The 54,667-nt window shown below is 64.5% G+C and carries 60 protein-coding genes, 1 tRNA gene and 3 pseudogenes (2 of these 64 only partly in view); 26 read left to right on the plus strand and 38 right to left on the minus strand.

What is annotated here, in order from left to right:
• Positions 1-587, minus strand: partial view of an NAD(P)/FAD-dependent oxidoreductase gene (locus ABGN05_RS26985; RefSeq protein WP_367957128.1) — the start only. The gene continues 721 nt to the left of window position 1, outside the view; the window shows 587 of its 1,308 coding nt (coding positions 1-587); its start codon is at positions 585-587; its stop codon lies off the left edge, out of view.
• Between the two features lie 202 nt (positions 588-789).
• On the opposite strand from ABGN05_RS26985, the gene ABGN05_RS26990 reads away from it, so the two are divergent.
• Positions 790-1,419 carry a MarC family protein gene (locus tag ABGN05_RS26990; protein ID WP_367957129.1) on the plus strand — a complete coding sequence of 210 codons (630 nt, stop codon included), beginning with the start codon at positions 790-792 and terminating at the stop codon, positions 1,417-1,419.
• Positions 1,416-2,639, plus strand: coding sequence for an MFS transporter (locus tag ABGN05_RS26995; RefSeq protein ID WP_367957130.1), 1,224 nt, complete (start codon positions 1,416-1,418; stop codon positions 2,637-2,639). Before ABGN05_RS26990 ends, ABGN05_RS26995 begins: the two co-directional genes overlap by 4 nt.
• Before the next feature lie 92 nt (positions 2,640-2,731).
• Here ABGN05_RS26995 and ABGN05_RS27000 read toward each other — a convergent pair whose 3' ends face one another.
• Positions 2,732-3,232, minus strand: coding sequence for a GyrI-like domain-containing protein (locus tag ABGN05_RS27000; protein WP_367957131.1), 501 nt, complete (start codon positions 3,230-3,232; stop codon positions 2,732-2,734).
• A 208-nt stretch (positions 3,233-3,440) separates the two neighbouring features.
• On the opposite strand from ABGN05_RS27000, the gene ABGN05_RS27005 reads away from it, so the two are divergent.
• From ABGN05_RS27005 to ABGN05_RS27015, 3 genes are read left to right on the plus strand one after another with little or no spacing between them, the layout of a single operon-like run.
• Positions 3,441-5,531 (plus strand): ATP-dependent helicase, encoded by a 2,091-nt coding sequence (locus ABGN05_RS27005; protein ID WP_367957132.1) that lies wholly within the window; start codon positions 3,441-3,443, stop codon positions 5,529-5,531.
• A 46-nt stretch (positions 5,532-5,577) separates the two neighbouring features.
• The gene (locus ABGN05_RS27010; RefSeq protein ID WP_367957133.1) at positions 5,578-5,751 is read left to right on the plus strand and encodes a hypothetical protein; all 174 of its coding nucleotides are present in this window, start codon (positions 5,578-5,580) and stop codon (positions 5,749-5,751) included.
• 29 nt (positions 5,752-5,780) lie between these two features.
• Positions 5,781-6,221: a YqaA family protein gene (locus ABGN05_RS27015; RefSeq protein WP_367957134.1), complete on the plus strand. Its 441-nt coding sequence runs from the start codon at positions 5,781-5,783 to the stop codon at positions 6,219-6,221.
• A 219-nt stretch (positions 6,222-6,440) separates the two neighbouring features.
• On the opposite strand, the gene ABGN05_RS27020 is transcribed toward ABGN05_RS27015, so the two are convergent.
• Complete coding sequence (locus ABGN05_RS27020) at positions 6,441-6,941, minus strand: single-stranded DNA-binding protein (RefSeq protein ID WP_367957135.1); 501 nt, start codon at positions 6,939-6,941, stop codon at positions 6,441-6,443.
• 249 nt (positions 6,942-7,190) lie between these two features.
• Here ABGN05_RS27020 and ABGN05_RS27025 point away from each other — a divergent pair, with 249 nt between their 5' ends.
• The gene (locus ABGN05_RS27025) at positions 7,191-7,463 is read left to right on the plus strand and encodes a hypothetical protein (RefSeq protein WP_367957136.1); all 273 of its coding nucleotides are present in this window, start codon (positions 7,191-7,193) and stop codon (positions 7,461-7,463) included.
• A 100-nt stretch (positions 7,464-7,563) separates the two neighbouring features.
• A complete protein-coding gene (locus ABGN05_RS27030) occupies positions 7,564-7,995 on the plus strand; it encodes a DUF1801 domain-containing protein (protein WP_367957137.1) in 432 nt (143 codons plus the stop codon).
• A gap of 4 nt (positions 7,996-7,999) precedes the next feature.
• Here the strand turns inward: ABGN05_RS27030 and ABGN05_RS27035 are convergent, their stop codons facing one another.
• The gene (locus tag ABGN05_RS27035) at positions 8,000-8,356 is read right to left on the minus strand and encodes a gamma-butyrobetaine hydroxylase family protein (RefSeq protein WP_367957138.1); all 357 of its coding nucleotides are present in this window, start codon (positions 8,354-8,356) and stop codon (positions 8,000-8,002) included.
• Positions 8,357-8,489: 133 nt separating this feature from the next.
• On the opposite strand from ABGN05_RS27035, the gene ABGN05_RS27040 reads away from it, so the two are divergent.
• Positions 8,490-9,140: a L,D-transpeptidase gene (locus tag ABGN05_RS27040; RefSeq protein ID WP_367957139.1), complete on the plus strand. Its 651-nt coding sequence runs from the start codon at positions 8,490-8,492 to the stop codon at positions 9,138-9,140.
• A 6-nt stretch (positions 9,141-9,146) separates the two neighbouring features.
• Positions 9,147-9,665 carry an OmpA family protein gene (locus ABGN05_RS27045; RefSeq protein ID WP_367957140.1) on the plus strand — a complete coding sequence of 173 codons (519 nt, stop codon included), beginning with the start codon at positions 9,147-9,149 and terminating at the stop codon, positions 9,663-9,665.
• Positions 9,666-9,902: 237 nt separating this feature from the next.
• On the opposite strand, the gene ABGN05_RS27050 is transcribed toward ABGN05_RS27045, so the two are convergent.
• The gene (locus ABGN05_RS27050) at positions 9,903-10,457 is read right to left on the minus strand and encodes a glyoxalase superfamily protein (RefSeq protein WP_367957141.1); all 555 of its coding nucleotides are present in this window, start codon (positions 10,455-10,457) and stop codon (positions 9,903-9,905) included.
• A gap of 260 nt (positions 10,458-10,717) precedes the next feature.
• Here ABGN05_RS27050 and ABGN05_RS27055 point away from each other — a divergent pair.
• Together ABGN05_RS27055 and ABGN05_RS27060 are read left to right on the plus strand one after the other, a co-directional pair.
• Positions 10,718-11,575: pseudogene (locus tag ABGN05_RS27055) on the plus strand (ATP-dependent helicase); the annotation flags it as partial.
• Positions 11,576-11,701: 126 nt separating this feature from the next.
• Positions 11,702-13,573: pseudogene (locus tag ABGN05_RS27060) on the plus strand (ATP-dependent helicase); the annotation flags it as partial.
• Between the two features lie 125 nt (positions 13,574-13,698).
• On the opposite strand, the gene ABGN05_RS27065 reads toward ABGN05_RS27060, so the two are convergent.
• Positions 13,699-13,926, minus strand: a complete 228-nt coding sequence (locus ABGN05_RS27065) for a hypothetical protein (protein ID WP_367957142.1) — start codon at positions 13,924-13,926, stop codon at positions 13,699-13,701.
• 867 nt (positions 13,927-14,793) lie between these two features.
• Here ABGN05_RS27065 and ABGN05_RS27070 point away from each other — a divergent pair.
• Both ABGN05_RS27070 and ABGN05_RS27075 read left to right on the plus strand, forming a co-directional pair.
• On the plus strand, positions 14,794-15,219 hold the full coding sequence (locus ABGN05_RS27070; RefSeq protein ID WP_367957143.1) for a hypothetical protein: 426 nt from the start codon (positions 14,794-14,796) through the stop codon (positions 15,217-15,219).
• Positions 15,220-15,343: 124 nt separating this feature from the next.
• Complete coding sequence (locus ABGN05_RS27075) at positions 15,344-16,024, plus strand: isochorismatase family protein (RefSeq protein ID WP_367957144.1); 681 nt, start codon at positions 15,344-15,346, stop codon at positions 16,022-16,024.
• A gap of 47 nt (positions 16,025-16,071) precedes the next feature.
• On the opposite strand, the gene ABGN05_RS27080 is transcribed toward ABGN05_RS27075, so the two are convergent.
• Both ABGN05_RS27080 and ABGN05_RS27085 read right to left on the minus strand, forming a co-directional pair.
• On the minus strand, positions 16,072-16,701 hold the full coding sequence (locus ABGN05_RS27080; RefSeq protein ID WP_367957145.1) for a DapH/DapD/GlmU-related protein: 630 nt from the start codon (positions 16,699-16,701) through the stop codon (positions 16,072-16,074).
• 279 nt (positions 16,702-16,980) lie between these two features.
• A complete protein-coding gene (locus ABGN05_RS27085; protein ID WP_367957146.1) occupies positions 16,981-17,472 on the minus strand; it encodes a CreA family protein in 492 nt (163 codons plus the stop codon).
• 157 nt (positions 17,473-17,629) lie between these two features.
• Here ABGN05_RS27085 and ABGN05_RS27090 point away from each other — a divergent pair, with 157 nt between their 5' ends.
• Genes ABGN05_RS27090 through ABGN05_RS27100 form a run of 3 tightly spaced genes read left to right on the plus strand, consistent with a single transcriptional unit; the run spans position 17,630 to position 19,320 of the window.
• Complete coding sequence (locus ABGN05_RS27090) at positions 17,630-17,773, plus strand: hypothetical protein (protein WP_367957147.1); 144 nt, start codon at positions 17,630-17,632, stop codon at positions 17,771-17,773.
• A 35-nt stretch (positions 17,774-17,808) separates the two neighbouring features.
• On the plus strand, positions 17,809-18,387 hold the full coding sequence (locus tag ABGN05_RS27095; protein WP_367957148.1) for an SCO family protein: 579 nt from the start codon (positions 17,809-17,811) through the stop codon (positions 18,385-18,387).
• A 57-nt stretch (positions 18,388-18,444) separates the two neighbouring features.
• On the plus strand, positions 18,445-19,320 hold the full coding sequence (locus tag ABGN05_RS27100) for a 50S ribosomal protein L11 methyltransferase (RefSeq protein WP_367957149.1): 876 nt from the start codon (positions 18,445-18,447) through the stop codon (positions 19,318-19,320).
• Positions 19,321-19,407: 87 nt separating this feature from the next.
• Here ABGN05_RS27100 and ABGN05_RS27105 read toward each other — a convergent pair whose 3' ends face one another.
• A complete protein-coding gene (locus ABGN05_RS27105) occupies positions 19,408-19,587 on the minus strand; it encodes a hypothetical protein (RefSeq protein WP_367957150.1) in 180 nt (59 codons plus the stop codon).
• Positions 19,588-19,829: 242 nt separating this feature from the next.
• Here ABGN05_RS27105 and ABGN05_RS27110 point away from each other — a divergent pair, with 242 nt between their 5' ends.
• Positions 19,830-21,656 (plus strand): aminopeptidase P family protein, encoded by a 1,827-nt coding sequence (locus ABGN05_RS27110; RefSeq protein WP_367957151.1) that lies wholly within the window; start codon positions 19,830-19,832, stop codon positions 21,654-21,656.
• 186 nt (positions 21,657-21,842) lie between these two features.
• On the opposite strand, the gene ABGN05_RS27115 is transcribed toward ABGN05_RS27110, so the two are convergent.
• The 3 genes from ABGN05_RS27115 to ABGN05_RS27125 form a co-directional block, all read right to left on the minus strand.
• Complete coding sequence (locus tag ABGN05_RS27115; protein WP_367957152.1) at positions 21,843-22,223, minus strand: hypothetical protein; 381 nt, start codon at positions 22,221-22,223, stop codon at positions 21,843-21,845.
• Positions 22,224-22,865: 642 nt separating this feature from the next.
• Complete coding sequence (locus ABGN05_RS27120) at positions 22,866-23,393, minus strand: hypothetical protein (RefSeq protein ID WP_367957153.1); 528 nt, start codon at positions 23,391-23,393, stop codon at positions 22,866-22,868.
• Positions 23,390-24,829 carry an FAD-binding oxidoreductase gene (locus tag ABGN05_RS27125; protein WP_367957154.1) on the minus strand — a complete coding sequence of 480 codons (1,440 nt, stop codon included), beginning with the start codon at positions 24,827-24,829 and terminating at the stop codon, positions 23,390-23,392. The genes ABGN05_RS27120 and ABGN05_RS27125 overlap by 4 nt, the downstream gene beginning before the upstream one ends.
• A gap of 157 nt (positions 24,830-24,986) precedes the next feature.
• Between ABGN05_RS27125 and ABGN05_RS27130 the strand changes: the two genes are divergently transcribed.
• Positions 24,987-25,679, plus strand: coding sequence for a winged helix-turn-helix transcriptional regulator (locus tag ABGN05_RS27130; RefSeq protein ID WP_367957155.1), 693 nt, complete (start codon positions 24,987-24,989; stop codon positions 25,677-25,679).
• 88 nt (positions 25,680-25,767) lie between these two features.
• Here the strand turns inward: ABGN05_RS27130 and ABGN05_RS27135 are convergent, their stop codons facing one another.
• The 3 genes from ABGN05_RS27135 to ABGN05_RS27145 form a co-directional block, all read right to left on the minus strand.
• Positions 25,768-26,220: a hypothetical protein gene (locus tag ABGN05_RS27135; protein WP_367957156.1), complete on the minus strand. Its 453-nt coding sequence runs from the start codon at positions 26,218-26,220 to the stop codon at positions 25,768-25,770.
• Positions 26,221-26,503: 283 nt separating this feature from the next.
• A complete protein-coding gene (locus ABGN05_RS27140) occupies positions 26,504-27,112 on the minus strand; it encodes a flavin reductase family protein (protein ID WP_367957157.1) in 609 nt (202 codons plus the stop codon).
• Position 27,113: 1 nt separating this feature from the next.
• Positions 27,114-27,698: a nitroreductase family protein gene (locus ABGN05_RS27145; RefSeq protein WP_367957158.1), complete on the minus strand. Its 585-nt coding sequence runs from the start codon at positions 27,696-27,698 to the stop codon at positions 27,114-27,116.
• A gap of 117 nt (positions 27,699-27,815) precedes the next feature.
• On the opposite strand from ABGN05_RS27145, the gene ABGN05_RS27150 reads away from it, so the two are divergent.
• A complete protein-coding gene (locus ABGN05_RS27150) occupies positions 27,816-28,808 on the plus strand; it encodes an RgsD C-terminal domain-containing protein (protein ID WP_367957159.1) in 993 nt (330 codons plus the stop codon).
• Between the two features lie 12 nt (positions 28,809-28,820).
• Here the strand turns inward: ABGN05_RS27150 and ABGN05_RS27155 are convergent, their stop codons facing one another.
• The 7 genes from ABGN05_RS27155 to ABGN05_RS27185 all read right to left on the minus strand — a co-directional run bounded on the left by ABGN05_RS27155 (position 28,821) and on the right by ABGN05_RS27185 (position 33,779).
• Positions 28,821-29,777: a lysophospholipid acyltransferase family protein gene (locus ABGN05_RS27155; protein WP_367957199.1), complete on the minus strand. Its 957-nt coding sequence runs from the start codon at positions 29,775-29,777 to the stop codon at positions 28,821-28,823.
• A gap of 87 nt (positions 29,778-29,864) precedes the next feature.
• Complete coding sequence (thrS, locus tag ABGN05_RS27160; RefSeq protein ID WP_367957160.1) at positions 29,865-31,862, minus strand: threonine--tRNA ligase; 1,998 nt, start codon at positions 31,860-31,862, stop codon at positions 29,865-29,867.
• A 192-nt stretch (positions 31,863-32,054) separates the two neighbouring features.
• Entirely contained in the window at positions 32,055-32,240 is a 186-nt protein-coding gene (locus ABGN05_RS27165) for a YegP family protein (protein WP_367957161.1), read from the minus strand.
• 98 nt (positions 32,241-32,338) lie between these two features.
• Positions 32,339-32,668, minus strand: a complete 330-nt coding sequence (yidD, locus tag ABGN05_RS27170; RefSeq protein WP_367957162.1) for a membrane protein insertion efficiency factor YidD — start codon at positions 32,666-32,668, stop codon at positions 32,339-32,341.
• Positions 32,665-33,030: a HepT-like ribonuclease domain-containing protein gene (locus tag ABGN05_RS27175; protein WP_367957163.1), complete on the minus strand. Its 366-nt coding sequence runs from the start codon at positions 33,028-33,030 to the stop codon at positions 32,665-32,667. Before ABGN05_RS27175 ends, yidD begins: the two co-directional genes overlap by 4 nt.
• Positions 33,030-33,320, minus strand: coding sequence for a nucleotidyltransferase family protein (locus ABGN05_RS27180; RefSeq protein ID WP_367957164.1), 291 nt, complete (start codon positions 33,318-33,320; stop codon positions 33,030-33,032). Before ABGN05_RS27180 ends, ABGN05_RS27175 begins: the two co-directional genes overlap by 1 nt.
• A 12-nt stretch (positions 33,321-33,332) precedes the next feature.
• Positions 33,333-33,779, minus strand: a complete 447-nt coding sequence (locus tag ABGN05_RS27185) for an iron-sulfur cluster assembly scaffold protein (protein WP_367957165.1) — start codon at positions 33,777-33,779, stop codon at positions 33,333-33,335.
• A 240-nt stretch (positions 33,780-34,019) separates the two neighbouring features.
• On the opposite strand from ABGN05_RS27185, the gene folE reads away from it, so the two are divergent.
• The 3 genes from folE (at position 34,020) to ABGN05_RS27200 (ending at position 36,205) form a co-directional block, all read left to right on the plus strand.
• On the plus strand, positions 34,020-34,658 hold the full coding sequence (gene folE / locus ABGN05_RS27190) for a GTP cyclohydrolase I FolE (protein ID WP_367957166.1): 639 nt from the start codon (positions 34,020-34,022) through the stop codon (positions 34,656-34,658).
• Positions 34,659-34,689: 31 nt separating this feature from the next.
• Positions 34,690-35,148 carry a phosphoribosyl-AMP cyclohydrolase gene (gene hisI, locus ABGN05_RS27195; protein WP_367957167.1) on the plus strand — a complete coding sequence of 153 codons (459 nt, stop codon included), beginning with the start codon at positions 34,690-34,692 and terminating at the stop codon, positions 35,146-35,148.
• Between the two features lie 85 nt (positions 35,149-35,233).
• Entirely contained in the window at positions 35,234-36,205 is a 972-nt protein-coding gene (locus ABGN05_RS27200) for a patatin family protein (RefSeq protein WP_367957168.1), read from the plus strand.
• A 10-nt stretch (positions 36,206-36,215) separates the two neighbouring features.
• Here ABGN05_RS27200 and recJ read toward each other — a convergent pair whose 3' ends face one another.
• The 5 genes from recJ to ABGN05_RS27225 form a co-directional block, all read right to left on the minus strand.
• Positions 36,216-38,000, minus strand: a complete 1,785-nt coding sequence (gene recJ, locus ABGN05_RS27205) for a single-stranded-DNA-specific exonuclease RecJ (RefSeq protein ID WP_367957169.1) — start codon at positions 37,998-38,000, stop codon at positions 36,216-36,218.
• A gap of 75 nt (positions 38,001-38,075) precedes the next feature.
• Complete coding sequence (gene glpX / locus ABGN05_RS27210) at positions 38,076-39,053, minus strand: class II fructose-bisphosphatase (protein ID WP_367957170.1); 978 nt, start codon at positions 39,051-39,053, stop codon at positions 38,076-38,078.
• A 255-nt stretch (positions 39,054-39,308) separates the two neighbouring features.
• Positions 39,309-40,622, minus strand: a complete 1,314-nt coding sequence (locus ABGN05_RS27215) for a homoserine dehydrogenase (RefSeq protein WP_367957171.1) — start codon at positions 40,620-40,622, stop codon at positions 39,309-39,311.
• A 42-nt stretch (positions 40,623-40,664) separates the two neighbouring features.
• The gene (locus tag ABGN05_RS27220; protein WP_367957172.1) at positions 40,665-41,882 is read right to left on the minus strand and encodes an LL-diaminopimelate aminotransferase; all 1,218 of its coding nucleotides are present in this window, start codon (positions 41,880-41,882) and stop codon (positions 40,665-40,667) included.
• A 72-nt stretch (positions 41,883-41,954) separates the two neighbouring features.
• Positions 41,955-42,512, minus strand: a complete 558-nt coding sequence (locus ABGN05_RS27225) for a hypothetical protein (RefSeq protein WP_367957173.1) — start codon at positions 42,510-42,512, stop codon at positions 41,955-41,957.
• 122 nt (positions 42,513-42,634) lie between these two features.
• Between ABGN05_RS27225 and ABGN05_RS27230 the strand changes: the two genes are divergently transcribed.
• The 3 genes from ABGN05_RS27230 to ABGN05_RS27240 all read left to right on the plus strand — a co-directional run bounded on the left by ABGN05_RS27230 (position 42,635) and on the right by ABGN05_RS27240 (position 46,038).
• Positions 42,635-44,464, plus strand: coding sequence for a PHA/PHB synthase family protein (locus tag ABGN05_RS27230; protein ID WP_367957174.1), 1,830 nt, complete (start codon positions 42,635-42,637; stop codon positions 44,462-44,464).
• A 279-nt stretch (positions 44,465-44,743) separates the two neighbouring features.
• Positions 44,744-45,889: a D-Ala-D-Ala carboxypeptidase family metallohydrolase gene (locus ABGN05_RS27235; RefSeq protein ID WP_367957175.1), complete on the plus strand. Its 1,146-nt coding sequence runs from the start codon at positions 44,744-44,746 to the stop codon at positions 45,887-45,889.
• Between the two features lie 73 nt (positions 45,890-45,962).
• Positions 45,963-46,038: transfer RNA gene (locus ABGN05_RS27240), tRNA-Glu, on the plus strand.
• A gap of 65 nt (positions 46,039-46,103) precedes the next feature.
• Here the strand turns inward: ABGN05_RS27240 and ABGN05_RS27245 are convergent.
• The 4 genes from ABGN05_RS27245 to ABGN05_RS27260 all read right to left on the minus strand — a co-directional run bounded on the left by ABGN05_RS27245 (position 46,104) and on the right by ABGN05_RS27260 (position 50,823).
• Complete coding sequence (locus tag ABGN05_RS27245; RefSeq protein ID WP_367957176.1) at positions 46,104-47,039, minus strand: tyrosine-type recombinase/integrase; 936 nt, start codon at positions 47,037-47,039, stop codon at positions 46,104-46,106.
• Positions 47,040-47,454: 415 nt separating this feature from the next.
• A complete protein-coding gene (locus ABGN05_RS27250; protein ID WP_367957177.1) occupies positions 47,455-47,955 on the minus strand; it encodes a hypothetical protein in 501 nt (166 codons plus the stop codon).
• A gap of 110 nt (positions 47,956-48,065) precedes the next feature.
• Complete coding sequence (locus ABGN05_RS27255; RefSeq protein WP_367957178.1) at positions 48,066-48,542, minus strand: hypothetical protein; 477 nt, start codon at positions 48,540-48,542, stop codon at positions 48,066-48,068.
• 223 nt (positions 48,543-48,765) lie between these two features.
• On the minus strand, positions 48,766-50,823 hold the full coding sequence (locus ABGN05_RS27260) for a phage/plasmid primase, P4 family (protein ID WP_367957179.1): 2,058 nt from the start codon (positions 50,821-50,823) through the stop codon (positions 48,766-48,768).
• A 409-nt stretch (positions 50,824-51,232) separates the two neighbouring features.
• On the opposite strand from ABGN05_RS27260, the gene ABGN05_RS27265 reads away from it, so the two are divergent.
• Positions 51,233-51,421 (plus strand): hypothetical protein, encoded by a 189-nt coding sequence (locus ABGN05_RS27265; RefSeq protein WP_367957180.1) that lies wholly within the window; start codon positions 51,233-51,235, stop codon positions 51,419-51,421.
• Between the two features lie 35 nt (positions 51,422-51,456).
• Here the strand turns inward: ABGN05_RS27265 and ABGN05_RS27270 are convergent, their stop codons facing one another.
• The 7 genes and pseudogenes from ABGN05_RS27270 to ABGN05_RS27300 form a co-directional block, all read right to left on the minus strand.
• Positions 51,457-51,723, minus strand: coding sequence for a hypothetical protein (locus ABGN05_RS27270; protein ID WP_367957200.1), 267 nt, complete (start codon positions 51,721-51,723; stop codon positions 51,457-51,459).
• Between the two features lie 430 nt (positions 51,724-52,153).
• Entirely contained in the window at positions 52,154-52,774 is a 621-nt protein-coding gene (locus tag ABGN05_RS27275; protein WP_367957181.1) for a hypothetical protein, read from the minus strand.
• Between the two features lie 53 nt (positions 52,775-52,827).
• Entirely contained in the window at positions 52,828-53,058 is a 231-nt protein-coding gene (locus ABGN05_RS27280) for a hypothetical protein (RefSeq protein WP_367957182.1), read from the minus strand.
• A gap of 15 nt (positions 53,059-53,073) precedes the next feature.
• On the minus strand, positions 53,074-53,703 hold the full coding sequence (locus ABGN05_RS27285; protein ID WP_367957183.1) for a hypothetical protein: 630 nt from the start codon (positions 53,701-53,703) through the stop codon (positions 53,074-53,076).
• A gap of 348 nt (positions 53,704-54,051) precedes the next feature.
• A complete protein-coding gene (locus ABGN05_RS27290; protein WP_367957184.1) occupies positions 54,052-54,270 on the minus strand; it encodes a hypothetical protein in 219 nt (72 codons plus the stop codon).
• Between the two features lie 66 nt (positions 54,271-54,336).
• Positions 54,337-54,531: a hypothetical protein gene (locus ABGN05_RS27295; protein ID WP_367957185.1), complete on the minus strand. Its 195-nt coding sequence runs from the start codon at positions 54,529-54,531 to the stop codon at positions 54,337-54,339.
• A gap of 115 nt (positions 54,532-54,646) precedes the next feature.
• Positions 54,647-54,667: pseudogene (locus ABGN05_RS27300) on the minus strand (IS3 family transposase) (its annotated part continues 804 nt past the right edge of the window); the annotation flags it as partial.

Below are 54,667 nucleotides of genomic sequence, written 5' to 3' on the forward strand. Positions count from 1 at the left end.
TGGCCGATATACGGCTCAGACGTCACGAAGGTCATCGGCACCTTGTCGCGGACCTTTGCGTCGCGCAGCGCCTTGTCGAGGATGAAGGCGAATTCGTAGGCCGGCCCGAAGCAGGATGCTCCCTGCACGGCGCCGATGATCACCGGGCCGGGATTCTTCACCAGTTCGTCGAACGCGGTCTTTGCCTGTAGAGCATGGTCGACATGGCAGACCGACTGCGTGTTGGCCGCGGGCCCAAACCCCTCGATCTCGTCGAAGGCGAGGTCCGGCCCCGTCGCTATCACCAGATAATCGTAGGAAAGCGCAGCCCCGTCGTTGAGCTCGATCCGCTTCTCGGCGGGATGGACGCTTTTTGCACCCTGCGGGTAGAGTTCGATGCCGCGCCGCCCGAATACCTTGGTGAGATCGACCTCGATCGCCTCGCGGCTGCGCCAGCCGACGGCGACCCAGGGATTGGATGGCACGAAGGAGTAGCTGCTGCCATTGTTCACGACCGAGACCCGGTGCGCCTTGCCCAAGGCATCGCGAAGTTCGTAGGCCATGATCGTGCCGCCGAGCCCCGCTCCAAGAACCACCACATGTGACATGCCGAATGCCTCCCGTAGGTTGGATATCGCCGGCCGCGCCGACAGTTCGCATGAAACATAAGCGGTCAGGCGCTGCGCGCTTTGATATCGGTCAACGGATCTCCGGTTGCGCTTGCGCGGACCAGGCATCACGCTCGCGGTACTGGTTCACCGCTGGTGAGGAGGATATGACTGGGTCCGCAACGGAATGGCGGGGGAAGCGATGCCGAGCATCGACAGCATCTTCAATGCCTTCGTGACGATCCTCGTCACAGTCGACCCGCCCGGTCTGGCGCCCCTCTTCCTCGCGCTCACCAAGGGAATGAACCGGTCGGAGCGCCAGCAGGTGGGGTTGCGGGCTTCCATCATCGGTTTCCTGGTGCTCGCCCTCTTCGCGGTGGCCGGCGCGGCGATCCTCTCGGTCTTCGGCATCACCCTGCCCGCCTTCCGGGTCGCCGGCGGGCTGCTCCTGTTCTTCATCGCCTTCGAGATGATCTTCGAGCGCCGTCAGGAGCGGAAGGAAAAGAGCGCGGACACGGCGATCACCCGCGACCACATCCACAACATCGCTGCCTTCCCGCTTGCCATCCCGCTCATTGCAGGGCCGGGGGCGATATCGGCGACGGTGCTGCTGTCGGGCTCCTTCGACAGTGTCGCCGCGCAGGTCGTGCTCGTCGGCGTGATTCTCGTCTGCATCGCCCTCACCTATCTCGTTTTCCTGCTGGCCGAACGCGTCGACCGCTTCCTCGGCCAGACCGGACGCTCGATCCTCACCCGTCTGCTCGGGGTCATCCTCGCCGCGCTTGCGGTCCAGTTCGTCGCCGATGGCATCCGGGCGCTGGTGCTGGCGTGACGCCCCTCCCCGCGGGTGCCGGTCGGTATGCCGCATCGTCGAAGACGGCATCCGTCCTCCTCCTCGTCCTGGCCGAGATGGCCGGCATGAGCCTGTGGTTCGTCTCGGCGGCCATTCTTCCCGACATGGTGCGCGAGGCCGGGGTGTCCGCGACACGGCAGGCGCTGCTGTCGAGCAGCGTGCAGGCCGGCTTCGTGCTCGGCGCGCTTGTCGTTTCGATCAGCGGCATCGCAGACCGGCTTGACCCCCGGCGCGTGTTCGCCGCGTCCGCCCTCCTCGCCGCCGCCATCAACCTGTCTCTGCTGATCCTCCCCATCGGCGGCAACGCCGCCATCGCCGCGCGGTTCGCCACCGGGGCGCTTCTGGCCGGCGTGTACCCGATCGGTATGAAGATCATCGTCGGCTGGGGGTTGCGCGACCGCGGATTCCTCGTTGGGCTGCTGGTCGCCGCGCTCACTTTGGGCAGTTCGATGCCCTACTTCGCAGCCTTTCTCGGCGGAGCGGACTGGCGCCTGACGGTCATGGCCGCCTCGGCTCTGGCCGGTCTCGGCGGCCTCCTTGTACTGGCGACGGGTCTCGGCCCGCATCACGTGCGCGCTTTACGTTTCGAGCCGTCGGCGATCAGGCTCGCCTGGACCAACCGGGAGATCCGCTACGCCTATTGCGGCTATTTCGGCCACATGTGGGAACTCTTTTCCATGTGGGCCTGGATCGGCGCCGCCTCGGCCGCGTCCTTCTCGTTCAGCATGGCTGCCGAGGATGCACAGAGCCTTGGCAAGCTGACGGCGTTCCTCGCCATCGCGCTCGGTGCCATCTTCTGCGTGCCGGCCGGCTGGGCGGCCGATCGCGTCGGCAAGGCGGAAGTGACGATCGTGGCCATGGCAGTCAGCGGACTGGCGGGGCTTCTCACGGCCGCGACCTTTGGCGGCGCGCCCGCGATCACGATCGCACTGGTGCTTCTGTGGGGCATATCGGTCATTCCGGATTCCGCCCAGTTCTCCGCGATCGTGGCCGACAAGGCGCCGCCTCACCTCGCCGGCAGCCTTCTGACCTTCCAGACGGCGATCGGCTTCGCGCTGACCATTCTCACCGTGCAGATGACCCCGGTCGCCGCGCAGGCCTTCGGCTGGCCGCCCGTGCTGGCGGCATTGGCGGCGGGACCGTTCCTCGGCATCGCGGCGATGTGGCCGCTCAGGCGGACTAGGGCGAAGGAGAGCTAGAGCCACGCGAATTCGAGCAAAAGCATCGACGCTCGCGGCGGATTTCACGGTTCGCGGACGACCCGATGCAAGCCTCGCCTCGCGCCGCCCCGTCAGGCGATCGGCAGCATCAGCCGCAGCATCGGCAACCCGTCGAAATCGACGTCGGCCGCATATTCCTCGCGGTGATGCGGTCCGTCCCTCGGGCGCACATGCCCGACCATGCCGATCCACTCGATCATCCGACCGTAGCGCTCCACGACGTCACCGTCGGTATCGGAGTGCCACACGGTAGCGTATTTCCGCGCCGGGAGCGCGAGCTTCGTCCAGGCCTCTTCGCTGGCCGCCTCGCGCTCGCCCCTCTCGAATCCGACGAACGTACGAAATCGTCCCGGCCCCGTATTCCAGGAGACGCCGACGATCGAGCCGCCCCAGAGCGATCGTCCCAGGTCGCCGCTGCGCGCCTGCACCGTCTTCAACACCGAGCGGACCGCGCCGGCGGCTGCCTCCTCATGGGTCCCCTCCCAGAAAAGGCCCTCGAGATCCTGCGCCGGCCGCTCGGTTATGCCGAACTCTCCGAATGCAGGCGCTTGCGGGCCGCACAACAGACACATGGATCAGAAAGGCTCCGGTTGGGCGGAGTGCCAACGACATGCGCAGGGACACTCCATCTGATTTCCCGATGCGGAAACATGCCTACAAACTCGGCGCGTGTAAACTTCCTCCTCGTCCGTGCCGCCCGGCGGTACCGCGCCTACAACGCGTCCGCCGGGTGATGCGAAGCGGTTGCGAACAAAGCGGAAACGGGCTTCATTCCCGCGCATGAACCTCGCCCTCCGTGATTCGCCCCTCGCCAGGGAGCCGAAGGATTATCTCGCGCGCCTGAACCGGGAGCAGCGGGCAGCCGTTGAACATGGGGGTGGCGAAGTGGCCGCTCCGCTGCTGATCATCGCCGGCGCCGGCTCGGGCAAGACCAGCACGCTGGCGCATCGCGTCGCGCATCTGATCGTCAAGGGTGCCGATCCGCGTCGCATCCTGCTGATGACGTTTTCCCGCCGGGCGGCGTCGGAGATGACGAAGCGGGTCGAGCGGATCGCGGCGGAGGTGATGGGCGACAAGGCCGCGGTGCTGACGGAAGGCCTGACCTGGGCTGGCACCTTCCACGCGGTCGGCGCGCGGCTGCTGCGCGACTATGCGCTGGAAATCGGGCTCGATCCGGCCTTCACCATTCACGACCGCGAGGATTCGGCCGACCTGATGAACCTCGTCCGGCACGAACTCGGCCTGTCGAAGACCGAGAGCCGCTTTCCGGCAAAGGGCACGTGCCTGGCCATCTATTCGCGCGTGGTCAACGCGCAGGCCGAACTGGAGCCGGTGCTGGCCAAGAGCTTTCCCTGGTGCATCGGCTGGGCGCAGGAGTTGAAGACGCTGTTTGCAACCTATGTCGAGGCCAAGCAGGCGCAGAACGTGCTCGACTACGACGATCTCCTGCTCTGGTGGGCGCAGATGTGTGCCGAGCCGGCGATCGCCGGGCACCTCGGCGGCCGTTTCGACCACATCCTCGTCGACGAGTACCAGGACACCAACCGCCTGCAGGCGGCGATCCTCACCGCACTGAAGCCGGACGGGCACGGGCTGACCGTGGTCGGCGACGACGCGCAGTCGATCTATTCCTTTCGCGCTGCGGAGGTGAGGAACATCCTCGATTTCCCGACCCTGTTCGCGGAGCCGGCGGGGATCGTCACGCTCGACCGCAACTACCGCTCGACCGACACACTGCTCGCCGCCGCCAACGCCGTAATCGGCGAGGCGTCGGAGCGCTTCACCAAGGACCTGTGGACGGAGCGGCGCTCTTCCGAGAAGCCGCGGCTGGTCACCGTGCGCGACGAGGCCGAGCAGGCGAACCATGTCTGCGAAGAGGTGCTGGAGGAGCGCGAGCGGGGTACGCTGCTGAAGCATCAGGCGGTGCTCTTCCGCGCCTCGCATCATTCCGGCCCGCTGGAGATCGAACTCACGCGCCGCAACATCCCCTTCGTGAAGTTCGGTGGGCTGAAGTTCCTCGATTCCGCTCATGTGAAGGACGTGCTCGCCGCGCTGCGTTTCGCGGAGAACCCGCGTGACCGGGTGGCCGGCTTTCGTGTCCTGCAGCTGATGCAGGGCGTCGGCCCCTCGGCCGCAAGTGCCGCGATCGAGGCGATGGAGCGGGCACTCGACCCCGTTCTCGGGCTGCAGTTCTTCAAGCCTCCGGCACGCGCGGAGACCGACTGGCCGGCCTTCGTGGAGCTCTTCTGCGGCTTGAAGGGCAAGTCGGCATGGCCTGCCGACCTGGAACGGGTGCGGCTCTGGTACGAGCCGCATCTGGACAGGAACCACGAGGACGCCGCGGCGCGGCGCGCCGACCTCCTGACGCTGGAGCAGATCGCGGCCGGCTACCCTTCGCGCGAGCGCTTCCTGACGGACCTGACGCTCGATCCGCCTGACGCGACCAGCGACGAGGCCGGGCCGCCGCATCTGGACGAGGACTACCTGATCCTCTCCACCATCCATTCGGCCAAGGGGCAGGAGTGGACGAAGGTCTTCGTGCTCAACGCCGTCGACGGCTGCATTCCCTCTGACCTCGCCGCTGGCGAGCGCGAGGAGATCGAGGAGGAGCGTCGCCTCCTCTACGTCGCGATGACGCGCGCCAAGGATTCGCTCCACCTGATCACGCCGCAACGCTTCTTCGTGCACGGACAGGCCGCGCGCGGCGACCGCCACGTCTATGCGCAGCGCACGCGCTTCATCCCGGACCACATCCTCGACCGGTTCGACCGGACGTCCTGGCCGCCGCCGTCGGCCGCCGCCGCAGGACGCTCGCCGCAGCCCGGGATCCGCGTCGACATGAAGGCAAGGATGCGCGGTATGTGGCGGTAAAGGATCTTGTTCAGGAAGGTCGCCGATCCACCTCCGTGGAAGGGCAATGTCCGTCAAACGGCATTGGCCAGCGAGCGATCCGGAGATCGACGAGCATTCGCATGAAGGCCCGCCAGCCAGCCATCGGCACTGGAATTGGGGCTTCGCGGATGGCCGCGACAGGCACGCCCATGCCTACGTCATCGACGACCTGCATTGCGCATCGCCGCATGCGCGGTGAGATCGGCGGATGTATTCGGCACCGTCGTCATGGATGACCTCGCAATTCTGGCTGGCCTGTTTGCCATAGCCTTCGGCGCAGCGACGATTTTCCCGGCACAGTCGGAGGCGGCGCTGGTCGGGCTGCTGGTCGCCGGCACGCATTCGCCGGTCCTGCTGGTTGCCGTCGCCAGCCTCGGCAACGTTCTCGGCGCGGTCGTCAATTGGGCGCTCGGGCGCGGCGTCGAGCGCTTTCGTGACCGGAAATGGTTCCCGGTCGGCCCCGCAGCGCTCGACCGGGCGACAGGGTGGTATCGGAAGTGGGGGCGGTGGAGCCTGCTGCTTTCCTGGGCGCCGATCGGTGGCGATGCGCTGACCGTAGCCGCCGGAGTCCTGCGCGAGCCGCTGTCGAGTTTCGTCGTCCTGGTCACCATCGCCAAGACGGCACGATATGTCGTGCTCGCCGCTGCCACGCTGGGCGTCCTCGCCTGAGGGCCGGGTTCAGACCTCGTCGCGATCACGCGCGCGATCTGCCCCGCCTCCGGCGACCGCATGGGATACTTCGCCAAGACCGGGTCTGGACGCTGCCCGCCGCCTCCCCGCCGAAATCCTCGTCGGCTGGTACATGCACCGGCGCGGGATGATTCAGCGGAAACCGTTCCTATGGCCCGGAAAACTCCACGCTAGCTCGCGACGACGCGTCACCACCTCTCAGAACGGAATCTCGTCGTCCAGTTCGCGCGAGAAACCGCCTCCACTGCTTCCGCCGCCGCGGCCGCGATCCTCGTCCATAGGGCCGGAGGAGCCGAAGTCGGAGCCGCGGCCGCCGGAGTAGCCGCCGCCCTGGCCCTGCCCCTCGCCCCGCGAATCCAGCATCTGCAGCTCGCCGCGGAACTTTTGCAGGACGATTTCCGTCGAATAGCGATCCTGGCCGGACTGGTCCTGCCACTTGCGCGTCTGGATCGATCCTTCCACGTAGACCTTCATGCCCTTCTTCAGGTACTGCTCGGCCACTTTGGCGAGGTTGTCGTTGAAGATGACGACCCGGTGCCACTCGGTCTTTTCCTTGCGTTCCCCCGAATTCTTGTCGCGCCAGGTTTCCGAGGTTGCGACGCTCAGGTTCACGATCGGATCGCCGGACGGCATCCGCCGGATCTCGGGATCGGCACCCAGGTTGCCGACCAGAATGACCTTGTTGACGCTTCCTGCCATCTCACATCTCCACGCTTGTCCGGAATGTCTCGCTTTGCTGCCTGCACCCTCTATAGCCCAAGCGGGCCGCGACCGCACGGGAGCGTGGTGATTTACGCGGCCTGTCCACACGAGTTTCGTTCCTGATATGTTCTTAGCACTTCCGCTCGCGGGTCGCAATGCTGCGACTGCCGGTTGCACGAGAAAGGCCGCAGCTTGACAGTCCGGCATGACCGGACGCAAACATCGTCCGTCCACGAGGAGGGTCCTATGCGGAAAATCCTGGCACTCATCCTGCTGCCCCTTTCCTGCGCGACGGCTTTCGCCGACGACCAGAAGGCGGCGGACGACGACGCCCTGCCCGGCGTGACCACCGGCTCCATCGCGCCGCTTGCCTCGCAGCCACTGGCCGAGCCCGGAGATGCCCTGCCCGCGGGCAGCGAGCCCGGCAGCATCCGCGTGGGAAACTGGGACATCCGCATCTCGGGCAGCGTGTCCTACGAAATCGGCTTCGGCGATCGCGACGGCAGCAGGGAGCGCTGAACGTATTTTTCCGCGCCGCAGAGCCGTCCGCGCGCCTCTGCGAAATGCCGGCCTTGCTCTCGCGATGCGACCTGACGCCTGACGCAGAAGAGCCGACTTCATGAAGACGAACGGCGAACACATGGACCACGACACCACGCCCGGCCAACTGATCGACGCCAAGATCGCCGCGCTCGGCGGCTGGCGCGGGGAGCTCCTCGCGCGATTGAGAAACCTCATCCGGCAGGCCGATCCGGAAATGGTCGAGACAGTGAAGTGGGTAAAGCCGTCGAACCCGTCCGGTGTGCCGGTCTGGGAACATGACGGCATCGTCTGCACGGGCGAGACCTACAGGGACAAGGTGAAGCTGACGTTCGCGAAGGGCGCGGCGCTGGACGATCCGTCAAACCTCTTCAACGCCAGTCTCGAGGGCAATGCGCGCCGCGCCATCGACCTGTTGGAGGGCGGCACGGTCGACGAGGACGCCTTCAAGGCGCTGATCCGCTCTGCAGTCGCGCTGAACGTGTCGGATAAGGCGCGAAAGAAGAAATGACCGCTCAGCGGGGATCGCGGCTCAGCCGCTTCTCCTGAAGCTCGTCGAGATAGGACTGCCAGCGCTCGGCCTTCTCGTGGCCGAGCTGGTGGAGGTAGGACCAGGTGAAGATGCCGGTGTCGTGGCCGTCGTCGAAACCGATCCTTACCGCGTAGTTGCCGATCGGCTCGAGCTTACGGATCGCCACCTCCCGCTTGCCGGGCACGGTCACCCGCTGCTCGGGCGAATGGCCCTGCACCTCGGCCGAGGGCGAGAGCACCCGCAGCATCTCCGCTTCGAGTTCGATCGGCGCATGGTCGGGGAAGCTCACCGTCAGCAGGCGGCGATCCTTCGAGACCCTCAGTTCCTTCGGTGCGATCATGGGAGACGCAATAAGCACCCCGGGCGCCTTTCCGGAAGCCCCCACACGTAACATAGCGCCTGCAACTTCGACATTGGAAGGTTACGGAATCGGTTCTATAAGCTCCCCAGGGTCATCGTCGGAGGGGATCGAGATGAATGTGACGCGGCGTGACGTGCTGGCCGGCGGCCTGGCGCTGGCGGCCACGGCGGCGATGGGCGTTCCGGCCCGGGCAGCCACGAAGAAATCCTGGTATGCCGGGACCGGCATCGACAATGGCGTGAACTGGAAACGTACCAATTTCGACGTCATCGACCCGGTCTGGCACAAGCAGATCGTCAAGTATTTCTCGGCCGAGCCGGCCGGCACGGTGGTCGTCGATACCCAGCACCATTTCCTCTATCTGATCATCGAGAACCAGACGGCGGTGCGCTACGGCGTGGGCGTCGGCAAGGAAGGCTTCAAGTGGTACGGCCGCGCCAACGTGGCGCGCAAGGCCCTGTGGCCGCGCTGGACCCCGCCGCCGGAGATGCACGAGCGCAAGCCCGGCCTGCCGCAGTTCATCGAAGGAGGCGCGCCCGACAATCCACTCGGACCCCGCGCGCTCTATCTCCACCGCGACGGCGCCGACACCGGCTACCGCTTCCACGGCACCGTCGAGCCCTGGAGCATCGGCAAGGACGTCTCGTCGGGCTGCATCCGCATGTTCAACGAGGACGTCATGGACCTCTACCAGCGCTGCCCGGTCGGCACCGCGGTCCAGGTCCTGCCGCACATCGCCGACAACGCGCCGAAGAAGAGCTGAGCCGACATGCCCCCTGTCTTCGGAACGTGGCGCCGGCTCTTCGCCGCGCTTGTGCTCGTCTTCCTCGCCGGCTGCTCCACCACCACGCTGGAGCCGCCGGTGCCCGACGTCACCAACGCGCCTGCGGCCGGCTTCGCCAACGTCCAGCCGGGCAGCGAGGAGGATTTCATCCTCAACGTCGGCCGCCGGACCTATTTCGCGCAAGGCTCGGCCGAGCTCGACCAGACCGCCAGAATGACGCTCGACAACCAGGTCGCCTGGCTGCAGAAATACCCGCACTGGCTCGTCAAGCTGCAGGGTTTCGCCGACGATCCCGGCGGCGACGCTGCCATGGTGGAACTGTCGCGGCGGCGTGCCGAGGCTGTCATGAACTACCTCGCCGCCGGCGGCGTCGCCCGCGACCGCATGTGGGCCAAGGGCTACGGCAAGGAGCGCGTCGTGCGCGACTGCGCCGACACAGCCTGCAAGGTGCAGAACCGCCGCGTCATCTCCAACCTGCGCGAGGAAAAGGACGGCGCGGCCTGAGGGGGGGTGGTCCGGTGGGCTCGTGACCGCCGTGCGTGGTTCGACAGGCTCACCATGAGGAGACCCGGTGGACCGGTCCACCGAGGTTGGGAGCCACTGAATCCTTCTTAGCGGGCCTCTTGAGTTCCGCCTTCCGTTAGTCTGCCATAGTCAGATCATCAGCGGTCCACCAGATCCCCTCATGGTGAGCCTGTCGAACCACGCACCATCGAACCACCAGCGTTCCACCAGCCCCCCTCATGGTGAGCTTGTCGAACCACGCTCCATGAACCTGATCCGGTTGCCGAACGGGTCGATCACGGTGCATTCGAGCCCCCAGTCCTGGCGCTCCAGCCCCGGGCGGTTGTACTTGTAGTCCTTGGCGATCAAGCCCTTCTGGAACGCCTCCACGCCGGTCATATAAACGACCATGTTGCCGCCCGGGCTGGCATCGCCCGAGTGCTCGCTCAGATGGATGGTCAGGGCGCCGCTCGACACCTGGCAGTAGAGCGGCGCCCCCGGATGGAAGCGGTGCTCCCAGTCGATGCGGAAGCCGAGAAAGCCCTCGTAGAACTCGCGCGCCTTCGCCTCGTCGAAAATGCGAAGGATCGGCACGGCCGGCTCGAACGCCGGCCCGTCGCCGCGCGGCGCGGCGTCCCTGTCGATCCTGGCAGACAGGATGTTCCAGCTGTCGAAGCCGAACTGTCTCGCCACGATTTCGAGCGCGGCGGAATGGGCGATCTCCACTCCCCGCTCGGCAAGCGTGTCGCGCAGCGATTTCGCCATCGCCTTGGCGTCTTGATGGGTACGCATGATTGTCCGATCCTTCGTCGGCGGCGGAGTGGAGAACCGGTGCCCGCCTTGCCGATGTCCTCCGCCGTCTTCGATTGAACCGGGAAAGGATCGTCCTGCGGCGCATTCGCAATTCCCCTGGCGGGGTGCGGGCTGCGGGCTGCGCCAGCCACTGGCCCGAGACTATGACGGACGGATGCCGCCGGTCAATCGCCGGATCGTGTGGAACGAAACGGCGCCCCTTGCTGGCCTTTCGTCCCCGAATCACTACATTCCGGGGCATGTCCGATTTCCCCGACATGCCGTTCTTCGACGAGGACGATGGTCCGCCCCGCCCGGCCGCAGCGCCCGCCGGTCCTTCCGGCATCGCCGCGCGCGCCATGGCGGCGCGCCAGCAACAGGCGCCGGACTATCTTTCCGGCCTCAACCCCGAGCAGCGGCTGGCGGTGGAGACCACCGAAGGCCCCGTGCTGGTGCTGGCCGGCGCCGGCACCGGCAAGACGCGGGTCCTGACCACCCGCATCGCCCACATCCTCGCCACCGGCCGCGCCTACCCTTCCCAGATCCTCGCCGTCACCTTCACCAACAAGGCCGCACGCGAAATGAAGCAGCGGATCGGCGTGCTGGTCGGCTCGGCGGTGGAGGGCATGCCCTGGCTCGGCACCTTCCACTCCATCGGCGTGAAAATCCTGCGCCGCCATGCCGAACTCGCCGGGCTGCGCTCCGACTTCACCATCCTCGACACCGACGACGTCATCCGCCTGATCAAGCAGCTGATCCAGGCCGAGGGGCTGGACGACAAGCGCTGGCCGGCGCGCCAGTTCGCGCAGATGATCGACGGCTGGAAGAACAAGGGGTTCGCGCCCAAGGACATCCCCGAGGGCGACGCGCGCGCCTTCGCCAACGGCAAGGGCCGCGAACTCTACGCCGCCTACCAGGAGCGGCTGAAGACGCTCAACGCCTGCGATTTCGGCGACCTCCTGCTCCACCCCATCCGCATCCTGCGCGACCACCGCGACGTGCTGGAGGAGTATCACCGCCGGTTCAAGTACATCCTCGTCGACGAGTACCAGGACACCAACACCGCCCAGTACATGTGGCTGAGGCTGCTCGCGCAGCGGCCGAAGCAGCCTTCTTCTCCCCGTTCACGGGGAGAAGATGCCGGCAGGCAGATGAGGGGCGGTGCTGATGTCGGCGAGGATGGTTCCGGCCCCTCATCCGGTCCTTCGGACCACCTTCTCCCCGTGAATGGGGAGAAGGGGAAGGCGCCCTCGCCTGCCGAAGGCCGAGCGGCCGACCGGCCGACCGAGCGCGTGCGAGGCCCCCGCGGAGGGCCCGCGCCGGAAGGCGCGGCACAGCCCGCGAGCAAAGACAAACCGACGCAGCAAATAAACATTTGCTGCGTCGGCGACGACGACCAGTCGATCTACGGCTGGCGCGGCGCCGAGGTCGACAACATCCTGCGCTTCGACAAGGATTTTCCCGGCGCGACCATCATCCGGCTCGAACGCAACTACCGCTCCACCGCGCATATCCTGGGGGCCGCCTCGCACCTCATCGCCCACAACGAGGGCCGGCTCGGCAAGACGCTGTTCACCGACCAGGCCGATCCCGAGGACGCCAAGGTCATGGTGCATGCCGGCTGGGACTCCGAGGAGGAGGCCCGCGCGGTCGGCGAGGCGATCGAGCAGCACCAGCGCCAGGGCCTGCATTTGAACGACATGGCGATCCTGGTGCGCGCCTCCTTCCAGATGCGCGAGTTCGAGGACCGGTTCGTCACGCTCGGCCTGAACTACCGCGTCATCGGCGGCCCGCGCTTCTACGAGCGCGCCGAAATCCGCGATGCCATGGCCTATTTCCGCGTGGTGGCGCAGGGCGCCGACGACCTCGCCTTCGAGCGCATCGTCAACGTGCCGAAGCGCGGGCTGGGCGAAGCCGCCATCCGCCAGATCCACGACGCCGCTCGCGCACTGCGCGTGCCGATGCTGGAAGCCGCGCGAAAGCTCGCCGAGAGCGACGAGATGAAGCCCAAGCCGCGCGCAGCACTTCGCGAGATCGCGGCCAATTTCGCCCGCTGGCAGGAAGCGCTCGACAACACCCCGCACACCGAGCTCGCCGAGACCATTCTCGAAGAGAGCGGCTACACCGACATGTGGAAGAACGACAAGTCGGCCGAGGCGCCGGGGCGGCTCGAAAACCTCAAGGAGCTCATCCGCTCCATGGAGGACTACGAGAGCCTGCGTTCCTTCCTCGAGCACGTGGCGCTGGTCATGGACGCCGAGCAGGACGAGACCATGGACGCCGTCTCCATCATGACGCTGCATTCGGCCAAGGGGCTGGAGTTCGAGACCGTGTTCCTGCCCGGCTGGGAGGAAGGCCTCTTCCCCCACCAGCGCGCGCTCGACGAGGGCGGCCGCTCGGGCCTGGAGGAGGAGCGGCGGTTGGCCTATGTGGGGCTCACCCGCGCCAAGAAGAACCTGCACATCTGGTTCGTCTCCAACCGCCGCATCCACGGCCTGTGGCAATCCACCATCCCCTCGCGCTTCCTCGACGAACTGCCGGAAGCCCATGTCGAGGTGGCCGAAGCCGGCAATTCCTATGGCGGCTACGGCGGCTCCTTCGGCGGAGGCTCCTTCGCAGGCGGTCGCGGCGGCGCCGGCCGGCAGAATCCCTACGGCGCCTCGCGCTTCGATTCCTTCTCCCCTTCGCCCCAACGGGGAGAAGGTGGTCCGCGCAGCGGACCGGATGAGGGGGCGCGCGGCACGTCGAACCCGTCCGGCGCCTTCTCCAACACCTACGCCACCCCCGGCTGGGCCCGCGCCCAAAAAAACCGCACCGAAGCCACCGACCGCAACTGGGGCACCCGCTCCGGCCACGCGGTGGAGCGCATCGGCTACGGCGAACCCGACTCCGGCTTCGGCGCCGGAGCCGGTTCGGTCAAGAGCCGCGTCATCGAGGGCGAGCTGGTGGCCAAGTCCGTCTCCGACACCCCCTCGGCCTTCCAGGTCGGCGACCGGGTCTTTCACATGAAGTTCGGGAATGGCAACGTGGCGGCGGTGGAGGGCAACAAGCTGACGATCGATTTTGATAAAGCCGGGCAGAAGAGGGTGCTGGACGGGTTTGTGAAGGGGGTGTGAGCAAGGTTACTGAGATTAGTTCCGTTCCTTCCGGCCTCGTCGTCCATACTCGACAGCCAATCCCGCACTCGCGGCCGCAACAACTACAAGCGGAATGACAATAAGGCCGAAAACCTGAATGCTCGTCATTCGCTAAGCCTATCAAGAATCCGCCGCGCCCATAAATGTAGTAGCACGCCCGCGATGAAAAAACTACCTGTCGCGAATGCAAACACAGATACCGGAACCGAGGCAATCCCCAATAGCGCGCCCGCAACCGGCGTAATTACCCCCACGACTACACAGCTGATCGCAAGACGGTTTACCGTATCGGACGTCAACTTTATCTTCGCTTCATGAACTTTCGATTCCATGGCCCACACCTCCGTAAGGTTAGGTGGGCTGGGTGGGCGGTTTACTAGAACACCCAGCGACTGATTCTATATTGGCGCCCGATAACCGCAAGGTGTCAGTTCAGTGTCCTTTTTGTGACAACCTAAGTGGCTGATATCCATTGTATTATACTCGTAGCCGGTCGTTTCCCTCTGCTTACAGCAATTGATCCGAACATTTTTGACTCGGTCGCTTGGCTAAAAAGTCACGCGTTTGACAGATGAAGGAAACGATATCTTCGTTCTCGGTGTGAACTTCGGTTGCTTCGCCCGCGATGATTGACGAAGCGCATGTAGCGGCGGTGAGGTTCGGCGAGCGTGGCGCGCAGCGCCTATATCTGCACTAGCGTGTCTCCTTCCGCTTGCCTGCGCCAGTCCATTCTGTCGGCCTTCGTTCGTTGTCGGCGTACGACCATCGGAGGAGAGGAGGGCTCGGATAGGTTTCGAGTAGAAATGATTGGGGCAGAGGAAGGTGTCGAAGGCGGAGAAGCCGGCGCGAGGCGCCCCCCTCTGTCCTGTCGGACATCTCCCCCACGAGGGGGGAGATCGGCAGCTTCGATATTGCCGCCTCTCCTGCAATCTCCAAGGTTGGCGAAGGACGACGCGACGGCTGATCTCCCCCCTCGTGGGGGAGATGTCCGACAGGACAGAGGGGGACGCCTCGCGAGATGGTTCCGTTCCATGCAGGATCGCGCGGAGCTCCTTCTCCCCTTGTGGGAGAAGGGAGGGAGGACGCACGCCGTCGTGCACAACCCCCCGCCCTCCCCCAATGAAATCAATCCCTTCCGCGAATTCCGTCCACACCCTCTGGCATTGCCCCACCATGGCGGCAGTCGAGGAGACGTATGCATGGACGCTGGACTGCACGAAAAGACGCTGAGGCGCATCATCGCGCTGCTCGTCTCTTTCGCCGGTCTGGCCGAGCGCGCCGCCGGCCGGTCGCTTCCCGTGCGCTGGCTCGTGCTCACCATCCTTCGCCATGCGGAGGGTGTGGCCTTGCGCTACCTCGCCGAAACGACAGGGCTGGACTGGTCGTCTTGCTTCGCGGACGATCCGCAAGCCGGCTGCCGGTCCGACGACGCGGCAGTGCTCGCCTGGCGCTTTCGCACGCTGGCCGCGTTGCTTTGCGCTCTGCTTCCACCGGACGATCGGTTCGACGATCTCCACGCCCGGACCATCCGTCGCGATGCCGCTCGGCAAGCCGCCGCGCCGCTCACCCTTCTCAGCCTGGCCGCGACCGGCGGCTGGTCATATCGCGCGCCCGACACGTCATGACGCGCCGGTCCATGCGGACGTCTTCTTCTGTCGGATCCGATGAGCCGGGCGGAAAAAACACCGCCGCGCGGCGCGTCGGCGCACGCCCTTGCCCCTCCCTGCCCCGCGTGGCATCCCTTACCCCATGCACAGCGTCACCATCCCCGACACCTTCCGCGAGAAAATCGCCCGCCGGCGCGGACGCTTCGAGATCTTCGACCGGCTGGACCCGGCCCGCACGGCGCTGATCGTGGTCGACATGCAGAAGGCCTTCGTGGCCGAGGGCGCGCCGGTGGAGGTGCCGCTGGCGCGCGGCATCATCGCCAACGTCAACCGCCTCGCCGCCGCCTGCCGCGCGGCCGGCGCGCCGTTGGTGTGGATCAGGACGACGCTCACCGACGAAACCGGCGCGCATCCGTGGCCGGTGTTCTTCGAGCATTTCAACACGCCCGAAAGCGGCGCACGGCTACTGGCGGCGCTCAGCGAGAACTCGCCCTGGCACGGGCTCGCCGACGGGCTCGCGGTCGAACCGGGCGATTTGCACGTGTCGAAGAACCGCTTCTCCTGTTTCATCCAAGGCGCGTCGACGCTCGACATGGTGCTGCGCTCGCGCGGCATCGACCACATCATCATCTGCGGCACGCTGACCAACCGCTGCTGCGAAAGCACGGCGCGCGACGCCATGATGATCGGCTACCGGGTCGTCTTCGTGGAGGACGCCAACGCGGCCGTGACCGATGAGGAGCACGTGGCGGCGCTGATCAACGTCGCGGCCACCTTCGGCGACGTGCGCCGCACCGACGACGTGGTCGGCATGATCGGCTGAGGGCGAAGCACATGGCGCAATGCCGGCTGGCAGGGCACGCGCGTGCCCTACCGCCCTTCCCACCTGTCCAGAAACGCCCCGATCTCCAGCGCCTGCATGTCCGGCACGGCTTCGAACAGCCGCTCGAGCGGCCAGTCCCACCAGGCAAGCCGCATCAGCCGTTCCACGACATCGTCGGCAAAGCGCATGCGGATCACTCGCGCCGGCGCTCCGCCGACAATCGAATAGGGAGAAACGTCCTTCGTCACCACCGCGTTCGCCCCGACCACCGCGCCGTCGCCGACCGTCACGCCGGGCAGGATCACCGCGCCATGGCCGATCCACACGTCGTTTCCGATCGACACCTTCTTGGCTCGGCGCCGCTCGCGAAAATCCTGGTCGACGCCGAGATAGCGGAAATATTCGTTGGGCCGGTAGCTGATCTTATGCGTGGTCGCGCGTTCCAGCGGGTGCTCCAGCGCGTTGATGCGCGTGTTGGCCGCGATCGAGCAGAACTTGCCGATCTGCGTGTAGATGCCTTCGGCATGGCGCTCGAAATAGGAAAAATCGCCGACCGACACCTCGCGCAGGATCACCCGCTCGGCCACCGCCACGTAGCGCCCCAGCCGGCAGCCCTTCAGCTCGGCGGTGGGGTGAATGCGCGGTTCGGGGTCGGTGAAGCGGAGATCCTCGGCCATGGCCGAGCACTAGCGGGCGCCGGGCAAGGCGGCAAGCGGGAGGGAGTAGCCCGGTCCGTCGCCCTCGTGGTTCGACAAGCTCACCATGAGGGCGAGAGGAGCATCGCGGTCACTTCACCGCCTTGGAGGACATGGTCGTGAACAATACAAGCTCCGGTAAGACCGGGTCCGGTTCGAAATGGTCACCGCGAGAGCGCGGGGCAGCCTCCACCCTCATGGTGAGCTTCCTGAGCCTGTCAAAGGGCGAACCACGAGGGTGGGGGCGGGAAGTTGTTCCCTCTACTCCGGCCTGCCCTCGGTCCACTCGACCTGCTGGCCGTAGAGCGGCACGGTGGAGATCGCCATCTTGGCGGAGCCGTCCTGCACCTGACGCGAGTGCGAGAGGTAGATCAGCGTCTCGTTCTGCCGGTCGTAGATGCGGTTCACCACCTGCTTCTTCCAGATCAGGCTGATGCCCTGCTTGAAGACCTCCTCGCCGTCCTTGCCGAGGTCGATGTCGCCGATCCGAATCGGCCCGGTCTGGCGGCAGGCGATCGAGGTGTTGGAGGGATCCTCGAACCAGTTGCCCTTCTGCAGCCGGTCGATCATGCCGCGCTCGAAATAGGAGACGTGGCAGGTGACGCCCTCGACCTTGGGATCGTGGATCGCCTCGATGATGATGTCGTTGCCAAGCCAGTCGACGCCGATCTCGCCGACCTCCTGCGCCGACGCGGACGCCGCCAGGCCGAACGCGGCGAGACCGGTGGCGGCGGCGATGAAAGTTCTGACCATCAATATTCTCCCGAGGATTCTTCAGGATCGCAAATGGGGCGGCGGCGCGGGCCATGCAAGTCAGCCAGCGCAGCGACACTCGGCCACCTTTGCGCTCGGCGCCGCCACGCATTATGTTCGCCGGCAGAAACGATGGTCGCCCGAAACGAACCCCAGCATGTCCACGCGCCTTGCAGTCCGGACCGGCCTTGCGCTCTTCGCCCTCGCGGCGGCGACGGGCGCGGCGTTCGCGATGTGGGTCGAGAGCGGGCCGCGGATGCTGCTCACGCTCGCCGAGACCGGCCTCTCCTGGTGCTTCTGAGCGCCGGCCCGCCAAGAACGAAAGCCTGACCAGTCATGATGCGTGGAATAATCGTCGGTATCGTCGTCCTCGTCGCCGCCCCGGTCGGCTGGCTCACCTTCGACTGGTACCGCACCACCTTTGGCGGCGAACCGTTCGGAGAGCCGTTCGCGCTGGTCGACCATAAGGGCGAACCGATCACGGAAGCAGCCTTTCGCGGCAATCCGAGCGCCGTATTCTTCGGCTTCACACATTGCCCCGAAGTCTGCCCGACCACGCTCTACGAGATGGACGGCTGGCTGAAGCAGCTCGGATCGGAAGGCGAGGACATCCGCGCCTATTTCGTCTCCATCGACCCGGAGCGCGACACACCCGAGATCATGGATTCCTATGTGTCCAACGTCTCCGACCGCATCACCGGCATCACCGGCGAGCCGGACAAGGTGGCGGTGATGGCGAAATCCTTCGGCATCTATTCCCGAAAAGTGCCGCTCGACGGCGGCGACTACACGATGGACCACACCGCCTCCATCCTGCTGCTCGGCCGCGACGGCGACTTCTTCGGCACCATCGCCTATGGCGAGAACCCCGACACGGCGATCGCCAAGCTGAAGCGGCTGGAAAAGGAAGGCTGAGCGGGCTCCTCACGCCCTCCCCACCCTGGCATTCCGCCCGACCCGGAGACCTCGTTCTTGCCGCAAGCAAAGCTTTCGATCACCGCGCCTCGCGCGGACGCACGGCGCATCTATGCCCTTCTCGAACGCGAATTCGAGGAGAACGGCTACCCGGTCGGGATCACCGATCTCGACGAGGCGCGGGGCATCGAACTCGTGGAACTCTATGTCGAGGGAGACGGCGCGGCAGAAAGGGAGCGCGCCGACTACGTGCTCGGCGAAAACGGCGTCTCGGTAATCGTGGAGGTCGAACCCCTGCCCGACGTCGACTGGGTGACGAGGTCGCTCGAAGGGCTGAAGCCGGTGCGCGCCGGGCGTTTCCTCGTGCACGGCAGCCATGACCGCGACAAGATCAGAGCCAACGACCTTGCCATCGAGATCGAGGCGGGGCTGGCGTTCGGCACGGGTCATCATGGAACCACGGCGGGATGTCTGGAGACGATCGAGCGCGTCGCGCGGCGGGAGCGTCCGCGCAACGCGCTGGACCTCGGCGCTGGAAGCGCGGTGCTGGCGATCGGGATTGCAAAACTCGCCCGAATCCCGGTGCTCGCAACCGACATCGATCCCGTCGCGGTCGAGGTCGCACGCGAGAACATCCGCGCCAATGGCGTCGCGTCCTTCGCCGACGCGGTCACAGCGACGGGTTTTTCCCATCGCGCAATCGCCGCGCGCGCGCCCTACGACCTGATCGTCGCCAACATTCTCGCGCGGCCGCTGATGAGCCTCGCCCCCGAGATGGCGAGACAGCTGGCGCCGGGCGGATCGCTGATCCTGTCGGGCATCCTGACGCGCCAGCGCCGCGCGGTCCTAGCCGCGTATGCCGGGCAGAGGTTCCGCCATGTCCGCACGCTGGTGAAGGGCGAGTGGGTGACGATTCACCTGAAGCGCGGGTGACCATGGAACCAATGAAAAAGGCGGCTCCCCGGAGGAAACCGCCTCTTCGTCAGCAGCGGGCTCGCCCCGAGGCCCGCGCGCGAAAACTCAGAACATGTAGTACGCGCCGCCCTGCTTCTTCAGCTCGTTGCGGTCGTAGCCATGCGACTTCAGCGTCTCGTCGTCGAGCATGAGAAGGGCGCCGTTGACGTAGCGGTTCACCTGACGCTGGCGCGCCTCGACGAGTGCGCCGACCGCGTTGCGGAAAAATCCGGTCTGTTGTGCCATCTCGAAAATCCTTCGTGTTGGAAGTTTCTGTCCTCCACGCATCGGAAGGTAAGGATCACTGACCCATTTTACCAGCACCGATCATGCATGCCACCCATGCACTGTTCGCATGTGCGAAATGAATTTTGTGCGTCGCTGCACGACCTATTTCCCTTCCGATTCCCCCATACTGTGGGCCGTTGCGCGTTCGCACCGGCACGACTAGGGTCGCGCCGCATCCAACCGGATAGTCCGAGCCAGACATGTTCCAGACCTTCGAAGCCGTTTCCGATCCCTCGCATGCCGCGCCGCGCGTGGCGCGGCTGCGCGAATGGCTGGGGGCTGAGGGCATCGACGGATTCCTCGTGCCGCGCGCCGACGAGCATCAGGGGGAGTACGTGCCGGCACGCGCCGAGCGGCTGCGCTGGATCACGGGTTTCACCGGCTCGGCCGGAGTGGCGCTGATCCTGGCCGACGGCGCCCACCTCTTCGTCGACGGGCGCTACACGCTGCAGGCGGCCGGGCAGGTGGACCCGGAACTGTTCGCGGTCGAGAGCCTCGTCGATACCCCTCCCCCTGCGTGGATCGCCGAGAACCTGCTGGAAGGGACCAGGCTCGGCTTCGATCCGTGGCTGCACACGATCGGCGACGCCGCCGCACTGCGCAAGGCAGTCGCAAAGCGCAAGGGCACGCTCGTTGCGGTGGAGCGCAATCCGATCGACGCGATCTGGGACGACCAGCCGGCACCACCGCTGGAGCCGGTGGAAATCCATCCTGAGCGGTTCGCCGGGCGCCTTGCCAAGGAAAAGCTCGCCGAGCTGGCCGCCATCGTGGCGAAGGACGGAGCCGACCACTGCGTGCTCACCGACCCCGCCTCGCTGTGCTGGGCCTTCAACATCCGCGGCCGCGACGTGCCGCACACGCCGTTGGCGCTGGGCTTCGCGGTGCTGTCCGCCGAAGGCCGGCCGACGCTGTTCATGGACGAACGCAAGCTACCGATGAAGGTGAAGGCCTATCTGACCCAACTTGCCGACCTGAAGGACCCCGCCGCACTCGATGGCGAGATTGCGCGGCTCGCCGCGGCGGGCGCGGCGATCGGGCTCGATCACGGGCTTGCCGCCGAAAAGCTGCGCATGCTGGTCGAGGAGAATGGCGGCAAGGTCGTCAGGATGGCGGATCCGGCGCGCCTGCCGCGCGCCACGAAGAACGCGGCCGAACTCGCCGGCAGCCGCGCCGCCCATCGCCGCGATGGCGCCGCCGTGACGCGCTATCTCGCCTGGCTCGACCGCCAGCAGCCGGGCAGCGTTGACGAGATCGGCGCGGTCAGCGAACTGGAGGCGGCGCGCCGCCGGGCGGGCGAGGAAGCCCAGATGCCGCTGCGCGACATTTCCTTCGACACGATCTCCGGCGCCGGACCGAACGGCGCGATCATCCACTACCGCGTCACGAAGGCGACCAACCGGACGCTCGGCGAAGGCGAACTGTTCCTGGTGGATTCAGGAGCGCAGTACCAGGACGGCACGACCGACATCACGCGTACTGTCCCGATCGGGCAGCCGAGCGGGGAGATGCGCGAGCGCTACACGCTGGTGCTGAAAGGCATGATCGGCATCTCGCTGCTAAAGTTCCCCGCCGGCACGCGCGGCGCCGACATCGACGCCGTCGCCCGTCTCGCACTGTGGAAGGCCGGCCTCGACTACGGACACGGCACCGGCCATGGCGTCGGCGCCTATCTCTCCGTGCACGAGGGCCCGCAGCGCATCGCCAAGACGGGCACGGAGAAGCTGCTGCCCGGCATGATCCTCTCCAACGAGCCGGGCTACTACAAGGCCGGGCACTACGGTATCCGGCTGGAAAACCTCATCGTCGTAACCGAGCCGGAGACGATCCCCGGCGGCGACAAGCCGATGCATGCCTTCGAGACTTTGACGCTCGCCCCGTTCGACCGCCGCCTGATCGACCCGGACTTGCTCACGGTGGAGGAGCGGGCGTGGCTTGACGCCTATCACGCGCGGGTGCTCGCCGAGATCGGGCCGATGCTCGGCGGCGAAGACCGCGCCTGGCTGGATCGGGCGGCGCGGCCACTATGATTGCGCGGATTCGCGGCCCCGTCGCGGGCGGCGAGGAGCGTATCTGACGATCCGGACACAGGGTTTCGACTGTCGCAGCGGTCTGGACAGCACCGAGCGCGCCGGTCGGCGTCGAGCCGGCGTTTTCCAGGCGGATGTTTTTCGCCATCGGGGCCATGACCGGTCGTCCGCCCCGCGCGCCCTGCCCTACGACGTGTCGTTCGCCTTCCGCGTCCAGCCGCGCGCTGGGCAGCCCGAGTCCGGTCCGACGCGACCCGATGCCGGGCCGCGCCGCCCATCCCGCCCGCCAAACAGGCCGTCGAGGGGCAACAGGGCGCAGAGCGCGGCCGCGAGCGCGTAGAACCGCGCGGCAAGGCGGAGCGCGTCGTCAGGATCGTTGCCGACCACTGCGATCCCTTCCAGCGCCGGTGACGGCATTCGCGCCGCCTCGAAGACGAAATTCTCCGATATCGCCTCCGCGTGGCGCAAGATGAGGAGCACGAACCAGCGGACCGGCGCGGACCTCGCGGCGGCCCGCTCGGCCAGGGCGGCGAACGAGACAAGCAGCGCGATGACGCGCCGAAGCATCCTTTCGTCTCCCGTTGCCGCACGCCCGTCCATGGCCCATCCTTTCGCTCACCGGATATTGTGGCGTCGGTCGCGGGCGCGTGGATGGAATTCGGGGAAGCCGTTGATCCGGCTGGGGTCGGCGCCGGTCACGTCCACGCCGGCAGCCGCCTCCTTCGTCATCCTCGGCCGACCGGAGCGAAGCGAAGGGAGAGCCGAGGATCCATGCCTGAGAAGTGGTAACGCGTGAGGTGGGGGAGGACGCGAGCGGCTCCGCAACGCCTCAAGCGTGGCGGCGAGGGCGGTCTCCGGCACAGCCTCACGCCACCGCGATTCTCAGACATGGATCCCAGGGTCTGCGCCTCCGCTACCGCTCCGGCTTCGCCCTGGGATGACGAAGGTGGGGGTGCTGCCGCCAATCGTCGGCGGTGGGGTGTTGGGGCGGAACGTTGTCGGCGATCACGGTGGTGATCGAACCAGACGCCCCAATGTGAGCGCTGCCTTGCTCCTTAGCTCGCCAGCTTTGCGTCCCCGACTCGTCCGTAGAGACCGACTTCGCTGCGTCCCCAAATTAATACTCGCCGACAGTTGCCGGACATGGCCAATCGATTGGAATAATCGCCCGCAAGCTCGCTTCGGCTACCGACATGCCGGCTTGCCGGATCACTCTATTGCACCGGCTTTCGGTGCGGCTCCCTGGTTGCGGTTCTTTCGCGAAGGCGCGACATCCGGTTCGGATGCGTTGGTGGTCCCGCCGGAACGCGTCGGGCGAGACACACGGTTGTTCAGCTTGTCGTTGGACCAGACCCGGCAATCCTCGTCATCCTTGCACGCCACGCAGAACCGGGGGGTGCAACAAACGACCTGATCGCCGTTCGTGCGCATCTTGCCGTCGTCGAGCATGCAATTCGACATCGCGCGGGCGCCCAGCGCATCGCCAACCGTCGTGTTGATCGCCTCGGCTTTCTGCGCTGGCAGCCATGCCAGGCCGAAGACTGCGGCGGTCAGGAGCCCGCGTGTGACCGTGCCTGTCGTGTTCGTTGTCATAGCCTGTCTCCTAAAATGGATTCGGTCTGCAATCGGCTTGAGATCATCTCCCCTCCCCTTGAGCACCAAACAGCGGGGCAGGACGCGTTCGCCGTCGTTCGCCCGGTCGCGCCAGACGAGGAGACGAACGCGGAAGGCCGTCACGTCGGCAGCTTCGTGCCTTCCGGAACCTCGATGTTGTGGTTCAAGCGGAACTGGTTGTGGGGATCGTATTTCGCCTTGATCCTGCTTAGCTTCTCGATGCCGTGGCCATACGCTTCCGACATCCGGCCGTCGTCGTCGAACGGCATGAAGTTGACGTAGACGCTGCCCGCGGCATGGGGGGACGTCTTGTCAAAAAGGTCGCGGGCCCAGGCGATGCAGGACTGGTCCAGCGCCGGGTCCGACCACCGCGTATGGACGTTCATGACGAAATGACGCTTTCGCTGAGGAAACGGCGTGGCGGCGGGTTCGACGCGGGTCATGGCGCCGCCGAGATGGGCGATGAAGATTTCGGATTGCGGATCCGGCAGTGCCGTTGTCGCCGCGAGAGTAGCATCGATGACATCGTCATGCAGGGCCAGGAAGTCGTTGCTTTTCCAGTAGTTGCGCGCGCCCGGCGTCAGCAGTGGATCGAAGGCCTGCTGCCAGCCCGCATAGGGGTGCGGACCGATTACGTCGGCGATCGGATTGCCGAGGTCACGCAGCTCCTTCAGCGCCTTTTCGCCCTGCGTCATGTCGCCCGCGTAGCACGCGGCGAAGATCAGAACCTCCTTGCCATGCCAGGCCTCCGGAATGAAAGGCAGCGGCGGCGCCTGCCGCATGACCGCCCAGACTGTCAGTTCGTCGGGCGCGCGGGCGCAGATATCGCGATAGCTTTGCAGGAGTTCCCGTGCGTCGGCGATCGGATGCACGATCAGACCGGACAGCACCTCTGGACCGATCGGATGCAGCGCGAACACGAACGAGGAGACGACGCCGAAATTGCCGCCGCCGCCCCTGATGGCCCAGAAAAGATCCGCGTCTTTCGTGGCGCTGGCCACACGCACCTCGCCATCGGCGCACACGACTTCAGCCGAAAGCAGGTTGTCGATGGTCAGGCCGTGCTTGCCCGTGATCCAGCCGAAGCCACCGCCTAGGGTCAGGCCGGCAACGCCGGTGGTCGAATTTATGCCCAGCGGAACGGCGAGGCCATAGCGTTGGGTTTCCTGATCGACGTCAGACAAAAGGCAACCTGGCTCGACAGTCGCGGTCGCGGCCTCGCCGTCCACCTTCACGCCCCGCATCTGCGACAGGTCCAGGAGCAGCGTACCGTCGGCCACCGCATGTCCGGCAATCTGGTGGCCTCCGCTTTTGACGGCCAGCAGAAGGCCGTTCTGCCGCGCGAAGTTTACGACAAGCCGGATGTCGTTGGTATCCAGCGCACGGGCGATCAGTCCGGGACACCTGTCGATCATGCCGTTCCAAACCGCACGGGCCTCGTCATAGCCGGGATCCTCGGCGCCGATCAGGCTGCCGCGCAGTGCGTTCCTGAGGCCGATCAATTTCGCGTCCGGGACTTCGGCGGTTCCGCCGCTCAGCGTCTTGAGAACAATGGTCATGGCGATGCTCCAGTTGGATTGCGATGAACCCCGAGGCTGCGCGCTTATCCGGCGGGCAGCTAGTCCTGAAACTGAATCGGCCGTTTTCGCGCCGATTGGAGCCAACCGTGCTAAGCTGTGCCGGGCAGTTGCAGTTTTTTCGGAAGGAGTTCGCACCATGACGCTCGGCAGCTACGGACAGTTCTGTCCGGTCGCGATGGCGGCCGAGACACTTTGCACGCGCTGGACGATGGTTCTTGTCCGCGAACTGGTGGCCGGTTCGACCCGGTTCAACGACTTGCGGCGGGGCGTGCCGCGCATGTCGCCAAGCCTTCTGTCGCAAAGGCTGAAGGAGCTCGAGGTCGCGGGGATTGTCGTGCGCGCGCCCGCACCGGATGACCCTGCCGTGCAGGAATACCGCCTGACCGCGGCGGGCCGCGACCTGCATGCGGTCGTCGAGGCGTTCGGCATCTGGGGGCAAAAGTGGATCGAGACGCAGGCCACTCTGAAAAACCTCGATCCGTCGCTTCTGATGTGGGACATGCGGCGCAATTTCGATCCATCGCCCCTGCCCGAGCGGCGAATGGTGGTCAATTTCAAATACCCCGAGCTGGCGGAAGCCAGACGCCATTGGTGGCTGGTCGTCGATCCCCTGGCCGAGATCGACCTGTGCTCCACGGATCCCGGTTACGACGTCGACCTGTGGGTGACGACAGATCTTCGCACCATGACCGCCATCTGGATGGGGTTGACGCGTGTCGAGGATGTGCGCGACCGGGTCCAGCTCGACGGCGATCCGGCGCTTGCGAGCACGATGCAGATTTGGCTGGGCCTGAGCCCGTTCTCCGCGCAGCCCAAGCTCGTACATTGATCCGGGACGGCCGGCCGCGAGACCGGTCCAGATTCCGGACTGGCCGATCGGGGCCGGTCGCCGCACATTCATGGCAGCGTGCATGGGCTCAAACCACGGACGCGATCCGCCAAAGGCGCGCGAGGATGATGAAAGCACTCCCAACGCTGTTCTCGATGCTCGTCTTCGCGTCAGCCGGCGCGAGCGGCATCGGCGCATCGTCGGCGATGCCCGCCGATGCCACGGCAACCATGGCATCGCCGCGCATTGATTTCCGCAGTGCCGCGACGCCTTCCGGCGCCGCGTCCCGGCAGCGCATCCCGGTCGGCGCTACGGCGAAACCATTGGCGAAGAGCACGCCGTCTGGCGCGGGCCGGGACGGAACCGATGCCCCGCCCGTCATCCGGAAAATGCCCGCGCCTTCGCCCGCCGGCCCGATCATCATCCCGGGTCCGGACGAAGGTCCGGTCGCCCCGACGCGACCCTCGAAACCGCCCCGGCCGACACGGCCGCCGGGCACATGCATCGGGCAGATCTGCCCGGTACCGATTCCGTATCCCAACTAGCGTGCCCGGTCATAGATATGATCCCGGACAGCTCCGGGCGATGCTGGCGCCATCTCGAAGGTCCGCCATCAAAGATCAGAAGCGGGAAGCTGCTGGTTCGTTCTCGGCCCCGTTCAAGCCGAAATCCGGATGCCTCTCGAATGGCATTTTTTGTGCCGCGGGCAAATCAAGCTGCGCGACCGGAATGGCGTCGGAAGCGGACCCTGAAACAGAATTCCCAGTTCTGTCTCAGTTTCGTGCAACGAACATGGGACCCAACCGCCAAAAAACGTCGACCCCTCAGTCGCGGCCCCATCGCGGCCGGCGCATCTGGAAGGTTTCGCCGACCGCGGCGTAGTCGTGGTAGCCGAGACGGGTGAGATTGCCGGCCTTGGCGTAGTCGAACAGGCCGTCGGTCAGGACGGCATCGTCGATGTGGACGCCGATCACCTGGCCTACGACGACCAGTCCGCCGGCCGGCTCGCCCGACAGGAGTTTCGGCAGGAAGATGTCGGTGACCTTGCATTCCAGCGCCGCGTGGGCCTCGGCGACGCGCGGAGCCGAGACGAGGCGCGAAGGCGCCGGCGTCAGCCCCGCGATGCCGAATTCGCTGGTGCCGCGCGGCGCGTCGACGGACGTGGCGTTGATCTTCTCGGCGAGGTCGCGGGAGGCGAGGTTGGCGACGAATTCACCCGTCTCACGCGCAATGGAAAAGCTGTCCTTCTCGCTCTCCGACGAAAACCAGACGAGCATCGGCCGGCTGGAGAGCGGGCCGAAGAACGAATAGGGCGCGAGGTTCAGCTCTCCCGACGCGCTGCGGCTGGAGATCCAGCCGATCGGCCGCGGCGACACGATCGCCTTCAGCGGGTCGTGCGGCAGCCCGTGGCCCCTGGCCGCTTCGTAGAACATCTCAGCCCTGCCACGGGCCGGAATAGTCGCTGACGAGCGCGGCCGGATCGGGCCGCGGGCGCTCCATGATCTCGCCGGAATGCGTGCCGATATGAACGAAGCCGACCACCTTCTCATGCGGCGCGAGCCCGAGGATCGCGCGGCCCTCCTCGAGGCCGGAGTACCAGTTGGTGATGAGGTTCGCGCCGTAGCCGAGCGCATTGGCGGCGACGATCAGGTTCATGGCGGCCATGCCGCCCGACAGGAACATCTCCCATTCCGGTATTTTCGGGTTCTCCTTCGGCGAGGAGACGACGCCGATCACCAGCGGCGCGCGGGAAAAGCGCGTACGCTCCTGGTCGCGGCGGGCGTCCGACAGCGGTCCTTCCCGCCTCTCGGCCAGTTCCGCCAGCTTCTCCCCGATCGCGTGGCGCGCGTCGCCGCGATAGAGGATGAAGCGCCAGGGCGCCAGCCGCCCGTGATCGGGCACCCGGCTGGCGATCCGGATCATGGTCGCGATGTCGTCCTCGCCCGGCCCCGGCTCCGAAAGCTCGTGGATGGGCGCGGACTTGCGGGCGAGCATGAAATCGATGATGGATGCGTTCAAAATGTCTGATCCTGAAAATCGGGAGAACACGGGAAGCCACGGCGCGAGCCGCCGTTCCGGCAGCCTTGAAATTGCCATTGCATTGGGCTTGATGGCAAGTCGATGTCAGAGGGGCCGATGTCAGAGAGAAAATACAGTCTGTTCATCCGTCGCGCCATATTCGCCCTGCTCGTTTTCGCGCCGTTTCACGCAGCGGCGCAAGACAAGGTCGATACCGATCTCAAGCTCACCCTGCCCGGCATCAGCGGCTACGCGCCGGCCACCGGCGACCGGGGCGACCGGCCGCTTGCGCTCGGCAACCTGAAACAGGTCACGCTCTCCGCGCAGCTGACGGCGGAATCGCCGGAACTGACCCAGGGCGTGATCTGGCGCGTCTTCCGCCCCGAACCGGGCGACGACGGCAAGCTGCCCCTGGTCGCCGACGAGCAGGGCGGAACCCGCGTCATCGCGCTGGAGCCGGGGAGCTATCTCGTCCACGCGGCCTTCGGTCGGGCCGGCGCCACCAAGCGCATCACCGTCGGCAACGACGAGCAGCGCGAGAACTTCATCCTCGAGGCAGGCGGTCTGAAGCTCGATGCGGTGCTGGCCAACGGCATGCCGATCCCGCCGTCGAAGCTGAAATTCTCCATCTACGAAGCCGCGGAAGGCTCCGACGGGGATCGCGCCCTGATCGTGCCGAACGTCAGTCCCAACAGCATCGTGCGGCTGAACGCCGGCGTCTATCACGTCGTTTCGACCTATGGCGTCGTCAACGCGGTGATCCGCTCCGACATCCGGGTCGAGGCGGGGAAGCTGACGGAGGCGACCGTCGAGCACAAGGCGGCACAGCTGACGCTGAAACTGGTTCGGGCTTCGGGCGGCGAGGCCATCGCCGACACGTCCTGGTCCGTGCTGACCGAATCGGGCGATGTGGTGCGCGAGAGCGTCGGCCCGTTCGCCTCGATGGTGCTGGCGGAGGGCAACTACGCCGTCGTCGCCAAGAACCGCGACCGGATCTACCAGAAGGATTTCGAGGTGAAGGCTGGCCAGAACCGGGACGTGGAGGTCATCACGTCCGAGGACGCGGCCGACATCCGCTCCGACGGCAGCGAACGCGCCGCCGTCGAGTAGACGCCACCCGCGTCAGCAGTTCGCAGGCCTCTGGCTCCCCGGCCGCAGCGGAATGCGCCGGAGACCGCGCCGGGTCTCGACCACGGCGGGCGCCATCGAGAATACGGCGTGCTTCAGGAAATCGAGGAGCGCCTTTCGGTCGCGGATCGGCTCCATCTCGCTCCAGGTGATCACCTGGCCGATGCGCACGTCGATCGGCTCTCCGGAGAGCCGTGCGAACTCCCTGATGAGAAGCGAGGTGCGCAACGTCAGCGAGATGTTGCCGATCATCCGGGGAAGCGGCCGCTTGTCGGCGGTCAGGTCCATGTGGCGGCTGACGAGATGGAAAAGCCGGCCGCACTGGCCGGAGAAATAGAGCGGTATCACCGAGGCTCTGGCGTCCTGGACCAGCCGGGCCGCGAACATCTTCCAGGGCAGGTCGCGCGCCTTGCCGAACCCCTTGGGCGCGGTGGCGACGCCGCCGGCGGGGAAGATCACGATCGTGACGCCCTCGCGCAGGAGCCGCAGGGCCTCGTGGCGAACCTGGAGATTGTTCTTCAGCGCTTCCTTCGATTCGGAGAAATCGACGGGCAGCGAATAGGGCTCGATCTCGGGCACCTTGAGCAGTTCGGAATTGATCATCACGCGGAACGGGCGGCCGAGTTGCTCGGCGAGCGACAGGACGGCGATGCCGTCGCCGATGCCGAAGGGATGGTTGGCGACGATCACCAGCGGCACGCCGGGCGCGATCGCCGGCGGCCAGGATTCTGAATGCCGCACGCGCACGCCGATCAGGTCCAGCATCCGGCCGAAGATGCGGTGGCCGCTGGGCACGATCTCGGTCTTCCAGATCCCGTAGAGCGCGGCGTACTTGTCGCGGCCCGAAACGCCCTCGATCGAGCGGATCACCCAGCGCTTGATCGGCGCCTGGGCGGCGTTCGCGTAGGACAGCTCGGGAAACGGAATCGGTCTGGTGCGCAAGCGGGGCAGCATGAGCGCGCTTGTGCCCGCGTTCGATGACATCCGTATGAAGCGGGCGGGGGATGACCGGCATCTCCCCGCCCGGAAAGTCGTGCGTCAGGCGGCCTTCGCCTGCCGGCGCCGAATGTCCGGCGGGACCGCCTCGGATGCGAGTTGCGCGATCGCCTCACCGAGCGCCATCGACTGCTGGTCGCGCGAGCCGAGGCGGCGGATGTTGACGGTGCCTTCCTCCGCCTCACGCCGGCCGCAGACGAGCATGACCGGCACCTTGGCGAGCGAGTGCTCGCGGACCTTGTAGTTGATCTTCTCGTTGCGCAGGTCGGCGCGGGCGTTGAGCCCCGCCGCCTTCAGCTTCTCCACGACCGCGAGCGCGTAGTCGTCGGCGTCCGACGTGATGGTGGCGACCGCGACCTGTACCGGCGCGAACCACAGCGGCAGATGGCCGGCATAGTTCTCGAGCAGGATACCCAGAAAACGCTCCATCGAGCCGCAGATCGCCCGGTGGATCATCACCGGCTGCTTCTTCTCGGAATCCCTGTCGATGTAGAAGGCGCCGAAGCGCTCCGGCAGGTTGAAGTCCACCTGGGTGGTTCCGCACTGCCATTCGCGGCCGATCGCATCCTTGAGCACGTATTCGAACTTCGGACCGTAGAAGGCGCCCTCGCCCGGGTTGATCGAGGTCTTGATGCGCCCGCCCGACTGTTCTTCGATCGTCTTCAGGACCTCGCCCATGATGGCCTCGGCGTGATCCCACGCTTCGTCCGAGCCGACGCGCTTCTCCGGCCGGGTCGAAAGCTTGACGCTCACCTGCTCGAAGCCAAAATCAGCATAGGTCGACAGGATCAGGTCGTTGATGCGCAGGCACTCGGCCGCAAGCTGGTCCTCCGTGCAAAAGACGTGCGCGTCGTCCTGCGTGAATCCACGCACGCGCATCAGGCCGTGCAGCGCGCCAGACGGCTCGTAGCGATGCACGTTGCCGAATTCCGCATAACGGATCGGCAGTTCGCGGTAGCTCTTCAATCCATGCTTGAAAATCTGCACGTGGCCCGGGCAATTCATCGGCTTGATTGCGAAGACGCGGTGGTCGGCCTCCTCGTCGTCCGGGTTGGTGAAGGCGTGCGCGGATTTCACCGCGAACATGTTCTCCTGGTACCAGCCCCAGTGACCGGAGGTCTCCCACAGCGACTTGTCGAGGATCTGCGGCGCGTTGACTTCCTCGTAGGTGCCTTCGAGGCGGCGGCGCATGTAGGAAACGAGGGTCTGGAACATGCGCCAGCCCTTCGAGTGCCAGAACACGACGCCCGGTCCCTCCTCCTGGAAGTGGAACAGGTCCATCTCCCGCCCGAGACGGCGATGGTCGCGCTTCTCGGCCTCCTCCAGCATGTGGAGATAGGCGTCGAGCTGCTCCTGAGCGGCCCAGGCGGTGCCGTAGATGCGCGTCAGCATTGCGTTGTTGGCATCGCCGCGCCAATAGGCGCCGGCCACCTTCATCAGTTTGAAGGCGTTGCCGATCTGGCCGGTCGAAGCCATGTGCGGGCCGCGGCAGAGATCGAACCAGTCGCCCTGGAAGTAAATCTTGAGGTCCTGGTCCTCGGGGATCGCGTCGATGAGTTCGACTTTGTAGCTCTCGCCCTTGTCGCGGAACACCTTGCGCGCACGCTCGCGATCCCAGACTTCCTTCGTGAAGGACCGGTTCCGCTGGATGATCTCGCGCATCTTCTTCTCGATGACCGGAAAATCGTCCGGGGTGAACGGCTCGTTGCGGGAGAAATCGTAGTAGAATCCGTTCTCGATCACCGGGCCGATCGTCACTTGCGTGCCGGGCCACAGTTCCTGCACCGCTTCCGCCAGCACGTGCGCGGTGTCGTGGCGGATCAGTTCAAGCGCGCGGGGATCGTCGCGCGTGATGATCTCGACAGTGCCGCTTCGCCCCACCGGCTCGGAGAGGTCGCGCACCTGGCCGTCGAGGGCATAGGCGACGGATTTCTTCGCCAGCGACTTCGAGATGGATTCGGCCAGCGCGGCACCGGTCAACGCCCCGTCGTATTCGCGGACGGAGCCATCGGGAAAAGAGAGGGAGATGGCGGAAGCCATGATGAAAATCCTTTCTGTCCAGTCCCGCCTACGGACGCGGGTGGTTCTTGCAATGGCGGCCGGTCGCATGCGCCTGTGCCGCAGCCGGCACGCTACATAAGTCGCGCGCCGGCGCGCGTAAAGACCTGCAGCGCATGACCGCCGCATCGATGCCCCTGCCGGGGCAGGCATGGGGATCGGAGGATTCGGCGCCTATGCGGCGCTGGTGTTGTCCTCGACGGGCGCGTCTGGCCCATTCTTCTTGATCGAGTCGATCGCGTTCTGGGCACTCGCCTTCGAGCTGTATCCCTCGGTCGAGAACATCACCTCACTGTTGTATTTGAAGCGAACGCGAAACTCGCCCTTCTTGTCCTTCCAGATTTCGAACTTGTGGGCCATGCCGGCACCCCCTCCTGTGCTGTTTAACATTGGTTAGACTGCCAGCACTCGCCGGGTTGGACAAGCGGAAGATGTGGAGCTGACGGTCGCGGAGACGGTTATCCGTGGGAATGCCGGGCGGAGAGCCGCCAGAAGCGCCAGGGCGTCCACCAGCGCAGGTCGGGTGCCAGCCGGTCAGGCACGTTGTCGATACCATGGGTGCCGCCCGGCCCGCAGCGCATGACGCGAAACAGTCCCATCCAGCCGCCCGACCAGAGCCCGTGTCGCGCGATTGCCTCGTAGGCGTATTCCGAGCAGGTCGGCATGTGCCGACACGTGTTTCCGATGAAGCCGGACAGGGTGAGCTGGTAGAGCCGCACCAGCCCGGTGCCGAGAAGGCGACCGGGCGTGCGGGGCCAGGGGCCGGTGTAGTTGCGGGATCGGCTCACGGGGCCTTGCCTTCCGCCAAAAGGCTGCGCGCAGCCTCCGCCAATTCTGGTACCGATTTCAGGGCCGTGTCCCAGACCTGTTCCACATCCAGATCGAAATAGCCGTGGACGTATCGATTCCTGGCAAGGTAGGCATCCGTCAGACGCAGAGATGGAAAGCGCCGATCCATTTCGCCGTCGATCTCCAGGATCTTGCCGCAAGCTTCGCCTATGCAGGCAATGCACCAACTCACAGCGTCGATCGATTTCGGATCGGTTGTGAACGTCTGTCGCTCGATACCGGACGCGTGGCCATCCAATCTCTCGGAGAAAGAAACGATCTGCTCCAGCCAAAACGCGACCGGTCGGCTTTGCCGCGGCATCAAAGAGGCCGCAGGTCCGGAGCAGCGCGAGCAGCTATGTCAGGCTTGAGGCTGCGCGCCGTGCCGATGTCCAGGGTACAGCCAAGAAGTTCCTCGAGTTCGAGCGCCATTCTTGCCATGTCGAAATAGGAGAATGAGCCGTGGACGTCGAAAACCATGTCGATGTCGCTTCCCTCGACGTCCTCTCCGCGCGCCACCGACCCGAAGATGCGCGGGTTCGTGACCGGGTATCTGGCGATGATCGCCAGGACCTCGTCGCGGTGTTTTGCCAGCGCTTCCGAGGGTCGCATCGCTCCCGCTCCTCAGGCCGCTGCCTCGGCGGACTTGCGCTCGATCTGGCCGATCGCGTCCACCACGGCGTCGAAGGTCAGCATGGTCGAGGCGTGCCGCGCCTTGTAGTCGCGCACCGGCTCCAGGTATTTCAGGTCCTCGAAGCGCCCTTCCGGCGGCGCGCCGTTCTCCTTCAGCATCCTGCGCATCGTCTCGCGCACGCCGCGAAGCTCGTCCGCGCTGGCGCCGACCACGTGGCTGGCCATGATCGAGGACGACGCCTGTCCCAGCGCGCAGGCCTTCACGTCGTGGGCGAAGTCGGTCACCACGCCGTCCTGCATCTTCAGGTCCACCACGACCGTGGAGCCGCAGAGCTTCGAGTGGGCGGTCGCGGTCGCGTCCGGATTCTCCAGACGGCCGATGCGGGGGATGTTTCCCGCAAAGCCGAGTATTTTCGCATTGTAGACGTCGTCGATCATGGTTTTGCGCGGGTCGCGGGTATCGGAAACAATCCGTTCCCCCTGACCACCTTTCAATTGGACCTCGAGCGAATATATAATGATCGTGATCCCAACGCGACAAGACGCATGCGCGTCTGGCATGAAGCGGGATCGTCGACGCCGTTTTCGGGCAAGCATCGGAAATCCGTTTCCCCTGAAAAGGCTGTGGTCCGTTCAACTCGTTCCTCCGTAAGAGGGGAACTACGGGAGACGCTTTTCATGGACGCCATCGTGAAGAAGTTCGAAGACATCGCCGGAGCCGCCAGCCTGCCCGACGTCGAGCGGCCGTCGCGGGCGGAGGTGGAGGCCGCCGTTCGCACCCTCCTATTGTGGATCGGCGAGAATCCGGAGCGCGAGGGCCTGCTCGCAACGCCCGACCGTGTCGCCAAGGCTTATACCGAGATGTTCTCCGGCTACGGCCGCGACCCGGCCGACGAGCTAGGCCGCACCTTCGAGGAGGTCGCGGGCTTCGACGACCTCGTCATCGAGAAAGACATCACCTTCCATTCGCATTGCGAGCACCACATGGTGCCGATCATCGGCAAGGCTCATATCGGCTACCTGCCGGACGGCAAAGTCGTCGGCCTGTCGAAGCTGGCCCGCGTCGTCGACATCTTTGCGCAGCGCCTGCAGACACAGGAAGCGATGACCGCGCAAATTGCCGGCGCGATCCAGGACGTCCTCAATCCGCGCGGGGTGGCGGTGATCATCGAGGCCGAGCACATGTGCATGGCCATGCGCGGCATCCGCAAGCAGGGCGCCACCACGCTCACGACGACCTTCACCGGTGCGTTCCGCGACAATCCGGAGGAACAGGTGCGGTTCATGTCACTGCTTCGCACGGGCGGACGGGGCTGAGCGGCCGCACCGGCTGCGACCCGAAACCGGCATGGCTGACATCGTCTTTTCTCCCCCCTCGTCCGAGAAGGCCGTGCTCGAAGAGGGCACGGCCTTCTCGCCACGCTTCGACGCGGCCGGCCTGATCACCGCCGTCGTGACGGATGCGGGCGACGGCATGCTCCTGATGGTCGCGCACATGAATGCCGAAGCGCTGGCGCTAACGCTTCGCACGGGTATCGCGCACTACTGGTCCCGCTCGCGCAATTCGCTCTGGAAAAAGGGCGAGACATCGGGAAACCTCCAGCACGTCGTCACACTCCGGACGGACTGCGATCAGGACGCGATCTGGCTCAGCGTCGATGTCGCAGGAGACCACGCAACCTGCCACACGGGACGGCGGTCCTGCTTCTACAGGAAAGTGGTGGAAGACGATGGCGCGACGAGGCTGGAGAATGACGGCGGCGAGCCGGTTTTCGATCCCGCGACCGTGTATGGAAAGTCGAAATAGGTGCACGAACGTGCAATCCGTCACATATTCATGAAATAGATAGGTGTCTCTGGCATCATCGGGCTTGGGACCTAGGGAGACAGAGATGCTCGAGTGGGCATCACTTCGCGCGAAGCAGGAGTTGCGGGAGGGGCACGGCAGCGTGCCAGTCGACGCGCCTCCGCTGCCGGAGCCTGCGAAGAAGACCGGGATCGCGCTCGCGCTCGGTGGGGGTGCCGCCCGCGGCTGGGCCCATATCGGCGTGCTGCGCGCGCTGGACGAGGCAGGCATCCAGATCGACATGATTGCCGGAACCTCGATCGGCGCGCTCGTCGGCGGCTGCTATCTCGCCGGGAAGCTGGACGAACTGGAGGAATTCGCGCGTGGCCTGACCAAGCGCCGCGTCTTCGGTCTGCTTGATTTTCATTTCGGTGGCAACGGCCTGTTCGGCGGCATGCGGCTGACGGCCCGCATGAAGGAGCACATGAACGGGCTGACCTTCGAGGATCTGCCGAAGCCGTTCGTCTGCGTCGCCGCCGAAATCCGCACCGGGCACGAGATCTGGCTGTCGAGCGGCAACCTCATCACCGCCATGCGCGCTTCCTATGCCCTTCCGGGGGTCTTCGAGCCCGTCACGGCCAACAAGCGCGTGCTGGTCGACGGCGCGCTCGTCAATCCGGTCCCCGTCTCGGTCTGCCGCGCCTACGAGCAGCCGCTCGTCGTGGCGGTAAACCTCCACTACGACTTGTTCGGCCGCGCTGCCGTCATCAAGCACAGTGCAGGCGATCTGATGGTCGAGAAGGATGCGCCCCGCCCGGATGCCCGCACCTCGCAGGGTCGCGAACACGAGACGCGCATCGGTATCACCGGCGTCATGGTCGAAGCCTTCAACATCATCCAAGACCGCATCTCGCGCGCGCGCCTTGCCGGCGATCCGCCGGACATGTCGTTGCAGCCGAAGCTCGGCCATATCGGCCTGACCGAATTCCACCGCGCCGAAGAGGCGATCCGGCTCGGCTACGAGGCGACGATCGCCAATCTGAACGAGTTGAAGCGGTTGCAGACCGTTCTCGCCTGAGCCGGCCTCGTCACCCCGCCAATGCCGCGTCGATCAGCCTGAACTGCACCGATTTGGCGCCGTTCCAGTAGTTCGCCGAGATGGACCCGGCGACGTGCACCGTGCGCCCCTGGCTCTTCAGCAGGAAGTTGCCGAGGTCCGTCTCCGCACAGCGGAAGGCCATGGCCTGGATGCGGCCGCCGCCTCCCGACTTCAGATCGACGCGCAGGTGACCGGTGCCGACGGGCTGCACCCGGGCGATTTCGTGCCGCGGCAACACGAAGACCGGCTGTGCGTGTCCAGCGCCGAACGGTCCGGCCTTCTCGATGATCTCCAGGAGTTGGAGATTGGCGCCCTCGGCGAGCAGCGCCGCATCCACCTTGAGCGTCTCCTCCTCGCGCAGGCGGAAGACATCTTCCGACGCGATCTCCTCGAAGAAGGCACGCAGCGCCCCGAGCTTCTCGCGCTCCACCGTGATCCCCGCCGCCATGGCATGGCCGCCGCCCTTCACGAGCAGCCCGCGCGACACCGCCTCCCGCACGAGGCGCCCGAGATCGAAGCCGGGAATGGAACGGCCCGACCCGGTCCCCGTGCCGTTCGCGTTGAAGGCGATGGCGAAGGCCGGGCGTCGGGCGTGATCCTTGAGCCGAGAAGCGAGCAGCCCGACGATGCCGGGATGCCACTTCTGCGAGGCGGTGACGACAATCGCCGGACCCTTGCCGGCAATGAGTTCCGCGTCTGCCTCGGCGCGTGCCTCCTCCAGCATCGCGCGCTCCAGCGCCTGGCGTTCTTGGTTGAGCCTGTCCAGCGTCTCGGCGATCTCGCGCGCTTCCACCGGATCGTCGGTCGCGAGCAGGCGCGCGCCCAATGCGGCGTCGCCGATACGCCCGCCCGCATTGATGCGCGGCCCGATCAGGAAACCGAGGTGGAAGGTGTTGACCGGTTCGCCGATGCGGGCGACCCGCTGAAGGGCGGCGAGTCCCGGGTTCTGCATGTGCCGTGCCGCGATCAGTCCTTTCACGACGAAGGCGCGGTTGACGCCGGCGAGCGGGACGACGTCGCAGACGGTCGCCAGCGCGACGAGGTCGAGCATGGACAGCAGGTCTGGAGGACGAGTCGCCGCAAGGCGTTGGCGCAGGATCTTCACGGTCTGCACCAGCGTCAGGAACACCACGCCCGCCGCGCAGAGATGGCCCTGGCCGGAAAGATCGTCCTCGCGGTTGGGGTTGACGACAGCCACGGCTTCCGGAAGCGCGCCGCCCACCTGGTGATGGTCGAGCACCACGACGTCCGCGCCGGCCGCGTTCGCGGCGGCGATGGAGGGGCCGCTGTTGGTGCCGCAGTCGACGGTCACGATCAGTGTCGCGCCACGGCCGGCGAGGTCGCGCATCGCGTCGGGATTCGGCCCGTAGCCTTCGAAGATGCGATCGGGAATATAGATCTCTGCCTCGATACCGTAGTGGCCGAGGAAGCACTTCATCAGCGCCGACGAGGCCGCGCCGTCGACATCGTAGTCGCCGAAGATCGCCACCGGTTCGCGCCGCTCGACCGCCCGCGCCAGGCGCTCGGCCGCCTTGTCCATGTCGGTCAGGGAAGCCGGGTCGGGCAGGAGGTCTCGGATCGTCGGATCGAGGAAGCCGAGGCAGGCGTCGGAATCGATGCCTCGTCCGGCGAGCACGCGCGCGACGATGTCAGGCAAGCCATGATTCTGCGTGATCGCCAGCGCGACGTTCTCGTCGCGCTCGGAAAGCCGGTGGACCCAGGAGAGCCCGGATGCGGATCGTCTTACGTCGAGGAAGGGGCGCAGATCAGCCATCGCCCGTCCCGATTCGTGCGTTCATGCCCCGGAGAATAGGTATTCCGCACGACCGATTGCAAAGCCGACCGGTTTTCAGAACTTGTCCATGTCCTGATGCTTGGCCTTGATCTCGCGAACGGTAAGCGACGACGAACGCATCACGATCGTGTGCGTCTGGATGAAGTCGCGTGCGAATTTCACGCCGGACAGGAGATTTCCGTCGGTCACGCCCGTGGCGGCGAAGAGCACGTCGCCGCGCGCCATCTCATCCATCTGGTAGACCTTGTTGGGATCGGAGATTCCCATCTTTGCGGCGCGGGCGACCTTTTCGTCCGTATTCAATTGCAGGCGCCCCTGCATCTGGCCGCCGATGCAGCGCAGCGCCGCCGCAGCCAGCACGCCCTCCGGAGCACCGCCGATGCCGATGTAGATGTCGATGCCGGTCTCGTCCGGGTCGGTCGTATGGATGACGCCGGCCACGTCGCCGTCGCCGATCAGGCGGATCGCGGCACCCGTGGCGCGCACTTCCTCGATCAGGCGGGCGTGGCGCGGCCGGTCAAGGATGCAGGCGGTGATCTCGTTGACCTTCACGCCCTTGGCCCTGGCGACGTTCTCGAGGTTCTCGATGGCCGGCGCGTCGATGTCGATGACGCCGGCGGGATAGCCCGGGCCGATGGCAATCTTGTCCATGTAGACGTCGGGCGCATAGAGCAGGCTGCCCTTCTCGGCGATCGCGATCACCGCCAGGGAGTTGGGCAGGTTCTTGGCGCAGATCGTAGTGCCTTCGAGCGGGTCGAGCGCGATGTCGACCTCGGGTCCCTCCCCGATGCCGACCTCCTCGCCGATGTAGAGCATCGGCGCCTCGTCGCGCTCTCCCTCGCCGATGACGACGGTGCCCTTGATCGGCAGACGGTTCAGTTCGGAGCGCATGGCGTCGACCGCCACCTGGTCCGCCGCCTTCTCGTCGCCTCTCCCGCGAAGCCTCGCGGCGGCCACGGCGGCGCGTTCGGTGACGCGGACGAGTTCGAGGGTCAGGATGCGGTCGAGACCGGCCGAAGCGCTTTTCAACATGGAGGTTCCTGCAAGGACAATGATTGTGCGGCGTCTCCTTTTGTCAAAGCCGCCCGGACCCGGCAAGTGGCTGACAGGCGGATATCTCCAATGCTTCCAAGATCAATCGATTGAATGCGCGGGCGGGCAGAAGGCTGTGCCGGTTCAACGCGCGACCGTCCGCCTCGGCTACAGCCCCGCCTGCCGCCGGCGCGGAACTGCCGGTCAGCCGGTCGAAGCTACGCGAGGCTCGCGAGCGGTCCCGGGGCCGAGGGGTCAGGCCGCCCGCTCGATGCGGATCACTTGCGGCTTGTCGAGCAGGTGCTTGTCCTTTTCCATGCCCTCGACCGCCTTGCGGACGGCCGCTTCCGTCGTCTCGTGCGTCACCAGGATGACGGTCTTGCGGTCCGCGGAATCCTCGCCGGTCGCGTGCTGCACGATCGATTCCAGCGAGATGTCGTTTTCGGCCATGCGCTTGGCGATGGCGGCGAACACGCCCGTCCTGTCGTGGACGGTCAGGCGGATGAAGTAGCCGCCTGCGTGGGCGCGCATGCGCGCCTTCCGATAGGGCGCGAGTTCCTTCGCTGGACGGCCGAAGACTGGACCGTGCTGGAAGCCCGGCCGGCTTTTGGCGATGTCGGCGATGTCGCCGATGACCGCCGACGCCGTCGCGTTGCCGCCCGCGCCCGGCCCGGACAGCAGGAGTTCGCCCAGGATATCGGTCTCGATCGCCACCGCGTTGGTCACGCCATGGACCTGGGCGATCACCGAGGCGGTCGGTACCATGGTGGGATGGACGCGCTGCTCGATGCCGCTGTCGGTCTTCTGCGCGACACCCAGCAGTTTGATCCGGTAGCCGAGTTCCCCGGCGGCGCGGATGTCGGCCTGCGTGATGTTTGAAATACCTTCCATGTAGATCGCCGACGGCGCGATCCTGGTGCCGAACGCGAGGCTGGTCAGGATCGACAGCTTGTGGGCCGTATCGTGACCTTCGATGTCGAAGGTCGGGTCGGCTTCCGCGTAGCCCAGCCGCTGTGCGTCGGCCAGGCAATCGGCGAAGGAAATGCCTTCCTGCTCCATGCGGGTCAGGATGTAGTTGCAGGTGCCGTTGAGGATGCCGAACACGCGGGTGATCGCGTTGCCGGCCAGCGCCTCGCGCATCGTCTTGATGACGGGGATGCCGCCGGCCACCGCTGCCTCGTAGTTTAGGAGCACGCCCTTCTTCTCGGCTATCTCGGCGAGTGAGAGCCCCTGGGCGGCGAGCAGCGCCTTGTTGGCGGTCACGACGTGACGGCCGGCTTCCAGCGCGGCCTTCACGCTCGCCTTCGCAGCCCCTTCCTCGCCACCGATCAGTTCGACGAGGACGTCGATGTCGCCCTTGCGGGCAAGCTCCACCGGGTCGTCGAACCACGCGATGCCTTCCAGCGATACGCCCCGATCCTTGTTGCGATCGCGGGCCGATACGGCCGTCACCGAAATCGTGCGGCCGCACTGGCGCGTGAGTTCGGCGGATTTTTCCGCCAGTATCCGCACGACCGAGGCGCCGACCGTCCCGAGGCCGGCGATCCCCACACGCAATGCTTCGCCCATGGTTCCGGACCCCTCCTGAACGCTGATGGAAATTTCGACGGCTCAGCGATGCGCGCTGAGCGGAATGACGTTGTCGAGCGTCTGGCTCGCGGTGGACAGGAAGCGCTTGATGTTGCGCGCCGCCTGGCGGATTCGGTGCTCGTTCTCAACCAGCGCGAGGCGTACGAAATCGTCGCCATGCTCGCCGAAGCCGATGCCCGGCGCCACCGCAACGTCCGCCTTCTCGACCAGGAGTTTTGAGAACTCCAGCGAGCCGATGGCCTTGAAAGGGTGCGGGATGGGCGCCCAGGCGAACATTGTCGCAGCCGGGGCCGGGATCTCCCAGCCGGCACGCCCGAAGGTGTCGACCATCACGTCTCGGCGCTTGCGGTAGACCTCGCGCACGTCCTCGATCTCGGTCCCGTCACTGTTCAGCGCCGACGTCGCCGCCACCTGGATCGGCGTGAAGGCGCCGTAGTCGAGGTAGGATTTCACCCGCGTCAGAGCGGCAATCAGACGCTCGTTGCCGACAGCGAAGCCCATCCGCCAGCCGGGCATGGAAAACGTCTTCGACATGGAGGTGAACTCCACCGCCACGTCTATGGCGCCTGGCACCTGCAGCACCGAGGGCGGCGGATTGCCGTCGAAGAATATCTCGGCATAGGCGAGATCGGACAGGATGATGATGTCGTTCCGCCGCGCATAGGCAACGACGTCCTTGTAGAAGTCGAGGGTTGCGACATGCGCGGTCGGATTGGACGGATAGTTCAGGATGAGTGCGATCGGCTTGGGAATCGAATGCCGCACGGCCCGCTCTATCGCCGGAATGAAACTGTCGTCCGGCTGAGCCTGGATCGAGCGGATCACGCCGCCCGACATGATGAAGCCGAAGGCGTGGATCGGATAGGTCGGGTTGGGACAGAGCACGACGTCGCCGGGCGCGGTGATCGCCTGCGCCATGTTGGCAAAGCCTTCCTTGGAGCCCAGCGTCGCCACAACCTGACGCTCGGGATCGAGCTTCACGCCGAATCGCCGCGCATAGTAGTTCGCCTGCGCGCGCCGGAGTCCCGGGATGCCGCGCGAGGACGAATAGCGGTGGGTGCGCGGGTCGCGCACGACGTCGCAGAGCTTGTCCACGATCGACTTCGGCGTCGGAAGATCGGGATTGCCCATGCCGAGATCGATGATGTCGGCCCCCTGCGATCGGGCAGTGGCCTTCAGACGGTTGACCTGCTCGAAGACGTAGGGCGGCAGCCTGCGGGTCTTGTGGAATTCTTCCATGGCGGTTCCGGCGGGGTCAGGGGGCGGAAATTCGCGGCGATATACACTCATTCGCAGAGAGGGTCGATAGCGTCACTCGCCCTCGATCTCCTTCAGGGCCTTCGCACCGTGGGTGGCTCCCAGCTTTCGCAGGTCATCCATATCCTTCTTCTCCACCGTGGTGCGTTCCAGATCCTTGCCCTGCCCGCGCGCGGCCGACTTCAGGTCGCGCTCGGCCTCCCTGGTCTCGCTTCTCGCAAGCTGTTCGGCGGCGCTGCGCCGCGGGATGTTGAGATTGGGATACTGGCCGGTGCTCGCCGGAGCGGAGGGGCCGACCCCCACAAGGCCCGACCCGGTCGCTGCCGGGGGCGGCTGCTCCGTCACCGCCTCCGCCGCGACCGGATCACCGGCTGCAGGTTCGACCGAAGTCGCATCGGCCAGCGAAGAAGGCGTGGCAGGGGCTGGCAGAAGGGCGGCGGGCTGCGCCGTTGCCGGATCGTTGGATGCCAGCGCTGCTGCCGGAACGGCCTCCTCAATGGAAACGCTCGCGCAGCCCGGAAGCAGGATCGAACCGGCCAGAAGCGCGCCGGATGCGACGATACGACCGCTGCGGGGCAGGCAAAAACGATATCGAGGACGGCTAAGGGACATATTGTCTTCCCGACCATACCTTAGGGAAGCCGGAGTCCGGCGGCCCCCGGGGAGTTGGACCCGTATGGTCGTCACATGATATTGTGTCAAGAAAGCGCCTGCCCGGAGGAGATGCAACCGAAATGACCCGTCCTGAGGACAAGAAGGATTCGTCGCGCCAGCCCTCTTCGGCCGACCAGTACTTGATCAAGGATCCCGAACTCTTCGCCCGAAATCTGGCACGCATGATCGAGAACGCGGGAAAGGCAGCCTCAGCCTGGGTCACGCCGCGCGAACGCGGCGAGGTGCGTGACAGCATGGCCGAGCCGATGGCCGACATGGTCAAGACGTTTTCCAAGGTCAGCGAGTATTGGCTCTCCGATCCCTCCCGCGCTCTGGAGGCCCAGACGAAGCTGTTCTCAAGCTATATGACCATCTGGGCCAATGCCGTCAGAAAGCTGAGCGGAGAGGAGGTTCCTTCCCCGGCGGAGCCGGAAAAGGGCGACAAGCGCTTCCAGGACCCGGACTGGAGCACGCATGCGTTCTTCGACTTCCTGAAGCAGGTGTACATCGTGACCACCCGCTGGGCGAACGACCTGGTGCAGAACGCGGAAGGGCTCGACGAGCACACGCGCCACAAGGCGAATTTCTACGTCAGGCAGGTCTCGCAGGCGATCTCGCCGTCGAATTTCATCCTCACCAATCCGGAACTCTTCCGCGAGACGGTTTCCAGCCATGGCGAGAACCTGGTCAAGGGCATGCAGATGCTGGCCGAGGACATCGCTGCCGGCAAGGGCGAACTGAAGCTGCGCCAGGCCGACTACACCAAGTTCGCGGTCGGCAAGAACATCGCGACGACGCCGGGCAAGGTGATTGCCCGCAGCGACCTCGCGGAAATTATCCAGTACGACCCGACGACCAAGAAGGTGCTGAAGCGGCCGCTGCTCATCTGCCCGCCGTGGATCAACAAGTACTACATCCTCGACCTGAACCCGCAAAAGTCGTTCATCGCCTGGGCGGTGGAACAGGGACACACCGTCTTCGTCATTTCCTGGGTCAATCCGGACGAGCGGCACGGCTTCAAGGACTGGGAGGCCTATATCGACGAGGGCCTCAACTTCGCGCTCGAGACGATCGAGAAGGCGACCGGCGAGCGGGAGGTCAACGCGATCGGCTATTGCGTCGGCGGCACGCTCCTGGCCGCCGCTCTAGCGCTCATGGCGAAGGAGGGCGACGACCGCATCCGCTCGGCGACCTTCTTCACCACCCAGGTGGACTTTACCCATGCCGGCGATCTCAAGGTCTTCGTCGACGAGGAGCAGGTCGCGGCGGTGGAACGGGCGATGAAGGAGAAAGGGTATCTCGACGGTACGCGCATGGCGACGGCCTTCAACATGCTACGCGCCGGAGACCTCATCTGGCCCTACGTGGTCAGCAACTACATGCGCGGGAAGGATCCAATGCCGTTCGACCTGCTCTACTGGAACGCCGATTCGACCCGCATGGCGGCGGCGAACCACTCCTTCTACCTGCGCAACTGCTACATGAACAACGCACTCTCGCAGGGAACCATGATGCTGGCCGGCAAGAAGGTGGCGTTGCACGACATCACCATTCCCGTCTTCAATCTCGCCGCGCGCGAGGATCACATCGCCCCCGCGCGCTCGGTCTTCGCCGGCTGTTCCTTCTTCGGCGGCGACGTCGAGTATGTCATGGCCGGCTCGGGACATATCGCCGGCGTGGTCAATCCGCCGGCGATGAAGAAATACCAGTACTGGACCGGCGGCAAGCCGGGCGGCGATTTCGACGGCTGGGTCGCGACCGCAAAGGAAAACCCGGGTTCGTGGTGGCCTTATTGGCAGGAATGGATCGCCAAGCAGGACGACACCCGCGTCCCGGCCCGCAAGCCGGGCGCGCGCGGCATGCCCGTCCTCGCCGAGGCGCCCGGCACCTACGTGGCAGTTCGCGTCTGATTTGTAATGAGATGTAACTGTCTGTGATTTGGACGGTGGTGCCATCCCGCACATTCTGCCTGTATGTATCGTGCGTCGTTTCTGCAACTCTCCGTTAATATTTCCTTGATTGACGGAGGCCGGTTCGCGGCGGCCAGGACCTCGATTCGAAGGCCCGGCTGAATTCTTTCTTCCCGGATTTCGGGGTGCAGGACGCTTCCGCCGGAAGCGCCAAGGGGGTCAAGCTTGAGATCAGTCGCAACGCTTCTTGCGGGCGCGAAGCTTCGGACAGCCTCATGCGTGCTGGGTGCGACCCTCCTGGCATCCTGCACGGTCACGTCCGGCCCAAACCTTGAAGTCGCCGCGCCGGGATATGCCGGCGGAACGCCCTCGCTCGCCGGGGTGCTCACCCAGGCCGAAGCAGAGCTCTCCGCGAACGCAGCGGCCGGCGAAGCGCCCGAAGGGGGCGCATCGGGCAGCCCGCAGATCGCGCAAGGCGATTCGGACCCGCAGGCCGATGCGGAGGCACAACCCCTGCCCGACCAGGTCGCGTCGCTCCCCGAACGGAAGCCCGGCGACCAGTCCGTTGCGGCGGGAACGGCTCCGGCGGCCGACGAGAAGCCGGTCGAGGTTGCCCTGGCCGCCGTGCCGGCGCCCGAACCCGTGGCCGGCGCCGCCCAGCCGGAAGCCTCCGCAGCGGCGGCCGAGATAAAGCCCACGGCATTCATCGAGAACGGTCCCGGCCCCTCCCCCGCGCCGCAGGAAAAGAAGCGCGGCTTCTTCAACTCGCTCTTCGCCAGCCAGCCCGCGGCCGCGGAGACACCCAGTCCCATCGTCGAGCTGAAGCAGCGCCCGACTGCCGAAGCAAAGAAGCCCCTCGCGACCGAGAAGCCGATAATCTCCCTGGCCTCCACGGGCGGCACGGCCGAGGCGGCCCGACCGGTGTTTTCCGGCGATGCGCTGCCCGGCGTCCGTCAGGACTCGCTCTTCGAGATCACCCGCAAGTCCGGCATGGACGATATCTCCGACATCGACCTGCACGAGGAGGACGGCCCGATCCAGATCGCGTCGGCCGCCGGCCTGGCGCGGCTCGCGCCCAACGGCCTGATCAAGCAGACGGAGGGCGTGGACGTCGGTTGCCTGAAGCCCTCGCTCGTGCGGGTGCTCAAGTCCGTCGAGCAGCATTTCGGCAAGCGCATGATCGTCACGTCGGGCTATCGCAGCCCGGAGCGCAACCGGCGCGCGCGCGGCGCGAAGAACTCGCTGCACATGTACTGCGCCGCCGCCGACGTGCAGGTGCCGGGCGTCAGCAAGTGGGAACTGGCCAAGTTCGTCCGATCCATGCCCGGGCGCGGCGGCGTCGGAACCTATTGCCACACCAACTCGGTCCACGTCGACGTCGGGCCCGAGCGCGACTGGAACTGGCGCTGCCGGCGGCGCGGATAAAAATTCTCGCGCGCGCGGCGTTGCGGGTTGCCCCTCTGCGGGAAGCTGACTATAAGGCCGCACGTTCTGCCATGCGCCCATCGTCTAGCGGTCTAGGACGCCGCCCTTTCACGGCGGAAACAGGGGTTCGATTCCCCTTGGGCGTACCATCCGGCCGTTTCGGCCTAATGGTTTCAATGACTTGTGAGTGATTTTGTCTAACGGACTTGGGTTGTTAGACAGTTTTTGTTCCCTTTTCGTCTTCTGGGATTAAGTGTGCAATCGATTCCATGGCGGAGTGAGCAGCCGTCTTTCGGTTCGCAGCTTCGACATATGTCTGCACCTCAGCCAGGTTTCTGTGGCCGCTGATGGACATGATGTCGGTCGCGCTTCGTCCCGCGTCAGCGAGACGAACACAGGCGGCCTTGCGCAGCCCATGGGGCGACAAGCCTGTCGGTAAGCCGGCGCCCTTTACCATATCGTGGAACCAGTTGGTGAAACCGGCCTCCGTGAAGGGCTTCCCTTGTGCCGTCATCAGGAACGCCAGGTTTTCGCGCTTGAGTGCACCGAGCACCTCAGCAAAGCGACCTACCACGGGAATCGCGACCTCTGTTCCGGTCTTGGACTGCCGGATCGTCAGGAACCCGCCGCGCACATGCTGCCAACCCATGCGAACGATATCCGATCGCCGTTGAGCTGTGAGCAGCAGCAGATCCATTGCAAGCCGCGCCCGAGTTCCTTTCGGATGCTTCGTGTAGTATATTGCGATCTCGTCCTCGGTCCATGTGCGGAAACCCGTAGAGCGGTCCCGCAGCTTTTTGATGCCAACCGTCGGATTATCAGCGCGGAACCTCTTCTTTACAGCAAAGCTCATCAGGATCTTGAGCGTCTTGCGCAAGCGGTTCGCTGCTGCAGGCCGATCAGCCTTCTCAGCGATCAGCTTCTCGATGTGGTCTGTCGTCAGTCCCGCGACGGGCTTGTCACCGTGCTGGGCCCTGAAGCGCTCAATGTCGTTGCGATAAGTACGCTGCGTTATCGGCGCGAGATTGTTGAACTCCGGCGTCTGATAGTACTTTACGATCAGATCGGAGAAGCTGCCGGGGATGGTCCTGCTCCTACCAATCTCGACGATCTGCCGTTCGCCCGATATGGCCTTCGTATAGACTTCCATGAACTGCTCCGACCACACCGGAAGGGGCAAGTTCACGCCATGCATTAAATATCCCGGCCGACGAAACTGAGCCCGCAACACCCCGCGGGAGTCGATGTACGGGCCTTTGACGTACTTCGGCTTATTTTTTCTCGGTGGCATCGAAGTATTCGTCCCATTCGTTGGCTGGCGTATCGTCATTTGCCGGGATCGTAGACGGCGCCGTGGTATCGAAATGCACGAGGACGATCCGACCATCGTTCGTGATTTCACTCCGAAGGATGGGCAGATCGCAGGCCCTTGCCGCGCGTATGGCTCGCTGGAAATCCGCTTGCTTGAAAGTTTTCGGCATATTGGGCATAGACGTAACCACGCGCTGTTTATGAAGTTTCCGCGCCGGCAACGTCACTTGGACGTGACCGGCGCAGGTTCGCAGCTACGACGCCAGATGGTGTCGCGGATCCTTAAACTCTTCTTGGAGGTAATCCCAAAAATATTCCGGGGCGCTAAAAACTTCTGGATATGCCTCCTGTACGGGAAACTCGTCTACCTGTTCATCAATACAGGATAGTATGATGGGGCCGTGATCAAGGTATTCTGGAAGTTCTGCAAAAGCTGTTTTCCATTCACGGATATGGAAGCGGCCGTGCAGGCATTTGAACACCGCCCATGTCATGCCAAAACGTTTGAACGTGGAGCAGGGTTTGATCACCTCGAAGCAAACAGGGCCGTTGGCCGTCTGGAGTGTAACACTCCCAGCGAACATGACGCCCGGGTGCTGAAGGATTTCCGGAAGAATGGCATCTGCGAGATGTAGTTGCCTGCCCTGCTCCGAGATCGGTTTAGGCAGCCTACCATCCCCACTCATTCTTGAAACGGTCCTTTCGGATACATTGAGCCAGCTAGCAATCTGCGTATTGGAAAGCATATGTGACATGTTTTGATACCTTTTATCTGAATGGTATGCCGAATTCACTCTCGCAATTACTCACAAGTGAGAGCGACAAACGCTGTGTTGGAATATATCGTTACTATTATTTCATCGCATCACCTCGTCTCCCTGAATTTTCGCCACAGCCGATGTACAGGCGGGAACAGGTTCATCTGCTCGAGAAGATCGATCCTTTCCCGTACGGCGCCCTCGGTAACTGCATCATCAAACAGACCCATTTGCTGGAGCCAGCAGGCAGCAAGCTGCCAATCGGAAATCCGGCCGCCCGATAGCCATTCCGCGATCCGATCCGGCCGATAGTAGATGCGATTGCCTCGCCCCTTCTTCATCGGCTCAGGCCTTGGACCGGTATCCCTCATTCGCCAGTTCGCCAGCGATTGAAGGGATGTTCCGAGCATGTGGGCGGCAGCGCGACTTGGAATTGGTCGCCATGGCGGCAACTGTGTATTCAGTGCGTTGGCGATGAATAGTTGGCCATTGAGCTTCTTGGCGACGCCGGCAAGTGTCCAGTCTGTTCGCTCGACCAGTTGGCGCATCTGCATTTTGTCGGTGTTTGTTGATGTGTCAGTCAAAACTTCTCCCTTCGGCGAATGCGCCGTCTGAGACCGCATTCGTGCCGTTGTTCGTCGTGTTGAAGTCGGGGTTCGGCGGCGCGAGAGCCAACACGGATGTTGCGCACGGCCGTAGGTTCTCGGAGGATGTAGGGAATGTAGCCTCTTCCCTATCTGTCTCCTTATCTTTCTAATTTTAGAGAGATAGGAAATAGACTACATAACCTACACAAACCCCGGCGGATCAAGCGGCCTTCAAGCGGATCCCAACCCATTGCTGACCGGCAGAGACCCTCTTCTGGCACAACCCGCACGTTCTCTCGATTGCCGCCTTGAAGGCTCGCTCACTCATCCGGCCTGCCCGCTCAAGAAAAAGCCACTCCTCGAAGGCACCGAAGAGAGATCGGGCCGCCACATTGGCTTCATCCGCCAGTTCGCAGCAATCCCTCACGAACCGAAGCACCAGGTTGCGATCTTCGACCATTTCGTCCGTCTTGCGCCGAACGTCACTGGGTACATTCAGCCCTTGCGCACGGTATTCCTGATAGCCTCGGAGCAGCAGGTTCATGATACCGGGTGCTTCGTTCCTCAGCTTGCTTTCCAAGTGCTTGTCTACGGCGTCGTCGGGAACAACATTTTCGAACGGAACGAACTGCAGCCGACGCGCAATCCCGGTGTCGCTTCCATCGAATAGCGGTGCGAAATTCGAAACCATGACGATCAGCGCATTGAAGTCGAACTCGAAGTACTCCTTGTGCAGAAAGCGGGCCTTCATTCGTTCACCGCCCGTCATTCGCTTGACCAGCGCAGCATCGAGTTTTTGATCCGCGCTGAGTTCAGAGGTCGTCACCAGCCGCGCTCCATTCAGGTCCGCCACATCGTTGTTGATGGCGGACTGGTTTTGCTGGCGCATGAACGTCTCGGGATTGGCAGTCCTTGCATAACCGCCAAGAGCATGGCGGATCGCCTCGGCTATTGTCGACTTGCCGTTCTTGCCCGGACCAACAAGGATCGCCAGTACCTGCTCGCCACCGGCCCCCGACAGGGAGTAGCCATAGAGACGGAGGAGGAAGCCGGCGCAATCCTCGTCGAGTGCGTCGCCAAGCACTTTAGAGAACAACGGCGCTTCGGCAGCCGGATCGTAGTCATAGGGAAGAACCACCCGCAGCCTGTCTGCCGGATCATGTTCGCGAAGTTTCATCGTACGCAGGTCGAGAGTTCCGTTCTGGAAATTCAAAAGATGGGCGTGATCCGACCACTCGGAGGTATCGACGATGCTGGGCGTAGAGCGTGCCAGCTTGGCGATGTTCCCGATGGGAGCACTCCGCCGGAGGCCATTCACCTTCCTTGAATATTCGGTCCGCATTTCTGCACTAAGCGTCAAGTCGGTGTCGAAACGGTCCTGAAGCTTGTCGAGTAGCAGCTTTACCGTTTCCTGGACCTTCAAGCCCTCCTGATCCTGCTCCCAGACCTTGTCGTTGAAGCCGAGCCAGCCATGCGAAGGGCTGTAGCGGAACCTGTCCCGACATCCTTCGGCAAAGATGTTTGCGACCCCCTGCTCGGTGAGATCCCAAGCTGGTTGGTAGCGAGACACGCTCTGCGCGATGCTTTCGACTTCATCGGTGGGCAGCGGGTCTTCCAGCTGACCGTTCAGCGCCTGAAGCTCGTCATTCATTCGGCCGACATCGGCCCCGTTTCGGCGCAGCCGTCCCGCGATGCTCGTGAGCGAGGAATTTCGATTGCCTGGCTGGATGATGGAGGTCTTCGCTACTCGGGAAGGTTTGGTCATCAAGCGCGCGACGAGTTCCGGTGCTTCCACGACTGGCAGCGAATTCTCCCACTCGTATCGTTCTCCGCACTTGTGGAGAGACGGAGGCGCTACAACGAGGCCACCGTCTCCGCGGATATCAAGCCCCGAGCCAAGTCTCCCAGCGCTATTGCGCAGCTGCATCCCGGGCGGATAGCGGAAATAAAAGTGATAGCCTCCCGAACCGGTCCGCGCTGTCAGCGTTTCTGGGAGATCTATCTCTTCACGAAGCTGCTTGAGGGATTTCAGACCATCGTTCTTAACGTCCACATCGAGAACGAAGATGCCAAAGTAGGACCCAGTTGCAATTCCGATGTTTGCATCTGGCCGCTGACAAAACAATTGGCGTATCTGGTCAGGGTCGGTGGTAGCAGCCTTTTGCCAACCTCTAATGAGCGGCTTCTTCCCAGCGTCCGGTCCCCCCATTAGCGGGCTTGTGACCGGGAAAACTCCGAAGCTATTGATTTCTGCGAGTTGGAGCGCGAATTGTAGCATGTGTATTTTGGTTTCCTATCTGTTTTCGGGTAACGCCATTTGAGATGGTAATGATTACCGTGATCGCCAGAGGTGATCTTCAAAGACCCCGGGGTAATTCCATTTCGTTGCGGATATTTACCGACCTCCATGCTCTCTTCAGCGGCACTGCGGCCCAAAATGCTCCTTCCACGATTGGTGGAGAGAGACAGCGGCAGAGCTAGCTTGAACGCATCTGCATTCTGATTTATCTCGTCGGTTGCCCCCTTCTTTTCGTTGCGTCCACAGCAAGTCATAATGGAGACATACGATTTCGAGAGGTAATCTGTGCTCATCCTATAGTACTGGCTATTTTATGCCCCTGGGCCTTCGTCACGATGTGCTCTGTTCCCCGGAAACAGGGCCGTTCGAAATCCGCGGAAACGCGCGCTTGGTTGGGAGGGCGTACGACGATGAAGGCATCGAATTTCTCGGACGCGCAGAAGGCGGTCATTCTGATGCCGAGACAAGGCGGCTGAAGCAGCTTGAGGCCGAGGAGAACGGCAAGCTGCGGAAGCAGATCGCCTATGTCTCACTTGACAAGGAGACGTTCCAGGTCGCGATCCACGATGAGCCTTGAGGGCTGGTCGCAAAAGACCGATACGTCGACCGACGCTACAAGTCCCGCCGCCGCGACCGGTCCGGCCTGGTGGCTCGGATCAATAGCTGCGCGGCCAACTTCGATGCGGGCGATGATGCGCTCGATGCGGCTCCAACTGCCGGCGCCGTCGAGAACCCCGTTGGATCGGCCGACCTTGCCCGTCTTCGCTTGCCATGCTCGCGCAGAGTTGTGGTTGGCGTCACGCCGAGGATGAAGTCGATAGCGTTGGCGTAACACCAGTCGATGGCGGCAGGGCTGCAACGCTGGCTGTCAGTCCGGATGAGGAGCCGGGTGTTGGGCCACTTGCTCGGATAGCCCGCGCAAGACGGCGCAGGCGGCCGTGGATTTCAGCCCCGCTCGGCCGCCGAATGCCACGATCGGCTGGAGCCATGTTCGTCATGATGGAGATCGAATAGGCAAAGCTCCAGCCGCGAGTGCACGGCGTCAAAGAGGTCGTCGAGCACGATCCCCGCCAAGACCGGCCGAAAGGAAGCGCCATAGAGGTCGATGAGCGCCGGCCCAGCGTAACCAGCTCCCGCGAGGCGGGTTATCCATTGGCACATCGCCGACCGAACGCAGCCGGTGGCATCGTTGCCATCCTATTGACCGGCGGCGTTCACCTTCATGCGGAAGCCGATCATGTCAGCCAGGCCATGGCCAACATGATCTGGTAGCACGTTACCTCGATGTAGCGTGCGAGACGCGCCTGGCCTAATATCCCCACAGATCGATCCGGATGGCGTCGATCTGCTCCTGCGATATGGTCGGCACGAACTCCGCTTTCGACACGTTCTTCCCTTGATACTCAAACTCCAGCGGCATTGCGCCCACAACGTCCAACACGGAGGATATTTCCGCGATAAGTTCGTCCAGACGCGCCTTGAGTCCAAACAGCAGCGCCTTTGCAACCGGATCCCTCTGATCGATGGCGAGCATGCGCAACAGATCGAAATCTTTGATCCACATGATCTCCCCAGGGCTTCGGTAACCACCATAGGCCCCGGACGTGGCATGATTGATGAACGAGGGTGTGAAGTCCGCCTGGAAGTAGATCCCACACTGGCCGCCGATACTGCGAACCTCAACATTCCCTCTCATATTTCTATACGCATCGATGAACACGCGTGGCTTTCGGCCCTGAGCGAGGAAGTTTGCGTTCCAGTTTTGTGGGTCGAGCAACTCGCCTACGTACGCTCGGTGGATACCGTAGTCGAAGTGGTCCCTCTGCAGCATCCATGCGAGGTCATACCTGACCTTGTTGTTACGAGCACGCTTTCGGGCCAAGGCAAGGTAGTCAGCACCCGACATGGTCGGGTCATGTTTCCAGTCCATGATTTTCATTCCTGATTTTTATAGCGTATTCTCAAGCCGGACAGACGCCGGCTTTACTGTCGCGATCGGTTAAATCGCCCGATGACCGCGGATATGTCCGGGTTCATGTGAGCATTGCACCGCTGGAGCAACGCGACGGCATCTTTGACAACAACGAATGACGAGGCGAGCGCGTGCATGTCCTCATCATCGTAGTGAAGGTCGAGTTCGGTCACGAACTCCAACGTCAAGGCGCTGATGGTCTCCTTGTCGCGATCGGTCAGCTGATAGGCATTTTTCGACATGGTTTCCGATCCTTCCTAGGCAGCCAGCTGCAGCTGCTCGGTCTCGTCGAGATCGACCATCCGGTCGGCCAGCCACTTGGCCACCACATTCAGCTCTTCCGGATTGAGGCCGGAAAGGACTGCGATTGCGTGATCAGTCGGCGACCGCTCCGCTTCCGTCTTGTCGGTCGCCTCGGGTTGCCGCTTGGCGGCCGACTCCACCGCGTCCGGCTCCACCGGCTCAGGCTCCACCGCCGGCATGTCCTCCACCGATGTAAAGTGCGCCAGTGCGGTATAGTCTTTCTGGTTTGTCACCTTGAGCCCCATCATGTGCTGATCCAGCACCTTCTGGACGTAGGCCAGCGCCTCATCCAAGCCGAGTTCCACGACCGCTTTGCGGTGAGTGTCGGCGAACGTGCTGGCGAAGACCTTCTCTGCGAGGCTCCAGCAATTCCGGTAGGTACTGGACGGCTTGTCCTGTCCAAAGACCTTGGTTGCCAGCACCGTTTTCTTGGTGCCCCGCGTCATGGCCAGTATCTGAGCCGCGGTGTAGGCGATCCATGCGCGTTCGGCTTTCTGCAACCGCGCTGCCAGTCCCGCGATCGTGTAACCCTTGCTTTCCGTTGTCATCGTCTTTCCCTTTTCCGTTTGTGCTGAACTCAGCAACTTTTCCGTTTGACACACCTCTCCCGTTGCCCCGCGAGGGGGCTGGTTGAGACCGGTGGCTGGCGGAGCCGATGTCCATCGCTTCCGTGTTCATAGAATACCCCGGATGGGGCTCAGTACAAGCGAAGGGGTATACGAATTTCTGAGCAAAATCAGTGTCTTAGGGGGCTGAATAGTGCCACACATACTGCAACTAAATTTTGCATTTTTCATCTAATATTACTCCGAATACAGAAAATGCGCCTCGAAAGGCGCCTTCTCATGTGCCGTTTCTTGATCCAAACCTAGTCCCAACTCGGTGTGCGGATCAACGGCATGACCCCGGGGGTCATTGCAGAATTCTGAAAATTAGTGTCTTGTCCCTCCTGTGAGCTCCAATTCAGTCAAAATCGGCGCGGTTTCGTTGATAATGGTGGCGAAAACCTCCATCGCGTCCGGCACCGACATCTCCGAAGCGAGTAAACGACCCACGGCGAAGAGCGCAGCGGCGGCGATATCCACCGCCTCGGCGCCCTCATCCAGGGCGATGTCGATCTGATCGTCGATCGCGTCCACAAGGTCATCCATTCTGGAGAGCCCCCGGCAGTGGTGATGCCTTCGGTTTCGTGGCGTTCTTGGCCCGGATCTTCTCGATCACGGCTCATCCTCGATCCGATCCAGCTCCTGAGCCCCCGACCGTTCCATATCCAGCCCGTTGGCCGCGCACAGAGCGGCCAGCGTGACCATCACGCCGCCGACCTCCTGATGAGGTTCGCCAAGATCCCGCACCGGCCGGCTGGAACGGAACAGATCCTTGATCCGCTGCCAGAGAGGGTGTCCCGTAGACATATGATCAGCCCCCTGCGGCTGGTCCAGTTCGAATGTTAACGCATGGTAGGCCGGGACGGCAGCGCGGGCGGCGGCGCTTGTCGGGGTTGCAGAGCCGCCGCGCGGTCATGGCAGGCACGAACACCTCCGGAGCCGG

The sequence above is a fragment of the Aquibium pacificum genome (genome assembly GCF_040839445.1).
In the GTDB taxonomy this organism is placed as follows: Bacteria; Pseudomonadota; Alphaproteobacteria; order Rhizobiales; family Rhizobiaceae; genus Aquibium; species Aquibium pacificus.

Coding starts and splice junctions, on each gene's coding strand:
- ABGN05_RS27050 (WP_367957141.1), bottom strand. CDS start 10,457: ATGCGTACCCATCAAGACGCCAAGGCGATGGCGAAATCGCTGCGCGAC.
- ABGN05_RS27185 (WP_367957165.1), bottom strand. CDS start 33,779: ATGATCGACGACGTCTACAATGCGAAAATACTCGGCTTTGCGGGAAAC.
- recJ (WP_367957169.1), bottom strand. CDS start 38,000: ATGGCTGATCTGCGCCCCTTCCTCGACGTAAGACGATCCGCATCCGGG.
- ABGN05_RS27215 (WP_367957171.1), bottom strand. CDS start 40,622: ATGGGCGAAGCATTGCGTGTGGGGATCGCCGGCCTCGGGACGGTCGGC.
- ABGN05_RS27010 (WP_367957133.1), top strand. CDS start 5,578: ATGTCCGTCAAACGGCATTGGCCAGCGAGCGATCCGGAGATCGACGAG.
- folE (WP_367957166.1), top strand. CDS start 34,020: ATGGACGCCATCGTGAAGAAGTTCGAAGACATCGCCGGAGCCGCCAGC.
- ABGN05_RS27275 (WP_367957181.1), bottom strand. CDS start 52,774: ATGGACTGGAAACATGACCCGACCATGTCGGGTGCTGACTACCTTGCC.
- ABGN05_RS27090 (WP_367957147.1), top strand. CDS start 17,630: ATGTCCACGCGCCTTGCAGTCCGGACCGGCCTTGCGCTCTTCGCCCTC.
- ABGN05_RS27140 (WP_367957157.1), bottom strand. CDS start 27,112: ATGTTCTACGAAGCGGCCAGGGGCCACGGGCTGCCGCACGACCCGCTG.
- ABGN05_RS27025 (WP_367957136.1), top strand. CDS start 7,191: ATGCGGAAAATCCTGGCACTCATCCTGCTGCCCCTTTCCTGCGCGACG.
- ABGN05_RS27110 (WP_367957151.1), top strand. CDS start 19,830: ATGTTCCAGACCTTCGAAGCCGTTTCCGATCCCTCGCATGCCGCGCCG.
- ABGN05_RS27125 (WP_367957154.1), bottom strand. CDS start 24,829: ATGACCATTGTTCTCAAGACGCTGAGCGGCGGAACCGCCGAAGTCCCG.
- ABGN05_RS27180 (WP_367957164.1), bottom strand. CDS start 33,320: ATGCGACCCTCGGAAGCGCTGGCAAAACACCGCGACGAGGTCCTGGCG.
- ABGN05_RS27045 (WP_367957140.1), top strand. CDS start 9,147: ATGCCCCCTGTCTTCGGAACGTGGCGCCGGCTCTTCGCCGCGCTTGTG.
- hisI (WP_367957167.1), top strand. CDS start 34,690: ATGGCTGACATCGTCTTTTCTCCCCCCTCGTCCGAGAAGGCCGTGCTC.
- glpX (WP_367957170.1), bottom strand. CDS start 39,053: ATGTTGAAAAGCGCTTCGGCCGGTCTCGACCGCATCCTGACCCTCGAA.
- ABGN05_RS27295 (WP_367957185.1), bottom strand. CDS start 54,531: ATGTCTACGGGACACCCTCTCTGGCAGCGGATCAAGGATCTGTTCCGT.
- ABGN05_RS26990 (WP_367957129.1), top strand. CDS start 790: ATGCCGAGCATCGACAGCATCTTCAATGCCTTCGTGACGATCCTCGTC.
- ABGN05_RS27065 (WP_367957142.1), bottom strand. CDS start 13,926: ATGGAATCGAAAGTTCATGAAGCGAAGATAAAGTTGACGTCCGATACG.
- ABGN05_RS27165 (WP_367957161.1), bottom strand. CDS start 32,240: ATGGCCCACAAGTTCGAAATCTGGAAGGACAAGAAGGGCGAGTTTCGC.
- ABGN05_RS27130 (WP_367957155.1), top strand. CDS start 24,987: ATGACGCTCGGCAGCTACGGACAGTTCTGTCCGGTCGCGATGGCGGCC.
- ABGN05_RS27085 (WP_367957146.1), bottom strand. CDS start 17,472: ATGGTCAGAACTTTCATCGCCGCCGCCACCGGTCTCGCCGCGTTCGGC.
- ABGN05_RS27290 (WP_367957184.1), bottom strand. CDS start 54,270: ATGGATGACCTTGTGGACGCGATCGACGATCAGATCGACATCGCCCTG.
- ABGN05_RS27280 (WP_367957182.1), bottom strand. CDS start 53,058: ATGTCGAAAAATGCCTATCAGCTGACCGATCGCGACAAGGAGACCATC.
- ABGN05_RS27250 (WP_367957177.1), bottom strand. CDS start 47,955: ATGTCACATATGCTTTCCAATACGCAGATTGCTAGCTGGCTCAATGTA.
- thrS (WP_367957160.1), bottom strand. CDS start 31,862: ATGGCTTCCGCCATCTCCCTCTCTTTTCCCGATGGCTCCGTCCGCGAA.
- ABGN05_RS27245 (WP_367957176.1), bottom strand. CDS start 47,039: ATGGAAGTCTATACGAAGGCCATATCGGGCGAACGGCAGATCGTCGAG.
- ABGN05_RS27020 (WP_367957135.1), bottom strand. CDS start 6,941: ATGGCAGGAAGCGTCAACAAGGTCATTCTGGTCGGCAACCTGGGTGCC.
- ABGN05_RS27030 (WP_367957137.1), top strand. CDS start 7,564: ATGAAGACGAACGGCGAACACATGGACCACGACACCACGCCCGGCCAA.
- ABGN05_RS27080 (WP_367957145.1), bottom strand. CDS start 16,701: ATGGCCGAGGATCTCCGCTTCACCGACCCCGAACCGCGCATTCACCCC.
- ABGN05_RS27230 (WP_367957174.1), top strand. CDS start 42,635: ATGACCCGTCCTGAGGACAAGAAGGATTCGTCGCGCCAGCCCTCTTCG.
- ABGN05_RS27150 (WP_367957159.1), top strand. CDS start 27,816: ATGTCAGAGAGAAAATACAGTCTGTTCATCCGTCGCGCCATATTCGCC.
- ABGN05_RS27115 (WP_367957152.1), bottom strand. CDS start 22,223: ATGCTTCGGCGCGTCATCGCGCTGCTTGTCTCGTTCGCCGCCCTGGCC.
- ABGN05_RS27040 (WP_367957139.1), top strand. CDS start 8,490: ATGAATGTGACGCGGCGTGACGTGCTGGCCGGCGGCCTGGCGCTGGCG.
- ABGN05_RS27175 (WP_367957163.1), bottom strand. CDS start 33,030: ATGCCGCGGCAAAGCCGACCGGTCGCGTTTTGGCTGGAGCAGATCGTT.
- ABGN05_RS27000 (WP_367957131.1), bottom strand. CDS start 3,232: ATGTGTCTGTTGTGCGGCCCGCAAGCGCCTGCATTCGGAGAGTTCGGC.
- ABGN05_RS27220 (WP_367957172.1), bottom strand. CDS start 41,882: ATGGAAGAATTCCACAAGACCCGCAGGCTGCCGCCCTACGTCTTCGAG.
- ABGN05_RS27095 (WP_367957148.1), top strand. CDS start 17,809: ATGATGCGTGGAATAATCGTCGGTATCGTCGTCCTCGTCGCCGCCCCG.
- ABGN05_RS27075 (WP_367957144.1), top strand. CDS start 15,344: ATGCACAGCGTCACCATCCCCGACACCTTCCGCGAGAAAATCGCCCGC.
- ABGN05_RS27200 (WP_367957168.1), top strand. CDS start 35,234: ATGCTCGAGTGGGCATCACTTCGCGCGAAGCAGGAGTTGCGGGAGGGG.
- ABGN05_RS27005 (WP_367957132.1), top strand. CDS start 3,441: ATGAACCTCGCCCTCCGTGATTCGCCCCTCGCCAGGGAGCCGAAGGAT.
- ABGN05_RS27225 (WP_367957173.1), bottom strand. CDS start 42,512: ATGTCCCTTAGCCGTCCTCGATATCGTTTTTGCCTGCCCCGCAGCGGT.
- ABGN05_RS27260 (WP_367957179.1), bottom strand. CDS start 50,823: ATGCTACAATTCGCGCTCCAACTCGCAGAAATCAATAGCTTCGGAGTT.
- ABGN05_RS27015 (WP_367957134.1), top strand. CDS start 5,781: ATGGATGACCTCGCAATTCTGGCTGGCCTGTTTGCCATAGCCTTCGGC.
- ABGN05_RS27070 (WP_367957143.1), top strand. CDS start 14,794: ATGGACGCTGGACTGCACGAAAAGACGCTGAGGCGCATCATCGCGCTG.
- ABGN05_RS27105 (WP_367957150.1), bottom strand. CDS start 19,587: ATGGCACAACAGACCGGATTTTTCCGCAACGCGGTCGGCGCACTCGTC.
- ABGN05_RS27035 (WP_367957138.1), bottom strand. CDS start 8,356: ATGATCGCACCGAAGGAACTGAGGGTCTCGAAGGATCGCCGCCTGCTG.